The 53,155-nt window shown below is 67.2% G+C and carries 62 protein-coding genes and 1 tRNA gene (2 of these 63 only partly in view); 44 read left to right on the top strand and 19 right to left on the bottom strand.

The window, feature by feature from the left end; translation table 11 throughout:
- From G5B31_RS06070 to G5B31_RS06060, 3 genes are all read right to left on the bottom strand, one after another.
- A protein-coding gene (locus G5B31_RS06070) for a type II toxin-antitoxin system RelE/ParE family toxin (RefSeq protein ID WP_165014574.1) crosses the window boundary here: on the bottom strand, positions 1–109 show its beginning. 209 nt of this gene lie to the left of the window's left edge; 109 of the gene's 318 nt are visible here — the first part of the coding sequence; its start codon is at positions 107–109; its stop codon lies off the left edge, out of view.
- Complete coding sequence (locus G5B31_RS06065; RefSeq protein ID WP_165014571.1) at positions 109–348, bottom strand: type II toxin-antitoxin system ParD family antitoxin; 240 nt, start codon at positions 346–348, stop codon at positions 109–111. Before G5B31_RS06065 ends, G5B31_RS06070 begins: the two co-directional genes overlap by 1 nt.
- A gap of 98 nt (positions 349–446) precedes the next feature.
- Positions 447–1,148 carry a peptidoglycan-binding protein gene (locus tag G5B31_RS06060; RefSeq protein ID WP_165014568.1) on the bottom strand — a complete coding sequence of 234 codons (702 nt, stop codon included), beginning with the start codon at positions 1,146–1,148 and terminating at the stop codon, positions 447–449.
- 297 nt (positions 1,149–1,445) lie between these two features.
- On the opposite strand from G5B31_RS06060, the gene rpmC reads away from it, so the two are divergent.
- From rpmC to G5B31_RS05915, 29 genes are all read left to right on the top strand, one after another.
- A complete protein-coding gene (gene rpmC, locus G5B31_RS06055) occupies positions 1,446–1,646 on the top strand; it encodes a 50S ribosomal protein L29 (RefSeq protein ID WP_165014565.1) in 201 nt (66 codons plus the stop codon).
- A gap of 12 nt (positions 1,647–1,658) precedes the next feature.
- Positions 1,659–1,892 (top strand): 30S ribosomal protein S17, encoded by a 234-nt coding sequence (gene rpsQ / locus G5B31_RS06050; RefSeq protein ID WP_165014562.1) that lies wholly within the window; start codon positions 1,659–1,661, stop codon positions 1,890–1,892.
- 75 nt (positions 1,893–1,967) lie between these two features.
- Positions 1,968–2,336: a 50S ribosomal protein L14 gene (rplN, locus tag G5B31_RS06045; RefSeq protein WP_013066055.1), complete on the top strand. Its 369-nt coding sequence runs from the start codon at positions 1,968–1,970 to the stop codon at positions 2,334–2,336.
- Position 2,337: 1 nt separating this feature from the next.
- The gene (gene rplX / locus G5B31_RS06040; RefSeq protein ID WP_165014559.1) at positions 2,338–2,643 is read left to right on the top strand and encodes a 50S ribosomal protein L24; all 306 of its coding nucleotides are present in this window, start codon (positions 2,338–2,340) and stop codon (positions 2,641–2,643) included.
- On the top strand, positions 2,643–3,200 hold the full coding sequence (rplE, locus tag G5B31_RS06035) for a 50S ribosomal protein L5 (protein ID WP_165014557.1): 558 nt from the start codon (positions 2,643–2,645) through the stop codon (positions 3,198–3,200). The genes rplX and rplE overlap by 1 nt, the downstream gene beginning before the upstream one ends.
- An 18-nt stretch (positions 3,201–3,218) precedes the next feature.
- Positions 3,219–3,524, top strand: coding sequence for a 30S ribosomal protein S14 (gene rpsN / locus G5B31_RS06030; protein WP_165014554.1), 306 nt, complete (start codon positions 3,219–3,221; stop codon positions 3,522–3,524).
- A gap of 13 nt (positions 3,525–3,537) precedes the next feature.
- Positions 3,538–3,936: a 30S ribosomal protein S8 gene (gene rpsH / locus G5B31_RS06025; RefSeq protein ID WP_205911808.1), complete on the top strand. Its 399-nt coding sequence runs from the start codon at positions 3,538–3,540 to the stop codon at positions 3,934–3,936.
- A 10-nt stretch (positions 3,937–3,946) separates the two neighbouring features.
- Entirely contained in the window at positions 3,947–4,480 is a 534-nt protein-coding gene (rplF, locus tag G5B31_RS06020) for a 50S ribosomal protein L6 (protein ID WP_165014551.1), read from the top strand.
- Positions 4,481–4,494: 14 nt separating this feature from the next.
- The gene (rplR, locus tag G5B31_RS06015) at positions 4,495–4,854 is read left to right on the top strand and encodes a 50S ribosomal protein L18 (RefSeq protein ID WP_165014548.1); all 360 of its coding nucleotides are present in this window, start codon (positions 4,495–4,497) and stop codon (positions 4,852–4,854) included.
- Positions 4,855–4,967: 113 nt separating this feature from the next.
- A complete protein-coding gene (gene rpsE / locus G5B31_RS06010) occupies positions 4,968–5,540 on the top strand; it encodes a 30S ribosomal protein S5 (RefSeq protein WP_165014545.1) in 573 nt (190 codons plus the stop codon).
- A gap of 2 nt (positions 5,541–5,542) precedes the next feature.
- Positions 5,543–5,767, top strand: a complete 225-nt coding sequence (gene rpmD, locus G5B31_RS06005) for a 50S ribosomal protein L30 (protein ID WP_165014541.1) — start codon at positions 5,543–5,545, stop codon at positions 5,765–5,767.
- Between the two features lie 137 nt (positions 5,768–5,904).
- Entirely contained in the window at positions 5,905–6,345 is a 441-nt protein-coding gene (locus G5B31_RS06000; protein WP_165014538.1) for a GFA family protein, read from the top strand.
- A 106-nt stretch (positions 6,346–6,451) separates the two neighbouring features.
- A complete protein-coding gene (locus G5B31_RS05995) occupies positions 6,452–7,111 on the top strand; it encodes a hypothetical protein (RefSeq protein ID WP_165014535.1) in 660 nt (219 codons plus the stop codon).
- A gap of 130 nt (positions 7,112–7,241) precedes the next feature.
- Positions 7,242–7,721 (top strand): 50S ribosomal protein L15, encoded by a 480-nt coding sequence (gene rplO / locus G5B31_RS05990; protein WP_165014532.1) that lies wholly within the window; start codon positions 7,242–7,244, stop codon positions 7,719–7,721.
- 104 nt (positions 7,722–7,825) lie between these two features.
- The gene (secY, locus tag G5B31_RS05985) at positions 7,826–9,199 is read left to right on the top strand and encodes a preprotein translocase subunit SecY (protein ID WP_165014529.1); all 1,374 of its coding nucleotides are present in this window, start codon (positions 7,826–7,828) and stop codon (positions 9,197–9,199) included.
- A gap of 3 nt (positions 9,200–9,202) precedes the next feature.
- The gene (locus G5B31_RS05980) at positions 9,203–9,871 is read left to right on the top strand and encodes an adenylate kinase (RefSeq protein ID WP_165014527.1); all 669 of its coding nucleotides are present in this window, start codon (positions 9,203–9,205) and stop codon (positions 9,869–9,871) included.
- Between the two features lie 185 nt (positions 9,872–10,056).
- On the top strand, positions 10,057–10,425 hold the full coding sequence (rpsM, locus tag G5B31_RS05975) for a 30S ribosomal protein S13 (protein ID WP_165014524.1): 369 nt from the start codon (positions 10,057–10,059) through the stop codon (positions 10,423–10,425).
- A gap of 15 nt (positions 10,426–10,440) precedes the next feature.
- On the top strand, positions 10,441–10,839 hold the full coding sequence (gene rpsK, locus G5B31_RS05970; protein WP_165014521.1) for a 30S ribosomal protein S11: 399 nt from the start codon (positions 10,441–10,443) through the stop codon (positions 10,837–10,839).
- 119 nt (positions 10,840–10,958) lie between these two features.
- Positions 10,959–11,975: a DNA-directed RNA polymerase subunit alpha gene (locus tag G5B31_RS05965; RefSeq protein ID WP_165014519.1), complete on the top strand. Its 1,017-nt coding sequence runs from the start codon at positions 10,959–10,961 to the stop codon at positions 11,973–11,975.
- A gap of 157 nt (positions 11,976–12,132) precedes the next feature.
- Positions 12,133–12,543 carry a 50S ribosomal protein L17 gene (gene rplQ / locus G5B31_RS05960; RefSeq protein WP_165014517.1) on the top strand — a complete coding sequence of 137 codons (411 nt, stop codon included), beginning with the start codon at positions 12,133–12,135 and terminating at the stop codon, positions 12,541–12,543.
- A 240-nt stretch (positions 12,544–12,783) separates the two neighbouring features.
- A complete protein-coding gene (locus G5B31_RS05955) occupies positions 12,784–13,371 on the top strand; it encodes an autoinducer binding domain-containing protein (RefSeq protein WP_346763884.1) in 588 nt (195 codons plus the stop codon).
- A 60-nt stretch (positions 13,372–13,431) separates the two neighbouring features.
- Positions 13,432–14,019, top strand: coding sequence for an acyl-homoserine-lactone synthase (locus tag G5B31_RS05950; protein ID WP_165014513.1), 588 nt, complete (start codon positions 13,432–13,434; stop codon positions 14,017–14,019).
- A 147-nt stretch (positions 14,020–14,166) separates the two neighbouring features.
- Positions 14,167–15,480, top strand: a complete 1,314-nt coding sequence (locus tag G5B31_RS05945; protein ID WP_165014511.1) for a replication-associated recombination protein A — start codon at positions 14,167–14,169, stop codon at positions 15,478–15,480.
- A gap of 84 nt (positions 15,481–15,564) precedes the next feature.
- Positions 15,565–16,437, top strand: coding sequence for a tRNA 2-thiocytidine(32) synthetase TtcA (gene ttcA / locus G5B31_RS05940; protein ID WP_165014508.1), 873 nt, complete (start codon positions 15,565–15,567; stop codon positions 16,435–16,437).
- Positions 16,438–16,514: 77 nt separating this feature from the next.
- Positions 16,515–18,038: a bifunctional diguanylate cyclase/phosphodiesterase gene (locus tag G5B31_RS05935; protein ID WP_165014506.1), complete on the top strand. Its 1,524-nt coding sequence runs from the start codon at positions 16,515–16,517 to the stop codon at positions 18,036–18,038.
- Between the two features lie 183 nt (positions 18,039–18,221).
- Complete coding sequence (yidC, locus tag G5B31_RS05930) at positions 18,222–20,120, top strand: membrane protein insertase YidC (RefSeq protein ID WP_165014504.1); 1,899 nt, start codon at positions 18,222–18,224, stop codon at positions 20,118–20,120.
- A complete protein-coding gene (locus G5B31_RS05925; protein WP_165014502.1) occupies positions 20,117–20,884 on the top strand; it encodes an MOSC domain-containing protein in 768 nt (255 codons plus the stop codon). The genes yidC and G5B31_RS05925 overlap by 4 nt, the downstream gene beginning before the upstream one ends.
- Complete coding sequence (gene yihA, locus G5B31_RS05920) at positions 20,881–21,531, top strand: ribosome biogenesis GTP-binding protein YihA/YsxC (RefSeq protein ID WP_165014500.1); 651 nt, start codon at positions 20,881–20,883, stop codon at positions 21,529–21,531. Before G5B31_RS05925 ends, yihA begins: the two co-directional genes overlap by 4 nt.
- Before the next feature lie 79 nt (positions 21,532–21,610).
- Positions 21,611–23,236, top strand: a complete 1,626-nt coding sequence (locus G5B31_RS05915) for an MFS transporter (protein WP_165014491.1) — start codon at positions 21,611–21,613, stop codon at positions 23,234–23,236.
- Between the two features lie 245 nt (positions 23,237–23,481).
- Here G5B31_RS05915 and G5B31_RS05910 read toward each other — a convergent pair whose 3' ends face one another.
- Positions 23,482–24,213, bottom strand: a complete 732-nt coding sequence (locus tag G5B31_RS05910) for an SDR family NAD(P)-dependent oxidoreductase (protein WP_165014489.1) — start codon at positions 24,211–24,213, stop codon at positions 23,482–23,484.
- A 123-nt stretch (positions 24,214–24,336) separates the two neighbouring features.
- Between G5B31_RS05910 and argB the strand changes: the two genes are divergently transcribed.
- The 3 genes from argB (at position 24,337) to G5B31_RS05895 (ending at position 26,444) form a co-directional block, all read left to right on the top strand.
- Positions 24,337–25,215, top strand: a complete 879-nt coding sequence (gene argB, locus G5B31_RS05905; RefSeq protein ID WP_394352118.1) for an acetylglutamate kinase — start codon at positions 24,337–24,339, stop codon at positions 25,213–25,215.
- A 75-nt stretch (positions 25,216–25,290) separates the two neighbouring features.
- Positions 25,291–25,944: a ferredoxin gene (locus G5B31_RS05900; protein ID WP_165014485.1), complete on the top strand. Its 654-nt coding sequence runs from the start codon at positions 25,291–25,293 to the stop codon at positions 25,942–25,944.
- On the top strand, positions 25,941–26,444 hold the full coding sequence (locus G5B31_RS05895) for a histidine phosphatase family protein (protein ID WP_165014484.1): 504 nt from the start codon (positions 25,941–25,943) through the stop codon (positions 26,442–26,444). Before G5B31_RS05900 ends, G5B31_RS05895 begins: the two co-directional genes overlap by 4 nt.
- 3 nt (positions 26,445–26,447) lie before the next feature.
- On the opposite strand, the gene G5B31_RS05890 is transcribed toward G5B31_RS05895, so the two are convergent.
- The 11 genes from G5B31_RS05890 to rpmH all read right to left on the bottom strand — a co-directional run bounded on the left by G5B31_RS05890 (position 26,448) and on the right by rpmH (position 35,275).
- Positions 26,448–26,783, bottom strand: coding sequence for a hypothetical protein (locus tag G5B31_RS05890; RefSeq protein ID WP_165014482.1), 336 nt, complete (start codon positions 26,781–26,783; stop codon positions 26,448–26,450).
- 93 nt (positions 26,784–26,876) lie between these two features.
- Positions 26,877–27,647 carry an amino acid ABC transporter ATP-binding protein gene (locus tag G5B31_RS05885; RefSeq protein ID WP_165014481.1) on the bottom strand — a complete coding sequence of 257 codons (771 nt, stop codon included), beginning with the start codon at positions 27,645–27,647 and terminating at the stop codon, positions 26,877–26,879.
- A gap of 11 nt (positions 27,648–27,658) precedes the next feature.
- On the bottom strand, positions 27,659–28,795 hold the full coding sequence (locus G5B31_RS21495; RefSeq protein ID WP_394352117.1) for an amino acid ABC transporter permease: 1,137 nt from the start codon (positions 28,793–28,795) through the stop codon (positions 27,659–27,661).
- 661 nt (positions 28,796–29,456) lie between these two features.
- Positions 29,457–30,794 (bottom strand): amino acid ABC transporter permease, encoded by a 1,338-nt coding sequence (locus G5B31_RS05875; protein WP_165014479.1) that lies wholly within the window; start codon positions 30,792–30,794, stop codon positions 29,457–29,459.
- A gap of 156 nt (positions 30,795–30,950) precedes the next feature.
- The gene (locus G5B31_RS05870; RefSeq protein WP_165014477.1) at positions 30,951–31,967 is read right to left on the bottom strand and encodes an amino acid ABC transporter substrate-binding protein; all 1,017 of its coding nucleotides are present in this window, start codon (positions 31,965–31,967) and stop codon (positions 30,951–30,953) included.
- Positions 31,968–32,199: 232 nt separating this feature from the next.
- Positions 32,200–32,907, bottom strand: coding sequence for an ATP12 family chaperone protein (locus G5B31_RS05865; protein WP_165014475.1), 708 nt, complete (start codon positions 32,905–32,907; stop codon positions 32,200–32,202).
- A gap of 7 nt (positions 32,908–32,914) precedes the next feature.
- The gene (locus tag G5B31_RS05860) at positions 32,915–33,961 is read right to left on the bottom strand and encodes an RluA family pseudouridine synthase (protein WP_165014473.1); all 1,047 of its coding nucleotides are present in this window, start codon (positions 33,959–33,961) and stop codon (positions 32,915–32,917) included.
- Positions 33,958–34,341, bottom strand: coding sequence for a fluoride efflux transporter CrcB (gene crcB, locus G5B31_RS05855; RefSeq protein ID WP_165014471.1), 384 nt, complete (start codon positions 34,339–34,341; stop codon positions 33,958–33,960). Before crcB ends, G5B31_RS05860 begins: the two co-directional genes overlap by 4 nt.
- An 88-nt stretch (positions 34,342–34,429) precedes the next feature.
- Positions 34,430–34,705 carry a membrane protein insertion efficiency factor YidD gene (gene yidD, locus G5B31_RS05850; protein WP_165014469.1) on the bottom strand — a complete coding sequence of 92 codons (276 nt, stop codon included), beginning with the start codon at positions 34,703–34,705 and terminating at the stop codon, positions 34,430–34,432.
- Positions 34,702–35,109 carry a ribonuclease P protein component gene (rnpA, locus tag G5B31_RS05845; protein WP_165014467.1) on the bottom strand — a complete coding sequence of 136 codons (408 nt, stop codon included), beginning with the start codon at positions 35,107–35,109 and terminating at the stop codon, positions 34,702–34,704. Before rnpA ends, yidD begins: the two co-directional genes overlap by 4 nt.
- A gap of 31 nt (positions 35,110–35,140) precedes the next feature.
- Positions 35,141–35,275: a 50S ribosomal protein L34 gene (gene rpmH, locus G5B31_RS05840; RefSeq protein WP_124086033.1), complete on the bottom strand. Its 135-nt coding sequence runs from the start codon at positions 35,273–35,275 to the stop codon at positions 35,141–35,143.
- A gap of 261 nt (positions 35,276–35,536) precedes the next feature.
- Here rpmH and G5B31_RS05835 point away from each other — a divergent pair, with 261 nt between their 5' ends.
- Complete coding sequence (locus G5B31_RS05835) at positions 35,537–36,988, top strand: HAMP domain-containing sensor histidine kinase (RefSeq protein WP_165014465.1); 1,452 nt, start codon at positions 35,537–35,539, stop codon at positions 36,986–36,988.
- 118 nt (positions 36,989–37,106) lie between these two features.
- Positions 37,107–37,183 (top strand) — tRNA-Arg (locus tag G5B31_RS05830).
- Positions 37,184–37,373: 190 nt separating this feature from the next.
- Here the strand turns inward: G5B31_RS05830 and G5B31_RS05825 are convergent.
- The 3 genes from G5B31_RS05825 to G5B31_RS05815 form a co-directional block, all read right to left on the bottom strand.
- A complete protein-coding gene (locus G5B31_RS05825; RefSeq protein ID WP_165014462.1) occupies positions 37,374–38,591 on the bottom strand; it encodes an ABC transporter substrate-binding protein in 1,218 nt (405 codons plus the stop codon).
- 69 nt (positions 38,592–38,660) lie between these two features.
- A complete protein-coding gene (locus G5B31_RS05820) occupies positions 38,661–40,181 on the bottom strand; it encodes a hybrid sensor histidine kinase/response regulator (RefSeq protein ID WP_165014460.1) in 1,521 nt (506 codons plus the stop codon).
- Complete coding sequence (locus G5B31_RS05815; RefSeq protein WP_240904300.1) at positions 40,178–40,885, bottom strand: response regulator transcription factor; 708 nt, start codon at positions 40,883–40,885, stop codon at positions 40,178–40,180. Before G5B31_RS05815 ends, G5B31_RS05820 begins: the two co-directional genes overlap by 4 nt.
- A 404-nt stretch (positions 40,886–41,289) precedes the next feature.
- On the opposite strand from G5B31_RS05815, the gene G5B31_RS05810 reads away from it, so the two are divergent.
- The 8 genes from G5B31_RS05810 to G5B31_RS05775 all read left to right on the top strand — a co-directional run bounded on the left by G5B31_RS05810 (position 41,290) and on the right by G5B31_RS05775 (position 50,402).
- Positions 41,290–42,612, top strand: coding sequence for an ABC transporter substrate-binding protein (locus G5B31_RS05810; RefSeq protein WP_240904298.1), 1,323 nt, complete (start codon positions 41,290–41,292; stop codon positions 42,610–42,612).
- A 15-nt stretch (positions 42,613–42,627) separates the two neighbouring features.
- Positions 42,628–43,356, top strand: coding sequence for an ABC transporter ATP-binding protein (locus G5B31_RS05805; protein ID WP_165014458.1), 729 nt, complete (start codon positions 42,628–42,630; stop codon positions 43,354–43,356).
- Between the two features lie 35 nt (positions 43,357–43,391).
- Positions 43,392–44,099 carry an ABC transporter ATP-binding protein gene (locus G5B31_RS05800; protein WP_165014456.1) on the top strand — a complete coding sequence of 236 codons (708 nt, stop codon included), beginning with the start codon at positions 43,392–43,394 and terminating at the stop codon, positions 44,097–44,099.
- A gap of 42 nt (positions 44,100–44,141) precedes the next feature.
- Positions 44,142–45,023, top strand: coding sequence for a branched-chain amino acid ABC transporter permease (locus G5B31_RS05795; protein WP_165014454.1), 882 nt, complete (start codon positions 44,142–44,144; stop codon positions 45,021–45,023).
- Positions 45,020–46,672, top strand: a complete 1,653-nt coding sequence (locus G5B31_RS05790) for a branched-chain amino acid ABC transporter permease (protein ID WP_165014452.1) — start codon at positions 45,020–45,022, stop codon at positions 46,670–46,672. The genes G5B31_RS05795 and G5B31_RS05790 overlap by 4 nt, the downstream gene beginning before the upstream one ends.
- A gap of 1 nt (position 46,673) precedes the next feature.
- A complete protein-coding gene (locus G5B31_RS05785; protein ID WP_165014450.1) occupies positions 46,674–47,036 on the top strand; it encodes a hypothetical protein in 363 nt (120 codons plus the stop codon).
- A gap of 1 nt (position 47,037) precedes the next feature.
- Positions 47,038–49,359: a LamG domain-containing protein gene (locus G5B31_RS05780; protein WP_165014448.1), complete on the top strand. Its 2,322-nt coding sequence runs from the start codon at positions 47,038–47,040 to the stop codon at positions 49,357–49,359.
- 413 nt (positions 49,360–49,772) lie between these two features.
- A complete protein-coding gene (locus G5B31_RS05775; protein WP_165014446.1) occupies positions 49,773–50,402 on the top strand; it encodes a 5'-methylthioadenosine/S-adenosylhomocysteine nucleosidase in 630 nt (209 codons plus the stop codon).
- 19 nt (positions 50,403–50,421) lie between these two features.
- Here the strand turns inward: G5B31_RS05775 and paaK are convergent, their stop codons facing one another.
- The gene (paaK, locus tag G5B31_RS05770) at positions 50,422–51,747 is read right to left on the bottom strand and encodes a phenylacetate--CoA ligase PaaK (RefSeq protein WP_165014444.1); all 1,326 of its coding nucleotides are present in this window, start codon (positions 51,745–51,747) and stop codon (positions 50,422–50,424) included.
- 213 nt (positions 51,748–51,960) lie between these two features.
- Here paaK and G5B31_RS05765 point away from each other — a divergent pair, with 213 nt between their 5' ends.
- Complete coding sequence (locus tag G5B31_RS05765; protein WP_165014873.1) at positions 51,961–52,947, top strand: efflux RND transporter periplasmic adaptor subunit; 987 nt, start codon at positions 51,961–51,963, stop codon at positions 52,945–52,947.
- Positions 52,940–53,155 carry the start of an efflux RND transporter permease subunit gene (locus G5B31_RS05760; protein ID WP_165014442.1) on the top strand. Its footprint extends 2,979 nt past the window's final position, so 216 of the gene's 3,195 nt are visible here — the first part of the coding sequence; it begins with the start codon at positions 52,940–52,942; its stop codon lies beyond the right edge, outside the window. Before G5B31_RS05765 ends, G5B31_RS05760 begins: the two co-directional genes overlap by 8 nt.

The raw sequence follows: 53,155 nt of genomic DNA, 5'->3' as shown, positions 1-53,155 counted from the left end.
ACAGGCCGGCGAAATAGCGCAGCCACTGATCCCGGCCCCAGGTTTCGACGGTGAACCTGCGAATGGCATCGAGGTCGCGCCGCGCCGCGCGGGTAAGCTTGGCGCGCATCAGCGAAAGGCGTCAGGCTCATAGGCGACTGGATCGAATTCTTCGTAGTCCCCTGCTTCGGCCTCGGCCAGAGCTTCCTCCAGCTCCGCCTTCAGCGCGAGGAAGGCGCGGGCGCGGTCCTTCTCCATCAGCTGGCGCATCCCGGCGCGCACCACTTCGGACAGGTTTGCATAGGCGCCGGATTCGATCTGGGCCTCGGCATATTCCTGCATCTGGCGGGTCAGGTGAACGTTCGGCATGGCGGCCCCATATGTCGGATCATGGCAGATACTGACATACCGGCGGGGAAAGGCAAAGCCGGAAAGCAGGCGGGGCGCGAAGCCCCGCCTTGGGCCGGTCAGAACCAGCCCTTGACCTTGCCCCAGACCGATTGCTTCGGCGCCGGAGCGGGCTTGGCCTTGGCCAGGGCCTCCACGGTCGCCTTCATCTCGGCCGCGACCTCTTCGGCCGACTTGGCCGCGGGCGCGGCGGCGGGTTTGCTGGCGGCGGCCAGCTTCTGCACCGTCTCCTTCATCTCGGCCGCGATCTGGTCGACCGACTTGCCCGCGGAAGAGGAAGATGCCGACACCACGGCATTGTCCTTCATCTCGGGCATGGCCTCGCTTTCGAAATGCTGCTCGTCGGCCTTCACGACGGCGGCCGCGACGGTGGCGGCGGTGAAGCCCGCGACGCCGGCCTTCGCCAGTGTCTCGGGTCCGGCGAGGCCGTCGACCTCGAGCCCGTTGCGGATCTGGAACTCGATCACCGCCTTCTCGGTCGCCGGGCCGAAGGCGCCGTCGGCTGCAATGCCGAGCGCTTCCTGCAGCTTTCTGACCTGCGCGCCCTTGAGGCCCCGGCGCAGCAGCACCAGCTCGGGCAGGCCGATGGCGGTGAAGGTGTCCGGCCCGGCGATGCCGTCCACGGCCAGGCCCTTGGACTTCTGGAACTCCTTCAGCGCCTTCTCGGTGCCGGGGCCGAAATCGCCGTCGGCGGCGACGCCCAGCTTCTCCTGCAGCCGCTTGACCGGCGCGCCCTTGAGGCCCTTCTTCAGAATGGACATGACATACTCCTTCCCATGATACAGGGGCCGGCGCTTGACGCGCCGGCCCGGCGATGCCAGAGCCTACAGGGCGGCCGAAATAATGCGCACGGGACAGATCGCCGGTCTTTCCCCCCTCGGCGGAAAGGCGCCGCCCCGGCCCCGGCGATTTCCCTTGCCCCCGCCCTGCTTCGCCTGTAGAGGGACGCATCCGCGATTCCGGGGCGACTCGGACTCGTCGGCTCGTCATTGATCCGCCAGGTCCTCGGTGACCCTGTTCCAGGGGCCGTCTGGCGATTGTGAAAGGAAGAAGGCGCAATGGACGCCAAGGAACTGAAGACCAAGACCCCCGACCAGCTGAAGGACAGCCTGGTCGCCCTGAAGAAGGAGGCGTTCAACCTGCGCTTCCAGAAGGCGACCAACCAGCTGGAGAACACCGCCCGGATGCGCGCCGTGCGCCGCGACGTGGCCCGCATCAAGACCGTGCTGGCCCAGAAGGCCGCCGAAGCGGCGAAGTAAGGGGACCCGACAATGCCGAAACGTATCCTGACGGGCACCGTCACCTCGGACAAGAACGAGCAGACGATCACCGTTCTCGTGGAACGCCGCTTCAAGCACCCGCTGCTGCAGAAGACCGTCCGCAAGTCGAAGAAATACCGCGCCCATGACGCGGAGAACAAGTTCAAGGTCGGCGATACCGTGCGTATCGAAGAATGCGCGCCGATCTCGAAAACCAAACGCTGGACGGTCGTGACCGAGGCGTAAGCCAAGGTCCGCCGTCTTCCGTCAATCGAAACCCTGGGGCCAGGAGAACGGTCCCCAAAGGTCGGGAGTAAACCAATGATCCAGATGCAGACGAATCTGGATGTAGCTGACAACTCCGGCGCACGCCGGGTGCAGTGCATCAAGGTTCTGGGCGGCTCGCACCGCCGCTATGCCTCGGTCGGCGACATCATCGTGGTGTCGGTGAAGGAGGCGATTCCGAAGGGCCGCGTGAAGAAGGGTGACGTCCGCAAGGCCGTCGTCGTGCGCACCGCCAAGGAAGTCCGCCGTGAAGACGGCACCGCCATCCGCTTCGACCGCAACGCCGCCGTCATCCTGAACAACCAGGGCGAGCCGGTGGGCACCCGTATCTTCGGGCCGGTCGTGCGCGAGCTGCGGGCGAAGAACTTCATGAAGATCATCTCGCTGGCGCCGGAGGTGCTGTGACATGGCTGCGAAGCTGAAGAAGGGCGACACCGTCGTCGTGCTGGCCGGCAAGGACAAGGGCAAGAAGGGTGAGATCACCCAGGTCATGCCCAAGGACAACAAGGCCGTCGTGGAAGGCGTGAACGTCGCCATCCGCCACACCAAGCAATCCGCCGCCTCGCAGGGCGGGCGCCTGGCCAAGGCCATGCCCATCGACCTGTCGAACCTGGCGCTGATGGACAAGGACGGCAAGGCCACCCGCGTCGGCTTCCGCATGGAAGGCGACAAGAAGGTGCGCTTCGCCAAGACCACCGGGGAGGTCCTCTGATGCTGGATCAAGCCACTTACACCCCGCGCCTGAAAGCCGCCTACCAGTCCAAGCTGCGCGCGGCGATGAAGGAAGAGTTCGGCTACAAGAACGACATGCAGATCCCGCGTCTGGACAAGATCGTCCTGAACATGGGCGTCGGCGAGGCGGTCAAGGACACCAAGAAGGTCAAGCAGGCCTCCGAGGAACTGGGCCAGATTGCCGGCCAGAAGGCCGTCATCACCAAGGCCAAGAAGTCGATCGCCGGCTTCCGGGTCCGGGAAGAGATGCCGCTCGGCTGCAAGGTCACGCTGCGCGGCGACCGGATGTATGAATTCCTCGACCGTCTGATCAACGTGGCGCTGCCGCGCGTCCGCGACTTCCGCGGCGTGAAGCCCTCGTTCGACGGCCGTGGCAACTTCGCCATGGGCCTCAAGGAACATATCGTCTTCACCGAGATCGACTTCGACAAGGTGGACGAGATCCTTGGCATGGACATCATCATCTGCACCACCGCGAAGACCGACGCGGAAGGCAAGGCGCTGTTGAAGCTGTTCAACATGCCCTTCAACGCCTGATCCCGAGGAACCTGACAAATGGCAAAGAAATCCATGGTGAACCGCGAGGTCAAGCGCGCCAAGCTGGTGAAGCAGCACGCCGCCAAGCGGGCCGCCCTCAAGGCGGTTGTCTACGACCAGTCGAAGCCGATCGAAGAGCGCTTCGCCGCGACTCTGAAACTGGCCGAGATGCCCCGCAACTCGTCGGCCGTGCGCGTGCACAACCGCTGCCAGCTGACGGGCCGTCCCCACGCTTACTACCGTAAGCTGAAACTGTCGCGGATCATGCTGCGCGAACTGGCCTCCTTCGGCCAGATCCCCGGCATGGTGAAGTCGAGCTGGTAAGGAGGACCGGAATATGTCTGTGAACGATCCTCTCGGCGATATGCTGACCCGCATCCGCAACGCGCAGATGCGCGGCAAGTCGGTGGTGGCCTCGCCCGCCTCGGCGCTGCGCGCCCGCGTTCTGGAAGTGCTGCTGTCGGAAGGCTACATCCGCGGCTACGAGAAGAAGCCCACGGCCAACGGCCAGGGCGAATTCGAGATCAGCCTGAAATACTACGAAGGCGAGCCGGTGATCCGCGAAGTCAAGCGCGTGTCGAAGCCGGGCCGCCGGGTGTATATGGGCGTCAAGGATATTCCCTCGGTCCGCAACGGCCTGGGTGTGTCCATCATCTCCACGCCGAAGGGCGTGATGTCGGATGCGAATGCACGCGCTGCCAATGTCGGCGGCGAAGTGCTTTGCACCGTGTTCTGAGGAGGGTTCCATGTCCCGTATCGGCAAGAAACCCGTGACCCTGGTGAAAGGCTCTTCCGCCTCGATCTCGGGCCAGACCATCGAGGTGAAGGGTCCGAAAGGCACCCGTTCCTTCACCGCTGGCGACGACGTGACCGTGACCATCGAGGGCGATGCCGTGAAGGTCGCCCCGCGTGGCCTGTCCAAGCGCGCCCGCGCCCAGTGGGGGATGACCCGCTCGATGATCCAGAACCTTGTGACCGGCGTCACCACCGGCTTCAAGAAAGAGATGGAAATCCAGGGCGTCGGCTACCGCGCGGCCATGCAGGGCAATGTCCTGAAGCTGTCGGTCGGCTATTCCCACGAAGTGAACTTCGAGGTTCCGAAGGGCGTGACCGTCGCGACCCCGAAGCCGACCGAGATCGTGGTGGAAGGCATCGACCAGCAGCTGGTCGGCCAGGTCGCCGCGAACATCCGCGAGTGGAAGCAGCCGGAGCCCTACAAGGGCAAGGGCATCCGCTACAAGGATGAGTATATCTTCCGCAAGGAAGGCAAGAAGAAGTAAGGGGCGCGAAAGAAATGGCGAACACCAAAAGAGAGCTGTTCCTCAAGCGCCGCCTGCGCGTGCGGAACAAGATCAAGGCCACGGCCCATGGCCGTCTGCGCCTGTCGGTCCACCGCTCGTCCAAGAACATCTCGGTCCAGCTGATCGACGATGTGAAGGGCGTGACCGTTGCCGCTGCCTCGTCGCTGGAGAAGGATCTCGGCGTCGTCGGCAAGAACAACGTCGAAGCGGCGGCCAAGATCGGCGCGGCGATTGCCGAGCGGGCGAAGAAGGCCGGGGTCGAGGAGTGCTACTTCGACCGCGGCGGCTTCCTCTTCCACGGCAAGATCAAGGCCCTGGCCGATGCGGCCCGCGAAGGCGGGCTGAAGTTCTGATCCTGCGGGCGGCGTCAGCGCCGCCCCGATGATCCGGGCCCCCGACCCGATCGGGGGCACCAGGATCGGCCCCAACGGCGCCAAGGCGGCGCCACCATGTGAAGGATTGCCTCATGGCAGAACGTGACAACCGCGGGGGGCGTCGTGACGACCGTCGCGACAACCGCCAGGAAGAGACCCCGGAATTCGCCGACCGCCTGGTGGCGATCAACCGCGTCTCGAAGACCGTGAAGGGTGGCAAGCGCTTCGGCTTCGCCGCGCTCGTGGTGGTCGGCGACCAGCGCGGTCGCGTCGGCTTCGGCAAGGGCAAGGCCAAGGAAGTGCCGGAGGCGATCCGCAAGGCCACCGAGCAGGCCAAGCGGCAGATGATCCGCGTGGCGCTGAAGGATGCCCGCACCCTGCACCACGACATCGAGGGCCGTCACGGCGCCGGTAAAGTGGTGATGCGGACCGCGGTGGCCGGCACCGGCATCATCGCCGGCGGCCCGATGCGCGCCGTGTTCGAGATGCTGGGCGTTCAGGACGTTGTGGCCAAGTCCATCGGCACCCAGAACCCCTACAACATGATCCGCGCCACCATCGACGGCCTGAAGAAGGAAACCTCGCCCCGTCAGGTTGCGGCCCGCCGCACCAAGAAGGTGGCCGAGATCCTGAAGAAGCCCGAAGCTGAAACGGTGGAGGCCTGATCATGGCGGCGACCAAGAAGACCCCCGCCGCGGATGCGGCAAAGAAGACCATCGTGGTGAAGCAGATCCGGTCGGCCGCGCGCCGTCCGGCGGTGCAGACCGCCACGCTGAAGGGCCTCGGCCTGAACAAGATGAACCGCACCCGCGAGCTGGAGGATACCCCTTCCGTCCGCGGCATGGTGAATTCGATCAGCCACCTGGTCGAGATCATCGAAGAGCGCGGGTGAATACAGGCGGGGTGAACCCCGCCCTACAGGCGCCCCTGCGGAGACGCGGGGGCGTTTTGCGTTTGGGGGCGCCGGTGCTAGGCTCCGCTTGCGACTCATTGGCCCGGGAGGGGCCGGGGCGACGGAGGAGGAAAACCATGGCCGCGAAGTATCAAGGCGGCTGCCAGCACGTCCATGTGACGGCGGCGGCGGAGCCGATCGACAACCACGAATGCCACTGCAACGTCTGCAAGTCGGTGACCGGGCAGCACACCACCCACGTGGCCTTCTTCAACCACGGCGACCTGCAGGCCGACCACCCCGAGAAGATGAAGCGGGTGCCGTTCAACGCCCAGAACCCCGACGGGCCGCTGGAAATCTGCCTCTGCACCGATTGCGGCGCGGTGCTGATGCTGGATGACAAGCAGAAGCGCATCCGCGTCGCGGTGCCGAACGTCATGGGCTACGACGACGCGGCCTTCCCCAAGGCGACCTACCACGCCTTCTGGGATGAATCGAAGGGCTACCCGGCGCCGCAGGACGGCCGCCCGGTCTATTCCGGTCTCCGCCCGGAGTTCACCTGGCCGCAGGGGGCCTGAGACCCGGTCCGCTGGCCGGATCGTGAACGGAAGGGCAGGGCCGCGGTTTTGCCTTTCCGGCGCATTTGCGCTATTCAGGGGCCAGAGCAGCCCCGAGAGACAGCAAATGTCCCGATCCCTTTCCGCAGCCGCGCTTTGCATGGCGCTTGGCACCGGCGCCGCGCAGGCCGATGTCTGCGACTACCGCCTTTCCGAGATGATCGCCGCCCGCGCGCCGCTGCTGGCGGCGGCCGCCGCCGATGCGGCGGTGATGGGCCGGTTCGACCCGACGGCCCCGGACTTCCTGACGCTGGTCGACAGCCGCACCGGCTTCACCGCCGTCGGCGCGGTGGTGGCCGGGGCGCGGGCGGCACGAGCGCTCGGCGGGGCGGAGGCGGCGCTCGGCGCCGGCAGCACGGTGCTGACCAGCCCGGCCATCGGCATGGCGGCCGGGGCTGCCGCGCTCGGCTTCGCCGGGGTCGAGGGCGTCTGCCGCTTCAAGGCCGAGCGGATCACCGATTATTACGAGGTGCTGGCGGTGCTGGCCACCGTGGCCGAAACCGCCGACCGCGACTTCTTCCAGCTCCAGCTCGGCCCGCCGCGCAAGAAGGCCGCGGTGGTCGAGATCTGGGACGCCAAGGCCGGCGTGCGCAAGCAATACCGGGTGGCGGACCTCTACCTGGCGAAGGGAGAGCTGCGGCTGACCCGCTGGGGGCCGAACAAGAACCTCGGGATGCTGATGCAGTTCGAGGGCGGCGTGCCTCAGGTCCGTGCAGCGGCGCCCTGATCGCTTGATCTTCGCGGGCCCAGCGTGTAGAGGCCCCCGGTGGCCCTTCCGGGGCCGCGACTCATCAACCAAGAAATGCCGTGTGCCCCCATCCGTCGCTGGCGGGGGTTTTCCGGCCAAGGAGAGCGACATGAAACTTCACGAACTGCGCGACAACGACGGCGCCGCCAAGAAGCAGAAGCGCGTGGCGCGCGGCCCGGGTTCGGGCAAGGGCAAGACCGCCGGCCGCGGCATCAAGGGCCAGAAGTCCCGCTCGGGCGTGGCCATCGGCGGCTACGAGGGCGGCCAGATGCCGCTCTACCGCCGCCTGCCGAAGCGCGGCTTCTCGAAGCCGAACCGTCTGGAATTCGCGGTGGTCAACCTGGGCCTGATCGAGAAATTCATCGCGGCCGGCAAGCTGGACGCAGCAACCGAGATCACCGAGGACGCGCTGGTCGCGGCCGGCGTGACCTCGAACAAGCGCGACGGCATCCGCGTCCTCGCCAAGGGCGAGATCAAGTCGAAGGTGAACCTGGTGGTCACCGGCGCCTCTGCCTCGGCGATCGAGGCGGTGAAGAAGGCGGGCGGCCAGATCACGGTTTCGGGCTCGGCTGCGGCCGCCGCGGAATAAGCGGTTGTGAGCGGCCGGAAGACCGCTTACATCAGCAACGGGTTTTCCAGCGCCGCCGGACCGGAAGACGGTTCCGGCGGCGTTGTCCATGAAAAGGGCAGAACATGGCATCCGCCGCAGAACAGATGGCCGCGAACCTTTCCTGGGGCGCGCTCGGCAAGGCGACCGATCTTCGCCAACGCATCTTCTTCACCATCGGCCTTCTGATCGTCTACCGGCTGGGCACCTATATTCCGGTCCCCGGCATCGACGGCGAGGCGCTGCGCAACTTCATGCAGCAGGCGGGGCAGGGGCTCGGTGGCATGTTGAACATGTTCACCGGCGGCGCGATCAGCCGGATGGGCATCTTCGCCCTGGGGATCATGCCCTATATCAGCGCCTCGATCATCGTGCAGCTGGTCGCCACCATGTATGGCCCCTGGCAGGGCCTGCGCAAAGAGGGCGAGCAGGGCCGCAAGAAACTGAACCAGTATACCCGCTACGGCACCGTGGCGCTGGCGATCTTCCAGGCCTACGGCATCGCCATGTCGATCCAGGCCGGCGACCTGGCGCATGAGCCGGGGTTCTTCTTCATCGCCTCCTGCGTGATCACCCTGGTCGGCGGCACCATGTTCCTGATGTGGCTGGGCGAGCAGATCACCAGCCGCGGCATCGGCAACGGCATCTCGCTGATCATCTTCGTCGGCATCGTGGCCGAAATCCCGGCCGCGCTGGCGCAGTTCTTCGCGCAGGGCCGGTCGGGCGCGCTGAGCACCCCGCTGATCCTTGGCATCCTGCTGATGGTGGTCGCGGTGATCACCTTCGTGGTGTTCATGGAACGCGCGCTGCGCAAGATCCACATCCAGTATCCCCGCCGCCAGGTCGGCATGAAGGTTTATGACGGCGGGTCGAGCCATCTGCCGATCAAGGTCAACCCCTCGGGCGTGATCCCGGCGATCTTCGCCTCGTCGATCCTGCTGCTGCCGACCACCATCGGCACCTTCTCGGGCGGGGCCACCAATCCGGTGCTGTCCTGGATCACCGCCTACCTGGGCTACGGCCAGCCGCTGCACCTGCTGGCGCTGGCGGCGATGATCGTGTTCTTCAGCTATTTCTACACCGCCAACGTGGCCTTCAAGGTCGACGACGTGGCCGAGAACCTGAAGAACCAGAACGGCTTCATCCCCGGCATCCGCCCCGGCAAGAAGACCGAGGATTACCTGGCCTATGTGGTGGACCGCATCCTCGTCCTCGGCTCGGCCTATCTGGCGGCGGTCTGCCTGCTGCCCGAAATCCTGATCTCGAAGGTCGGCGTGCCGTTCTACTTCGGCGGCACCTCGGTGCTGATCGTGGTGTCGGTGACCATGGACACCATCAGCCAGGTGCAGTCGCACATGCTGGCCCACCAATACGAGGCGCTGATCGAGAAGAGCCAGCTGCGCGGCGGCAAGCGGCGCAGCGGCGCCAAGACCCCCGCCAAGGCCCCGGCGAGACGCTGAGGCATGGCGGTCAGGCATATCATCCTGCTGGGCCCTCCCGGCGCGGGCAAGGGCACCCAGGCCAAGCGGCTGGAAGAGGCGCGCGGCATGGTGCAGCTGTCCACCGGCGACATGCTGCGCGATGCGAAAAGCTCGGGCACCGAGATGGGCCGCCGCGTGGCCGAGATCATGGACAAGGGCCAGCTGGTGACGGACGAGATCGTCATCGGCCTGATCGAGGAAAAGCTGAACGGCGGCGGCCAGGGCAACGGCTTCGGCGGCTTCATCTTCGACGGCTTCCCGCGGACGCTGCCGCAGGCCGATGCGCTTGGCGCACTGATGGAGCGCAAGGGCCAGAAGCTGCATTCGGTGATCGAGATGCAGGTGGACGACGCGGCACTGGTGGCGCGGATCACCGGCCGCTACACCTGCGGCAATTGCGGCGCGGTCTACCATGACGTGACCAGGCCCACCAAGGTGCCCGGCACCTGCGATGTCTGCGGATCGACCGACATGCGGCGGCGGGCCGACGATACCGAAGAGGCGCTGAAGACGCGGCTGATGGAATATTACAAGAAGACCTCGCCGCTGATCGGCTACTACTGGGCCAAGGGCAAGCTGGCCTCGGTGGACGGGCTGGCGGAAATGGACGCCGTTGCAGGCGCCATTGCGAAAGTTCTTGACAAGGACTGAAACCTTTGCCGTTGCCCTTGACGGGCGGCGGAAATCCCCCTATGGCACGGCGTCCCGGCATGGAATCGCCCGTGTCCGTGGTTTCCCGTGCATCTGGGAAGATCGTCGTCCGCGGCCTTCGCGCCGTGGGCAGTTGTGAAAAAAGGCTCTGGCGCTACGGAGCCGCAACCGGAAGGAAGGCACGCATGGCACGTATTGCTGGCGTCAACATCCCGACCCAGAAACGGGTTCCCATCTCGCTGCAGTATATCCACGGCATCGGCCCGCAGGCCGCCGGCCAGATCTGCGAGGCGCTGAAGATCGACACCGCCCGTCGCGTCAACCAGCTGACCGACGCCGAAGTGCTGGCGATCCGCGAATACATCGACGCCAACTTCACCGTCGAGGGCGACCTGCGCCGTGAAGTCTCGATGAACATCAAGCGGCTGATGGACCTGGGCTGCTACCGCGGCCTGCGCCACCGCAAGGGCCTGCCGGTCCGCGGCCAGCGCACCCACACGAACGCCCGCACCCGCAAGGGCCCGGCGAAGCCGATCGCCGGCAAGAAGAAGTAAGGGGAGACACGGGATATGGCACGCGATCCGAAAGCCGCTCGTGGCGGCAAGCGCAAGGAACGCAAGAACATCGCCGCCGGCGTTGCTCATGTGAACTCTTCCTTCAACAACACCAAGATCCTGATCTCGGACGTTCAGGGCAACGCCATCTCCTGGTCGTCGGCCGGGACCATGGGCTTCAAGGGCTCGCGCAAGTCGACGCCCTATGCCGCCCAGATGGCTGCCGAGGATGCCGGCCGCAAGGCGCAGGAACATGGCGTGAAGACGCTGGAAGTCGAAGTCCAGGGCCCGGGTTCGGGCCGCGAATCGGCGCTGCGCGCGTTGGCCGCGGTGGGCTTCAACATCACCTCGATCCGCGACGTGACGCCGCTGGCCCACAACGGCTGCCGTCCGCCGAAGCGCCGCCGCGTCTGAGGCTGCGGAACTATCGCCGGGCTGCGCCTTTCGCGCGGCCCGGATTTTGCGTTTGAAAGACCCTCGGGCGCCCCCGTCCTTCGGACCATGGGACTGGCGGCAAGAATGGAGGCGACAGCATGATCCACAAGAACTGGCAGGAATTGATCAAGCCCGCGAGCCTGGTCGTGAAGCCCGGCGCGGACGCCGCGCGCGTGGCGACCGTGATCGCCGAACCGCTGGAGCGCGGCTTCGGCCTGACGCTGGGCAATGCGCTGCGCCGGGTGCTGATGTCCTCGCTGCAGGGCGCGGCCATCACCTCGATCCAGATCGACAACGTGCTGCACGAGTTCTCTTCGGTGGCGGGCGTCCGCGAGGACGTGACCGACATCGTGCTGAACCTGAAGGGCGTCTCCCTGAAGATGGAGGTCGAGGGGCCGAAGCGGCTGTCGATCTCGGCCAAGGGGCCGGGCGTGGTGACCGCGGGCGACATCTCGGAAACCAACGGCATCGAGGTCCTGAACAAGGACCACGTCATCTGCCACCTGGACGACGGCGCCGACGTGTTCATGGAACTGACGGTCTCGACCGGCAAGGGCTATGTCTCGGCCGACAAGAACCGGCCGGAGGATGCGCCGATCGGCCTGATCCCGATCGACGCGATCTATTCGCCGGTCAAGAAGGTCAGCTACGAGGTGCAGCCCACCCGCGAGGGCCAGGTGCTGGACTACGACAAGCTGACCATGAAGATCGAGACCGACGGCTCGCTGACCCCCGATGATGCCGTGGCCTATGCCGCGCGCATCCTGCAGGACCAGCTGGCGATCTTCGTCAACTTCGAGGAACCCGAGCAGGCCGGCAAGCAGGAGCTGGACGCCGGGCTGGAGTTCAACCCGCTGCTGCTGAAGAAGGTGGACGAGCTGGAGCTTTCGGTCCGGTCGGCCAACTGCCTGAAGAACGACAACATCGTCTACATCGGCGACCTGATCCAGAAGACCGAGGCCGAGATGCTGCGGACCCCGAACTTCGGCCGCAAGTCCTTGAACGAGATCAAGGAAGTGCTGTCGGGCATGGGCCTGCACCTCGGCATGGATGTCGAGGACTGGCCGCCGGAGAACATCGAGGACCTGGCGAAACGGTTCGAGGACCAGTTCTGAGGGTCCGGCGTCAGCCGTATCCGAAACCCCGGGCTTGACCCGGGGCCCTGACAAATGCCCGCGCAGGCGGGGAACATCCCGGGCACGACGCCCCAACGACGCGGCCCGCAACGCACGGGCCGCAACACAAAGCAAAACGAGACCATAGGAGACCATCATGCGTCACGCGTCCGGCTACCGCCGCCTGAACCGCACCCACGAACACCGCAAGGCCCTCTGGGCCAACATGGCCGGCTCGCTGATCGAGCACGAGCAGATCAAGACCACCCTGCCCAAGGCCAAGGAACTGCGCCCGATCGTCGAGAAACTGATCACGCTGGCAAAGCGCGGCGACCTGCACGCCCGCCGCCAGGCGGCCGCGCAGCTGAAGCAGGACAAGCATGTCGAGCGCCTGTTCGCCATCCTCGGCCCCCGCTACAAGGAACGTCAGGGCGGCTATGTCCGTGTCCTGAAAGCCGGTTTCCGCTATGGCGACATGGCCCCGATGGCGATCATCGAGTTCGTGGACCGCGATCCTTCGGCCAAGGGCGCCGCCGATCTGGCCCGTCTGGAAGCCGCCGAGGATTGAGCCTTCGGGCCGTCCTTCCCGCGCCGATTGCAAGGCCCGCCCGTCGGCGGGCCTTCGCCTTTCCGGCCCCATAAGCGTCTTCGTGCGGTCAAGCATTTGCCTGTATTGCGGTTTTTCCTTGCAGATGGTGGTATGAACCCCAAGATCAATCTCAAGTAGAATCGGACCCGCCCGATCCGAGGTTGCCCGATCCGAGGTTGCCCGATCCGAGGTTACATGTCTGAACGGAAGGTTTTATCAGTGTTGCTGGATCAACTGGATAGCCTGGCCCCCATGGGTTACAACGTCGGGCTTCACATCCGGTTTGCGACCCCGCTTGTCTACAAGAGTTCGTATCCCGAGCCATGGGTGGAATACTACAACTCGCATTCCTATTATCTTCGTGACCCCCTGGTGTTCTGGGGTGTCGGCGTCGAGGGGACGACCCGGTGGAGTTCCATTCCGCTGCCGGACCCGTTCGGCGTGATGAAGAAGGCCGCCGCGCATGGCCTGAACTACGGGGCGGTTTCGTCCTACGGCCCGATCACCTCGCGGTCGATCGTGGGTATCTCGCGCTCCGACAGGGAGTTCAGCGACGACGAGCTGAGCACCCTTCGGGAATTGACGATCAGGTTGCATATCGAGGCGAAACCGCCCTCGGATCTGACCAAGGCGCAGATCGAAGCTTTGCAATGTGTCGCTAATGGGGATCGGCACTCGGCAGCAGCGGAAAGACTGGGCATCACGGAAAGCGCCTTCAAGGCGCGGCTGACATCGGCGCGTGTTCGGCTAGAGGCACGCACGACGTCGGAAGCGGTCCGAAAGGCGCGTGAATACCGGTTGCTGTGACCTGATCTGTGCCATTCCCCTTCAAAGGTTCTGCCAGAGGCCCAAGAAGGAGAAAGGGAAATGGAAGTAACTACGCTCTCGTTCGACAACCTGCACCATCATGGGCAGTTGTTCGCCAACATGTTCCGGGCCCGGCACCGGACCTTCATCCAGAACGCCAAGTGGGACCTGCCTCAGGCCAACGGGATGGAGTTCGACCAATACGACACCCCGGCCAGCCGCTGGGTGGCCGTCCACAAGCATGGCGAGGTGCTGGCCGGCGTGCGGCTGACGCCGACCACGCACAAATGCGGCATCTACAGCTACATGATCCGCGACGCCCAGCTTGGCCTTCTGGACACCATCCCGATGAACCTGCTGAACTTCCAGGCGCCGGTCGATCCCTATGTCTGGGAATCCAGCCGGGTCTTCGTCTCGGATGCGGTGCCGGCGGCGGAACGGCTGCGGGTGCAGATGCAGCTGATCCACGAGATGGTGGTCTCGGCCCGCACGCTGGGGGCGACCATGCTCCTGGGCATCATCCCCGAGCACAGCCCCCGGCTGGCGCGGCGGGTGGGGCTGGATTGCGTGCCGGTGGGCCCGGTGATGGACACCGGGGGGATGCGGTCGGTTTGCGTCTCGATCTCGATGGCGACCAAGTTGCACTAGGGGTGGTGCAGGTGGGGTTCATCACAGGGGGTCTTCCGATCACGGAGGACCCCACCTCTGCCCCGTCCGGGGCCAAGGGCGGGCGCCAGCCGTCGCCAGCCGCCAAGCCCGCTTTCCCATTCCGCGCCGCCGCCATAGACTGGCGGCATGGCCGACCTGTTCGATACCGTCCCGCGCGACCCTGCCGGTGCAGCCGCCCCGCGGCCGCTGGCCGACCGTCTGCGCCCGCGCAGCCTGTCCGAGGTGATCGGGCAGGAGCAGGTGCTGTCGCCCGAGGGCCCGCTCGGGGCGATGCTGGCCGCGCATTCGCTGTCCTCGCTGATTCTCTGGGGTCCGCCCGGCGTGGGCAAGACCACCATCGCGCGGCTGCTGGCGGCTGAGACCGACCTCGCCTTCGTTCAGATCTCCGCGATCTTCACCGGCGTGCCCGACCTGAAGAAGGTGTTCGAGGCCGCGCGGATCCGCCGCCAGAACGGCCAGGGAACCCTGCTCTTCGTCGACGAGATCCACCGCTTCAACAAGGCCCAGCAGGACGGCTTCCTGCCGCATATGGAGGATGGCACCATCCTGCTGGTCGGGGCCACCACCGAGAACCCTTCGTTCGAGCTGAACGCCGCGCTGCTGTCGCGGGCGCAGGTGATCATCCTGGACCGGCTGAGCCTCGCCGATCTGGAGCGGCTGGCGCAGCGGGCCGAGAAGGAACTCGGCCGCGCCCTGCCGCTGAAGGGCGAGGCGCGCGAGGCGATGCTGGAGATGGCCGACGGCGACGGCCGGGCGCTCTTGAACCTGATCGAGCAGGTCTCGGCCTGGAAGGTCGACCATGCGCTGGACCGCGACGAACTGGCCAAGCGGCTGATGCGGCGTGCAGCCCGCTACGACAAGTCGGGCGACGAGCATTACAACCTGATCTCCGCCCTGCACAAATCGGTGCGCGGCAGCGACCCCGACGCCGCGCTCTACTGGTTCGCCCGGATGCTGGAGGGCGGCGAGGACCCGCGCTTCCTGGCCCGCCGGCTGACCCGCATGGCGGTGGAGGACATCGGCCTGGCCGACCCGCAGGCGCAGGACGTGTGCCTGGCCGGCTGGCAGACCTACGAACGCCTCGGCAGCCCCGAGGGCGAGCTGGCGCTGGCCGAGGCGGTGGTCTATCTGGCGCTGGCGCCGAAGTCGAACGCGGTCTATGTCGCCTACAAGGCCGCCCGTGCCGCGGCCAAGGAGACCGGCAGCCTGATGCCGCCCAAGCACATCCTGAACGCGCCCACCCGGCTGATGAAGGACGTGGGCTACGGCGCCGGCTATGCCTATGACCACGACGCCGAAGACGGCTTCTCCGGCCAGGACTATTTCCCCGAGGGGATGCGCCGCCCGGTCTGGTATGCGCCGCCCGAACGCGGCTTCGAGCGCGAGCTGAAGAAGCGGGTGGACTACTTCGCCAAGCTGCGGGTGAAGCGGCAGGGCTGAGCCGGGACACGATTTTTCGGCGAAAAATCGGATTCCTTGACCCCTGCCGCGCTTCGTGGCATCGCCGCCCGGCAAGGAGGCCCCATGCTGGACGATCCCGACGACATCCACCCGCTGTTCCACGGCGCGCCGTCCTCGACCGAGTTCAGGAAGCTGCGCAAGCGGCTGGTGCAGAACGTCCGCGAGGCGATCGAGACCTACGGCATGGTCCGCCCCGGCGACCGCTGGCTGGTCTGCCTGTCCGGCGGCAAGGACAGCTATACCCTGCTGGCGGTGCTGACCGAGCTGAAATGGCGCGGCCTGCTGCCGGTGGACCTGCTGGCCTGCAACCTCGACCAAGGCCAGCCCGGCTTTCCCGCCACCGTGTTGCCCGAGTTCCTGACCCGGATGGGGGTGCCGCACCGGATCGAATACCAGGACACCTATTCGGTGGTGACCTCGAAGATCGCGCCGGGCGGGACGATGTGTTCGCTCTGTTCACGCCTGCGCCGCGGCAACCTCTACCGCATCGCCCGGGAAGAAGGCTGCTCTACCGTCGTCCTCGGCCATCACCGCGACGACATCCTGGAAACCTTCTTCATGAACCTGTTCCATGGCGGGCGGCTGGCGACCATGCCGCCGAAGCTGGTGAACGAGGAGGGCGACCTCTTCCTCTGCCGCCCGCTGGCCTTGGTGGCCGAGCAGGACTGCGCCCGCTTCGCCCGGGCGATGAACTACCCGATCATCCCCTGCGATCTTTGCGGCAGCCAGGAGGGGTTGCAGCGGGCGCAGGTCAAGAAGCTGCTGGACGAATGGGAGACGCGCAGCCCCGGCCGCCGGCAGGTGATGTTCCGGGCGCTGATGAACGTGCGGCCCTCGCATCTGGCCGACCCCGGCCTGTTCGACTTCGCCGGGCTGATGCTGGGCCGCCCCGGCGAAATTGAAGAAAACTCTAGGCAACTTCGCCTGCCGGATTAACGAAGCGATCAGCCCTTTCCGCCTTTACTCGGCCCCGAGCGCAGGCCCCGCCTGCGGCAGCGGAAAGGATTGCGCCCATGTCCCGGTCTCCCTCTGCGGTCCAGCGCCTGATGCGCCTTCTGGCCTGGGTCCGGCGGCCGGAGTTCCTGGTCTTCCTGCCGGCGATCACGCTGGCCGGGTTCTGGATGGGCGGCGAACGGGTGCTGCTGCTGCTGGCGGTCGGCCTGCCGCTGCTGTTCTCCCTCTCCGGCCCCTCGCTGCCGGCTACGGCAGAGGGCAGGGAGGGGCCGGTCCTCGCCCGGGTGATCGGCACCCTGGATGCGATCCTGCCCGGGCTGGCCGCCTCCGGCCGCGCGACCGCCTGCCTGGTGATCCGCTTCGACGATCCGGGCGACCTGCTGGACCGCCACGGCCGCGCCGCGCAGGCCGAGGTGCTGGCGCGGTGCGAGGATCGCATCCGCGGCGCGCTGCGGATGGGCGATCTGGTGGCGCCGATGCAGGACGGCAGCTTCACGGTGGTGCTGGCGCCGGTGCGGCGGCTGGATCTGGAGACGCTGGTGCAGATGTGCGCCCGGCTGCAGGAGGCGATCACCGCCCCGGTCTCGCTGGGGGCGGCGCAGGTCTATGTCACCGCCTCCCTCGGCTTCTGCATCGCCGGCCGCCCGGCCGAGCCGACCGGGGCCGCGCTGCTGGACGCGGCGCAGGTGGCGGCGGACGAGGCGGCGCGGCACGGCCCCGGCGCCATCCGCGCCTGGTCGGCCGAGATGTCGCGCAAGCAGGCCGCGCGCGACGCCATCCGCGACCAGATCGAGGCGGCGCTGGAGGACGGCCAGATCCGCGCGCATTTCCAGCCGCAGATCTCCACCGACACCGGCGAGATTTCGGGGATGGAGGCTCTGGCCCGCTGGCACCATCCCGACCGCGGCTGCCTCGCCCCGTCCGAGTTCCTGCCGGCGGTCGAGGGCAGCGACCTGACCGAGCGGCTGGGCGAGGTGATGCTGTTCCACGCCCTCACCGCGCTGGCCGACTGGGACCGCAAGGGGCTGCGGGTGCCCACCGTCTCGGTCAATTTCGCGGCATCCGAACTGCGCAACCCCCGCCTGCCCGACCGGCTGAAATGGGAGCTGGACCGTTTCGACCTGACGCCCGACCGGCTGACGGTGGAGATTCTGGAAACCGTGATCGCCAGTTCCGGCAACGACATGGTGGTGTCGAACATCGCGGCGCTGGCGGCGATGGGCTGCGGCATCGACCTGGACGATTTCGGCACCGGCCATGCCTCGATCACCACCATCCGGCGCTTCGCGGTGCGGCGGCTGAAGATCGACCGCAGCTTCGTCACCCGGGTGGACCAGGACCGCGAGCAGCAGAAGATGGTCTCGGCCATCGTCTCCCTGGCCGAGAGGCTGGGGCTGGAGACGCTGGCCGAAGGGGTGGAGACCCCGGCGGAACATGCGATGCTGTCGCAACTCGGCTGCGGCCATGTCCAGGGCTACGGCCTGGCCCGCCCGATGCCGCTGGAGGAGGCGACGGACTGGATCGCCCGCCACCGGGCGAGGCGGGACCGCATCCCCAGCATCGGCGCGCGGACGACGCGGTAGGGGCGCAGGCGGTCCGGCGTCGGGAGGGGCGGGCGCAGCATCGGCCGCGGCGGGGTCGGCCCGGCCGTGCGGCAGCCCCGGCAGGCCAGGCGACCGGCCCCATTCCGGGCGAAAGCGCTTGACCTTTCCCGCCCCCTTCTGTTCAAGCACCGCTGATCCCTTTCACGAACGGCGGTGGTCCTGATGGACGGTCAGAACAACAAGAACCTCATTCTCGCCATGGTGCTCAGCATGCTGGTCATCACGGTCTGGATGTTCCTGTTCCCGCCGCCCGAACCCGCGCAGGACCCCAACGCCCCGACCACGGCCGAAGGCCAGGCCGCGCTGCCGCCCGCCGTGCCCTCGGAAGGCACCACCGCCCCCGACCCGACCGCGGCCGAGGCGCTGCCCGAGGCCGAGCGGCTGGCGATCGACACGCCGGCGCTGGCGGGTTCGATCAACATGCGCGGCGGCCGCTTCGACGACCTGCGGCTGAAGCGCTACCGCGAGACGCTGGACCCGGCCTCGCCCGAGGTCACGCTGCTGTCCGCCGTCGGCAGCGAGGATGCCTTCTATGCCCTCTACGGCTGGGCGCCCGGCCCCGGGCTGACCTATGACGATGTGCCGGGGCCCAACAGCGAGTGGAAGATCGCCGCCGGTGCCACCCTGCGCCCTGGCGAGCCCGTCACCCTGCGCTGGGAGAACGGCAAGGGCCTGGTCTTCACCCGCGAGGTGGCGGTGGACGACAAGTTCATGTTCACCATCACCGACTCGGTGCAGAACGGTAGCGGCGCGCCGGTCAGCCTGCAGCCCTACGGGCTGATCCGCCGCCACGGCATCCCCAAGGACCTGCAGAAGATCTTCGTCGTCCACGAAGGCGTGATCGGCCGCGCCGACGGCCAGCTGACCGAGGTGGACTACACCGACGTGAACGAACTGCCGGTGATCGAGCGCGAACAGGCCGCCGCCGAGGTGACCGAGGCGGCGCAGGACGGCTGGCTGGGCTTCACCGACCACTACTGGATGGCGGTGCAGGTGCCCGAACAGGGCAAGCCGCACACCCAGGTGGTGAAACATGCCGCCGCGCAGGACATCTATCAGACCGAGATCCGCCAGCCGGTGATGACCGTCGCCGCGGGCGAGACCGGCGCCAGCACCTCGCGCTTCTTCGCCGGGGCCAAGGAATGGGCCACCATCCGCGCCTACGAGAACGACCCCGGCGCGCTGGACCGGCTGTTCGGCGCCGAGAAGACCGAGGCCGCGCCGATCCCCGGCTTCATCGATTCGATCGACTGGGGCTGGTTCTACTTCCTGACCAAGCCGATCTTCGCGGTGCTGCACTGGCTGCACGGCCTGATCGGCAACATGGGCTGGGCGATCATCGCGCTGACCTTCGTGCTGAAGCTCATCGTGCTGCCGCTGGCCTACAAGTCCTATGTCTCGATGGCGCGGATGAAGGAACTGCAGCCCGAGATGGAGGCGCTGAAGGAACGCGCGGGCGACGACCGCCAGAAGCTGCAGAAGGAGATGATGCAGCTCTACAAGGAGAAGAAGGTCAATCCGGCGGCGGGCTGCCTGCCGATCCTGATCCAGATCCCGATCTTCTTCAGCCTCTACAAGGTGATCTTCGTCACGCTGGAGCTGCGCCACGCGCCGTTCTTCGGCTGGCTGAAGGACCTGTCGGCGCCCGATCCCTCGTCGATCTACAACCTCTTCGGCCTGCTCCCTTGGGATGCACCCGCCGCCGGCACGCTGACCCACCTGATCTTCATCGGCGTGCTGCCGATCCTGCTGGGCATCACCATGTGGCTGCAGCAGAAGCTGAACCCGGCGCCCGCCGATCCGGTGCAGCAGCAGGTCTTCGCCTGGATGCCCTGGGTGTTCATGTTCATGCTGGGCGGCTTCGCCTCCGGCCTGGTGGTCTACTGGATCACCAACAACATCATCACCTTCAGCCAGCAATACCTGATCATGTGGAGCCACGGGAAACGCCCCGACATCTTCGGCAACATCCGCGCCGCGCGGGTGGCCAAGGCCGAGGCGAAGGTCGCCGCCAATTCCCCGTCCAAGCCCACGGCACCGGCGAAGAAGGGCAAGAAATGACGGCCCCCCCAGCCCCCTCGCTGGCCCATATCTTCCGCCACCCGATCAAGGCCCACGGACGCGAGCCCCTCGCGTCCGTTGTGCTTTCGGCGGGGCAGGGGCTGCCCTGGGACCGGCACTGGGCGGTGATGCACGACAGGTCGAAGTTCGATCCCGCCGCGCCGGCCTGGGCGCCTTGCGTCAATTTCCAGCGCGGGGCGCGCACCGCATCGGTGATGGCCATCACCGCGCGTTTCGACGAGACGACGGGCGAGATGGAGTTGGCCCATCCCGACCTGCCGGTGTTGCGCTTCTTCCCCGAGACGGAAGGCCCCCGGCTGATCGACTGGCTGGCCCCGATCAGCCCGCAGGAATGGTTCCGGCCGGTCGCCCTGGTGCGCGCGCCGGGGCGGGGGATGACGGACACGCCCTATCCCTCGGTCTCGATCAAGAACCTCGCCTCGAATGCGGCGCTCGGCCGGCACATGGGGATGGACCTGTCGATCCACCGCTGGCGCGGCAACCTCTGGCTGGACGGGGTGGAACCCTGGGCCGAGTTCGACTGGATCGGCAAGCGGCTGCGGATCGGCGGCGCGGTGCTGGAGGTGCGCGAGAAGGTCGGGCGCTGCAAGGCGACCATGGCCGACCCCGAGACCGGCGTTGTCGATGCCGACACCCTGCGCGCCCTGCGCGAGGTGGTCGAGGAGCAGGACTTCGGCGTCTTCGCCGTGGTGCTGGAAGGCGGGCCGGTCGCCTGCGGCGACAGGGTGGAGGTGCTGCAATGAGCATGGCGTTCACGCTGGCGCCGGAGCCGGAGGAAGAGGCGCGCGAGGCCGGGCGGCTCTTGTTCGCCGGGCCGGTGGATTTCGTCAAGGGCGTCACCGCGATGTCCGCCCTGCCGCCGGCCGACCGGGTGGAAATCTGCTTCGCTGGCCGCTCCAACGTCGGCAAGTCCAGCCTGATCAACGCGCTGACCGGGCGGAAGAACCTCGCCCGGGCCTCGAACACGCCGGGGCGGACGCAGGAGATCAACTATTTCGCCCTCGGCGACAGCCGCTACATGGTCGACCTGCCCGGCTACGGCTTCGCCGAGGCGCCGGTGGCGGTGGTGCGGCAATGGCAGGCGCTGCTGAAGCAATACCTGCAGGGCCGCGTCACCCTGCGCCGGGCCTTCGTGCTGATCGACACGCGCCATGGGGTGAAGGCGGTGGACGAGGAGATCCTGACCCTGCTGGACAAGTCCGCCGTCACCTTCCAGGTGGTGATGACCAAGGCCGACAAGGTGAACCGCGCCACCCGCGAGGCCAATGTCGAACAGGTGATGCAGGCGCTGCAGAAGCACCCCGCCGCATACCCTCAGATCGTCGTCACCAGCTCGGAAAAGGGCGAGGGGGTGGAGACCCTGCGGGCAATCATCGCCACCTTGCAATAGGGCGGATTCCCGCGGCGGATGCCGTCCGGGGCTGGCGGCTTTGCGCGGCTTCGGCCAATACTGCGGGCAAGGAGGAGCCATGCCCGCCGACAGCCAGTCCCCGCTTTCCCCGCTGCGCCATCCCAGCTTCCGGCTGATCTGGACCGCCACGCTGGCCTCGAACCTCGGGTCGCTGGTGCAGGGGGTGGGGGCGGCCTGGAAGATGGCGGAACTGACGCCATCCGAGGGGATGGTGGCGCTGGTGCAGGCCTCCACCACCCTGCCGATCATGGTGCTGGCGGTGGCGGCGGGGGCCATCGCCGACAATTTCGACCGCCGCCGGGTGATGCTGGCCGCGCAATGCTTCATGTTCGCGGTCTCGGTGGCGCTGTCGCTTGCTGCCTGGTTCGACCTGCTGGGGCCATGGAGCCTCTTGGCCTTCACCTTCCTCCTCGGCCTCGGCTCGGCGCTGCACCTGCCCTCCTGGCAGGCGTCGATGCGCGATCTGGTGCCGCGCGAGGACCTTGCCGCCGCCGTCACCCTGAACTCGATGAGCTTCAACCTGATGCGCTCGGTCGGCCCGGCACTCGGTGGGGTGATCGTGGCCAGCCTCGGCGCGGCGGCGGCCTTCGGGCTGAACGCGGTCAGCTATCTGGTGGTGATCTATGCCCTCTTCCGCTGGCGCGCCCCGGTCGAGGACCGCAACCTGCCGGCCGAGAAACTGGGCAGCGCCATCCGCGCGGGGCTGCGCTATGTCAGCCTGTCGCCCAACCTGACCCGGGTGATGGGCCGCGCCTTCCTGTTCGGCCTGGCCGCGGTGGCGCTGATGGCGCTGCTGCCCCTGGTCACCCGCGACCGGCTGGGCGGCGGCGCCACCACCTTCGGGGTGATGCTGGGGGTCTTCGGCCTCGGCGCCATCGGCGGCGCCCTGTCCAGCCCGCTGATCCGCCGCACCGCCAGCATCGAGGCCATCGTGACCGGCGGCTTCCTCGGCTTCGCCGCCGGCACGGCGGTGGTGGCGATGGCCGAGACGCTGGCGGTGGCGGTGCCGGGGCTGATGCTGGCCGGGGCCTGCTGGGTGCTGGCGCTGTCGCATTTCAACGTGTCCACCCAACTGGCCACTCCCCGCTGGGTGGTGGGCCGGGCGCTGGCGATCTACCAGACCATGGCCTTCGGCGGCATGGCCATCGGCGCCTGGATCTGGGGTTGGGTGGCCGAGGAAATCTCGATCCCCGCGGCGCTTTACTCCGCCGCCGTGCTGCTGCTGGCCGGGGCGGCGCTCGGGCGGGTCTGGCCGATGCCGGACCTGAACGACGTGAACCTGGACCCGGCCAACCGCTTCAACGTCCCGGCGCTGCGGCTGGACCTGAAGGCGCGGTCGGGGCCGATCATGGTGATGATCGACTGGGACATCCCGCCGGAGAAGACCGGGGCCTTCCTGGCCCTGATGGCCGAGCGCCGCCGCTTCCGCCGCCGCGACGGGGCGCGGCAATGGGCGCTGCTGCGCGACCTGGAGAACCCCGACATCTGGGTCGAAAGCTACCACGCCGCGACCTGGGTCGATTATCTGCGCCACAACCACCGCCGCACCGCCAGCGACGCCGGCAACTGGGACCGGCTGCTGGAACTGCACCGCGGCCCCGGCAACCCCCGCGTCCACCGGATGATCGAACGCCAGACCGTGCCGCTGCAGGACGACCTGCCGCTGCTGGAGCCTGAGGCTTAGGCGCAATCACTGACGACGCGGGTCGGACCGGGCGGGGGCGAGGCACTGCCTCGCCCCCGCCCGTGCGCGGCGGTTGCCCCCGGAGACCTGTCAGCCCGAGACCCGGAGAGGCCAGCGCCCGCCGAGGGGCGGGCGGGCGCTGGCCGGGACTTGTGGTCCCGGCTGGACAAGGGGAAGCGTAATGCTGTGGCGAAGGCGATGGCCTTCGCCATGGAAACCGGGCAGGGTGCGAAGCCTCTTCGCCTTCAGACGTGCTGCGCGCCGTTCACCTCGATCTCGGCGCCGGAGATGTAGCTGGCCTGGTCCGAGCACAGGAACCAGATCACGTCGGCCACCTCCTTCGGCTGGCCGAGCCGCTGCATCGGCAGCTTCTCGACGATCTTCTCGGTGCCCGGCGACAGGATCGAGGTCTCCACCTCGCCCGGGGCGATGGCGTTCACCCGCACCCCCAGCGGCCCGAAGTCATGCGCCATCTCGCGCGTCAGCGCCGCCAGCGCCGCCTTGGAGGTCGAATAGGCCGCCCCGGCGAAGGGATGCACCCGCGAGCCGGCGATGGAGGTGACGTTGACGATGCTGCCTTTGGTGGCGGCTAGTTCGTCCTTCAGCCCGCGGGCCAGGATCACGCTGGCGAAGAAGTTGACGTGGAAGACATGGCCCCAAGTGCGCAGGTCGGTCTCCAGCGTGTTCAGCCGCGCCCCGCCCGGCCCCTTCGGGCTGATCCCGGCGTTGTTGACCAGCGCATGGACCCGGCCGCCGACCTTGGCCTTGATCGTCTCGATGGCGGCGATGGTCTTGTTCGGGTCGGCCAGGTCCAGCTGGATATGGTTCTCCTCGCCGCCCGGCCAGGGGCAGCGCGGGTCGAAGGGCTGGCGCGAGCAGGTCAGCACCCGCCACCCCTCGGCGCCGAAGCGCTTGACGGTGGCATGGCCGATCCCGCGCGAGGCGCCGGTCAGGACCAGGACTTTCTGTTCGGACATGGACGGGCTCCTTCGCGGCCAAGCTAATCCTCCCCGCAGGGAAGGCAAGGCTTGGCAGGGGGGCGCAAAAGTCCTATTCGGCGGGGAATGCCGGAGGGCCCCATGAAGCAGCAGAATCTGACCATGCAGGATGCACTGAACACCGCGAAGATGTTGTCCGAGGCCCTGCCGTATCTTCAACGGTTTACCGGCGCCGTGGTGGTGGTGAAGTTCGGCGGCAACGCCATGGGCGACGATGCGGCGATGGCGGAATTCGCCCGCGACATCGTGCTGATGAAACAGGTCGGCGTGCATCCGGTGGTGGTCCACGGCGGCGGGCCGATGATCAACGAGATGCTGTCGAAGCTGGGCATCAAGTCGGAGTTCGTCCGCGGCAAGAGGGTGACCGACAAGGCCACGGTGGAAGTGGTGGAGATGATCCTCTCGGGCCTGGTCAACAAGCGCATCGTGCAGGCGATCATGGATGCCGGCGGCCGGGCGGTGGGGATTTCCGGCAAGGACGACGACCTGATGGTCTGCGAGGCCGACGACCCGGAACTCGGCTATGTCGGCCGCCCGGTGGAGATGAACGTGCAGGTGCTGCGCGATCTCTACATGGCCGGGATCATCCCGGTGATCGCGCCGGTGGGCACGGGGATGCAGGACAACGAGACCTTCAACGTCAACGGCGATACCGCCGCCGGGGCGATTGCGGGGGCGCTGAAGGCCGACCGGCTGCTTCTCTTGACCGATGTGCCGGGGGTGAAGGATGCCGAGGGCCGGGTGATGACCCAGATCACGCCCGAGGAAATCCGCCGGATGACGGCCGAGGGCGTGATCTCGGGCGGGATGATCCCGAAGACCGAGACGGCGCTGATGGCCATCGAGCAGGGCACCCGGGCGGTGACCATCCTCGACGGCAAGGTGCCGAACGCCAGCCTGCTGGACCTGTTCACCGATCAGGGCATAGGGTCGCAGATCCGCTCGACCGTGCCGCGGGTGAAGCCGCGCGCGAAAGGCTGAAAAGGCGTCGTTTCCGGCCTGCGGCGCGGCCCTTGCCGAGGCTAGGGTCGGGGCGGCCCTGACGGTAGAAAAGCCATGGAGCTGACGCTTGCCCGGATCGACGCGCTGCTGGCGCCGCATTGCCTGGAGGTGATGGGCGGCTTCGCGGTGGAGGCGGCGGAAGAGACGTTGCCGCCGGGGACCCGGACGCTGGTCCTGCTCGGCCCGCGCCAGCCGGGGTTCTGGCCGCATCTGACCGCGCAGCCGGAATGGCAGGACGGCCAGCCGGACCCGGTGGACCGCTGGTCGCGGCGGGCGATCGGGCGGATCGCCTGCGATCTGCGGGGCAAGGCGCTGTTCCCCTTCGGCGGGCCCCCCTACAGCCCGTTCTTCCAATGGGCCCTGCGCAGCGGCCGCTGCTGGGAAAGCCCGGTGCGGCTTCTGGTGCACGACACCCAGGGGCTGTGGGTCAGCTTCCGCGGCGCGCTGGCGCTGAAACAGGCGCTGGACCTGGCCCCCGGGGTGAAGCCCTGCGACAGCTGCGCCGGGATGCCCTGCCTGACCGCCTGCCCGGCGGGGGCGCTCGGCGCCGGGGGCTACGATGTGCCGCGCTGCCACGACTGGCTGGACAGCGGGGGGCAGGACTGTCTTTCCGGCGGCTGCCTCGTCCGCCGCGCTTGCCCGGTTGCCCGCGGCCATGCAAGGATGCGGGAACAATCGGCCTATCACATGAGGCAGTTCCACCGATGAAGCGCCTGATCCTGACGCGCCACGCCAAGTCCAGCTGGGACGACCCCCTGACGCCGGATCACGACAGGGACCTGAACGAAAGGGGCAAGGCCGCCGCCGCCGATCTGGGGCAATGGCTGGCCAGCCGCGGCTATGTGCCGGACGAGGTGCTGTGCTCGGACGCGCTGCGGACGCGCAAGACCTTCTCCGGCATCGCGCCGGCGCTGCCCGGGACCCCGGTGCTGGAGCTGAAGCCCTCGCTCTACCATGCCGGGCCGGATGTGATGATGGCGGTGCTGAAGCACGGCAAGGGCGAGTGTGTGATGATGATCGGCCACAATCCGGGGATCGCGGAATTCGCCCACAGGCTGGTGTCGAAAACGCCGATCAGCCCGGAGTTCCGCAAGTATCCGACCGGCGCGACGCTGGTGCTGGACTTCGCCATCGACAGCTGGGCCGATGTCGGCTTCGGCCAAGGGGTGACGGTGGACTTCACCGTCCCGCGCGAGATCGCGGCCTGATCCCTACCAGGCGCAGACCGAGACGCGCTGGTTCACCCAGCAGGCATCGTCGCGGCGCAGCGCGCCGAGGGGGCTGTGGGCGTGGCCGGCGAAGGGCGTCTCGTTCCACCAGCCGGTGCCTTGGCCGGGGCGGTCCATCAGCACCTGGGCGAAGTAGCGGCCGTCCGGGCTGGCGATCTGGAACGATCCGTCCGCATCCAGCGGGGTGAAGGCACAGCGGCCGCCGATCAGCTTTTCATTGCCGACGACCAGCAGGCAATCCGCCGGGCGGGCCACCCCGATCTCGGCAAGGGCGGGAGGGGCGAGGAGAAGGCAGGTCAGGGCGGCAAGGGCTTTCATCGGGACCTCGGGGAAAAGGCGGCATGAAAAAAGGGGCGCAACCCGCGCCCCCTTTTGCTGCCACGGCCGGGGCCGCAGCACAATCTCCGGTTTTCAATGCCCGAGGATCTGCGACAGGAACAGCTTGGTCCGCTCGCTCTGCGGGTTGTTGAAGAATTCCTTCGGCTCGTTCTGTTCGACGATCTGGCCCTGGTCCATGAAGATCACCCGGTTCGCCACCGCCTGGGCGAAGCCCATTTCGTGGGTGACGCAGAGCATGGTCATACCCTCCTGAGCCAGCTCGATCATGGTGTCCAGCACCTCCTTGATCATCTCGGGGTCCAAGGCCGAGGTCGGCTCGTCGAACAGCATGATCCGCGGCTTCATGCACAGCGACCGGGCGATGGCCACCCGCTGCTGCTGGCCGCCGGACAGCTGGCCGGGGTATTTGTGCGCCTGCTCGGGAATCTTCACCTTGCGCAGGAAGTGCATCGCGGTCTCTTCCGCCTCGCGCTTGGGGATCTTGCGCACCCAGATCGGCGCCAGGGTGCAGTTCTCCAGGATGGTCAGGTGCGGGAAGAGGTTGAAGTGCTGGAACACCATCCCCACTTCGGACCGCACCTTGTCGATGTTCTTCAGGTCCGAGGTCAGCTCGGTGCCGTCGACGATGATCTGGCCGGACTGGTGCTCTTCCAGCCGGTTGATGCAGCGGATCAGGGTGGACTTGCCCGAGCCTGAGGGACCGCAGATCACGATCCGCTCGCCCCGGTTCACCACCATGTCGATGTCGCGCAGCACGTGGAAGGTGCCATACCACTTGTTCATGTTGCGGATTTCGATCGCAACCTCGTCGGACACCTGAAGTTTCGCTTTCGCTTCGGCCATGATGCGGCTCCTTAACGGTGGTCGGTCTTCAGCTTGCGTTCCAGATACATCGAGTATCGGGACATGCCGAAGCAGATGAGGAAGAAGATGACGCCGACGAAGATATAGGGCTCCCAGTAGATGCCCTTCCAGTTGATATCGGCGCGGACGATCTGCGTCACCCCGCGCAGCGGGTCGAGAAGGCCGACGAAGGAGACCAGGGTGGTATCCTTGAACAGGCCGATGAAGGTGCCGACGATGCCGGGGATCGAGATCTTCAGCGCCTGCGGCATGATGATCAGCCGCTGCGCCTGCCAGTAGTCGAGGCCGAGCGCATCGGCCGCCTCATACTGGCCGCGGGGCAGGGCGGCGAGGCCGCCGCGGATGACCTCGGCCAGATAGGCTGCCGAGAACAGCGAGGCCAGGATGATCACCCGCAGGATCAGGTCGAAGTTGGTGCCCGGCGGCAGGAAATAGGCCAGGAGCAGCGAGGCGGTGAACAGCAGCGTGATCAGCGGCACGCCGCGGATGAACTCGATGAAGCCGACCGAGAGCGTCTTCACCAGGAACATGTCCGACCGCCGGCCGAGCGCCAGGATGATGCCCAGGGGCAACGAGGCGGCGATGGCGGTGACGCCGATCACGATGGCCAGCACGAAGCCGCCGAACTGGTCGGAGTTGATCCGCGGCAGGCCCAGGGGCACGGCCGAGCCCAGATGGCCGGTCAGCCAGGGGTGGACGATCAGCGCATAGGCGCCGATCGCCAGCAGGCCGCCGAAGATGCCGATCCCGGCGGCGCGGCTGCGGGCGGCGCTGAAGGTGCCGAGGGCGGCGAGGACCGCGCCGAGGCCGAGGGTGGAGGCCAGCGGGAAATCCGCCAGCATCCCGAGGTTCAGGTTCAGCACTCCGCTGACGGCGCGCATGACGGCGACCATGGCCCAGACCGCGACCGAGATGGTCCAGATCACCGCCGAGACCACGGCCCCCAGCGTCTTGGCGACGATGCCGCCGCCCGAGCCGAGGCCGGGGTAGAAGCTGGAACTCGCGGAGAGCTTGGTCAGGAAGTCGGAACTGACCGCATCCAGGTAATGCACCAGCGCCGCGGCGACGAAGGCCGCGCCGATGGCGGCGACGATGGCATAGGCCAGGTTGCCGGCGCCGTCGCGCAGCCTGCCGTAGAGGAAGCCGAAGCCGACCCCCGCCGCCACGGCAAGGATGGCCGAGAGATAGGTCCAGACCTGACCGCCCCACAGCAGGAACAGCGCGGCGAAGGGATAGGCCAGCGTCACCCAGATCAGGTGCCTCGGCCGGGTCCGGGCCAGCAGGAACAGCCCGGCCATGATCGCCGCCGACACCGCCACCGCCAGGATCGGCGAGGACAGGAGCAGCATGGAGACCACCGCCAGCACCCCGGCAATGCCGGTCAGGATCGCGCCCTTGCGGTCGTTCCAGTAGAGGATCGGCGCCAGCGCCGCCAGCAGCAGCCCGGCGGTCAGCACCGGGCGCCAGTATTGATCCATCGGGTAGAAGCCGAAGATATACTGGTGCCAGCGCGCCTTGATCACCGCCCAGCAGGCGCCGCTCTCGGCCCCCATCTCGGCCACCTTCGCCCGGCATTCGGCCAGGCTGGAGGCGTTCCAGACGCTGTGCCACCACCAGGGGAAGGCCATCCAGACCAGCCAGACCACCACGATGGCGCCGAGGAAGGTCAGGATCGTGTTCAGCGGCCCCGAGAACAGGTTCTCGCGCAGCCATTTCACCGCCCCCATCTCCCGCAGCGGCGGGTCTTGCGGGGGCAGCATCTCGGACCGGACGAAGCTGTCGTGCATCTCAGCGCTCCTTCAGCTTCACGGCGTTGTTGTAGAGGTTCATCGCGCCCGAGATGATCAGGCTGATGATCAGGTAGGTCAGCATCATCAAGAGCATGCACTCCAGTTCGCGCCCGGTCTGGTTCAGGGTGATGCCCCCGAGCGTGCCGCGCAGGTCGAGGTAGGAAACCGCGATGCCCAGCGAGGTGTTCTTGGTCAGGTTCAGGTATTGGCTGATCAGCGGCGGGATGATCACCCGCAGCGCCTGCGGCAGGATGATCAGGCTCATGGTGCGGCCGGGGCGCAGGCCCAGGGCGAAGGCCGCCTCGGTCTGCCCGCGCGAGATGGCGAGGATGCCGGCGCGGACGATCTCGGCGATGAAGGCGCCGGTATAGAGCGACAGTGCGATCAGCAGCGCGGTGAAGCTGTGCTGCACCAGGATGCCGCCCTGGAAGTTGAAGCCCTTGGACACGCCGTTCTCGTCGGCGGCGAAGGCGGGCAGCTGCAGGTGGAAGCCCATGGCCAGCAGCAGAAGCACGATGGGGCCGAACAGGATCAGCAGCGATTTCCACCACGTCACCGGGCGGATGCCGGTCTCCTCCTGCACCGCCCTGGCGCGGCGCAGCAGCAGCTTGTTCGCCAGCACCGAGGCGACGATGACGGCGATGGTCGCCAGCACCGAGAAGTTGACCGGGACCGAGCCGATGGTGGTGCCGCCCAGCGGACGGTCCAGCACCGGGGTGGCGACATAGCTGCCGCGGTTGGTCACCGCGGCGGTGCCGAACAGAATCTTCGAGGCGGCGGGGTAGATGTCGTCGGAGGTGTCCTCCGTGGCCCAACTGTCCACCATCGCCTGCGTCACCTTGAACTCGTTCGGGGCGGGCTGGGTTTCCGAGGTCACCACGAAGACCAGGATGATCCACAGAAGCAGCGGCACGTTGCGGAAGGCCTCGACATAGATCGTCATCAGCCGGCTGACCAGCCAGTTGCGCGACAGCCGCAGCACGCCGGCAAGGACGCCGATGATGGTGGCCAGCACGCAGCCGAAGATGGCGATGACCAGGGTGTTCAGCAGGCCGACGATGACGGCGCGGCCGTGGGTGCTGTCGTTGGTGTAGGGGATCAGCTGCTGCTCGATGTCATAGCCGGCGCGGACCCAGAGGAAGCCGAAGTTGATGTCCTTGTCCTTGGCGGCGAGGTTCTGGATGGTGTTGTCCACCAGCCAGCCCACCAGCAGCAGGAACAGGATCAGCACCACCACCTGGATGGTGATCGCGCGGAAGCGCGTGTCGTAGACAAGCATGGAAAGGCGGAAGCCTTCCTTCGCCGCCCCCGAGGGCGTGCTCGTGGCCAAGGTCATGCGTTACCCCCTGTGTCCCGTCATGTGTCCGGCTTCCTTGCCGGTTATGCCGCGGGCATCCGCCGCGCGATGATCGGGTCTTGTTCACCGGAAAAGGCCTGCCGGGCAGGCCGGAAGCGAAGGGGCGCGGCCATGGCTGGCCGCGCCCCCGGTCGATCAGCGGAACGGCGCCGCGTATTGCAGGCCGCCCTGGGTCCAGAGCGCGTTCAGCCCGCGCGCCAGCCCGATCGGAGTGGAGGAGCCGATGTTGGCCTCGAAGATCTCGCCATAGTTGCCGCCGGCGGCGATGGCGCGCTTGAAGGCATCGGCGTCAAGCCCGGCCATCGGGCCCATGTCGCCTTCCAGGCCCATGAGGCGGCGGATCTCCGGGTCGGTGGTCGAGGAGGCGACCTCTTCGATATTGGCCTTGGTGATGCCCTTCTCCTCGGCGATCAAGAGCGCGTTGAAGGTCCAGCGGACGATGTCGCCCCACTGGTTGTCGCCATGGCGCACCGCCGGCCCGAGCGGTTCCTTCGAGATGATCTCGGGCAGGATGATGTGGTTCTCGCCATCCGCCATGGTGGCGCGGGCGGCGGCCAGGCCCGAGGCGTCGGTGGTGTAGGTGTCGCAGGCCCCGGCCAGATACTGGCGCTGGGCTTCCGAATCGTCCTGCACGGTAACGGGGGTGTAGCTGATGTTGTTGAACTTGAAGAAGTCCGCCAGGTTCAGCTCGGTCGTGGTGCCGGTCTGGATGCAGACGGTGGCGCCGTCCAGTTCCTTGGCCGAGGAGACGCCGAGGTCCTTCTTCACCAGGAAGCCCTGGCCGTCATAGTAGTTGATCGCCACGAAATCGAGCTTCAGGTCCACGTCGCGCGAATAGGTCATGGTCGAGTTGCGGATCAGCACGTCCACCTCGCCCGAGGCCAGCGCGGTGAAGCGGGTCTCGCCGGTGGTGGGAACGAACTTCACCTTCTGCGGATCGCCCACGACCGCCGCGGCGACGGCCCGGCACAGATCCACGTCGAAGCCCTTCCACTCGCCGCTCGCATCGGGCGCGCCGAAGCCGGTCAGGCCGACGTTGACGCCGCAGATCAGCTCGCCGCGGGCCTTCACATCGTCCAGCGTGGCGGCGAAGGCGGCGCCGGCCAGAACGGTCGATGCGGCCAGCGCGCCGAGAAATGCCGATTTCTTCATTGTTACCTCTTCCTGAGTTGCCGCCTTCGGGGCGGTGGTTCTTGGACCCGGCCCGAGGGCAGGGGCATGATGCTGTTGGAGGTGAGCCTCTCCCAGTGCCGCGCAGTTTCGGCGAAAGCGCTTTGGATGGTCAAGGGACTTCCGCGGCTTCGGGAAAATCTTCTGTTTCCGCAGGGTTGCTCGGCAAGGGATCACTTGTCCCGGCGCCGGGCGCGGGAAAAGCCGTGGAATGTTACCGACACAATCCGAAGAATCGGTCCGCCTGGAGAAAGGCATCGCGGCGGATCGCCTCGGCGGCGGCCTCCTCTTCGTCCTCGCCCCATTGCTCGGCCTGCCAGCGGCTGTCGACGCGCGAGGCGGCGAAGGCCTGTTCCGCGGTCAGCCGGCCTTCCGTTACGGCAAGCGCAAGGACCAGCGAGCCGGAGATGGCGACCAGGTCGTGCAGCCCGGCCAGGCCGAAGTCCGACAGGCCGGCGACATGGCCGGTCAGCCGGGCCAGGCTGGCCTCGGGCTGCGCCACCGGCATCACGCCATGGGTCAGCACCAGCGGTGCGTGCAGATGGGTGGCGGCCCAGTCGACCAGCGGGTCCCAGGCGGCGGCCTGCCGGTCGATCAGCGGCTGCGGTCCCTCGGCCCGGTAGCAGACCAGGTCGCTGCCGCCATAGCCCGCGAGTTCGGCGATCACCTCGGCCCTCAGCGGGGCCACCTTATCGATGGCGGAATTGGCGGCGCGGGTCAGCGGCATGGTGGCGGGCCGCACCGCGCCTTCCTGCGCGTTCCATTCGGCTGCCATGGCCTCGGCCAGCGCCCGCGTCGGCAGCAGCAGCGCCGCCTTGGCCGGGGTCTTCACCGGGCGCCCGTCCAGCCGGACGGTGAAGCCGCCCTCCACCGCCTCGGCCTTGGCCTCTTTCCAGAACCGCTTCGCCGTCCAGCCGCTCATCCGTTGCTCACTTGAACACCGTGAAGGGGTCGGCCGGCACGTCGTCTTCCTTCCAGTCCAGCGCCGCCCAGGTTCGCGCCATATGCTCGGGCAGGGGGGCGGTGAAGGTGACGACCTCCCTGGTGATCGGATGCTCGAAGCTGATCGAGCGGGCGTGCAGGTGCAGCTTCTTCGAGATGTCGCCGCCGACCGAGGCGCCCCAGCCGTCGCCCGGGTTGAAGGCGTCCGAGCCGCCGTATTTGCCGTCGCCGATGATCGGGTGGCCGATCTCGGCCATATGGGCGCGCAACTGGTGGGTGCGCCCCGTCACCGGCTCCAGCGCCATCCAGGACAGGCGGGAGCCGAGGAACCAGAGCGTGAAGAAATCGGTCTGCGCCCGCTTGGCCTCGGGGTGCTCCTTGGCCTTGGCGGGGTGGACGCAGAGCATCTTCTCGCCCTCGCCGCCCCGGCCGCGGCCGGGCGCCTTTTCCAGGTAGAACTTGATCGAGCCCTTCTTCGGGTTGGGCACGCCCGCCACCACCGCCCAGTAGATCTTGCGCGCCGCACGGTGGCGCAGCGTTTCCGACAGCGCCCGGGCGATGCGGTCGGTGCGGGCCAGCAGCAGGATGCCCGAAGTGTCCTTGTCCAGCCGGTGCACCAGCTTCGGCCGGTCCTTGTAGCCGAATTTCAGCGCCTCGGTCAGCCCGTCGACATGGCGGTCGCCCTGGCCCGAGCCGCCCTGCGAGGGCAGGCCGGCGGGCTTGTTCAGCACGATGATATGCTCGTCCTTCCACAGGACCGCATCCTGGATCATCTTCGCATCCGCGGCGCCGATCCCGTCGGGCTTCGGCCGGCTCGGCGCCTCGGTCTCCGGCAGCGGCGGCACGCGGATCACCATGCCGGGGGCGACCCGGTCCGAGGCCTTCACCCGGCCGCCGTCCACCCGCACTTGCCCGGTGCGGCACATCTTCTCCACGGCTCCTTGCGTCACCTGCGGGAAGCGGCGCTTCATCCAGCGGTCCAGCCGCTGTTCGCCCTCGTCCGCCGAGACGGTCAGCAGCTTCACCCCGCTCATGCGAAGGCCCCCCGGAAGATGTGCAGCGCCAGCGCGATGGCGGCCAGCGAAAGGACGACCGAAGCCGCGACATAGGCCAGGGCGAGGCCATGCGCCCCGCGGTCCCACAGCGTCATGCTGTCCAGCGAGAAGGCCGAGAAGGTGGTGAAGCCGCCGAGGATGCCGGTCATCAGGAAGGGGGCGAGCCGGGTGCCCCCCTTCTCGGCCAGCACCACGACCAGGAGGCCCATGACGAAGGAGCCGAGGACATTGACGATCAGCGTGGCCCAGGGAAAGCCGGTGCCGAAGGCCCGCCCGGCCGAGACGTTGACGCCATAGCGCAGCGCCGAGCCGATGGCGCCGCCGAGCGCGACCTGGAGCAGATGGGACAGGCTGAACATGGGCTGGCCTATGCGGCGGGGCGGGCGGAAAGTCAACGGTTGCGGGGCGACGGCTCCTCGTCGCATTCCATGCGCTCGTCGCTGGGGATCAGCGAGGAGGCGCCGAAGGCCCCGACGCGCGGCCGGCGTCATGCTCCGGGTCCGCCCCCGGCACCGGGTCGTAGCCGTGGCCGCCCCAGGGGTGGCAGCGGCAGATCCGATGCGCGGTCAGGTATCCGCCCTTCACCCCGCCATGCCGCTCCAGCGCCTCCAACGCATAGGCCGAGCAGGTGGGCTGAAAGCGGCAGCCATGGCCGACCCAAGGCGAAAGCAGCAGCCGGTAGGCCTGCACCGGCAGCGCCAGCAGATGGGCGAGCGGGGTCATCTGGGCGGCTCGTGCACGGCGCGCAGCGCGGCTTCCAGATCGCGCAGCATCTCGGCGAAGGGGCGGGCGACGGTGGCCCCGGGGCGGGCGACCAGCACATAATCCCAGCCCGGGCGGCCCTGCGGGCCGATCACCGCCCGCGCCGCTTCGCGCAGGCGGCGCTTGGCGCGGTTGCGGGTGACGGAATTGCCGGTCTTCTTCGAGGCGGTGAAGCCCACCTGCACCTTCGGGTCGCCGTCGCGGCGGTCGCGCGCCTGCAACAGGAAGGAGGCGGTGCCCTGGCGGCGGGCGGCGGCGGCCTTCAGGAACTCGGGCCGCGTCTTCATCACGCAAAACGAAACCGCCGGGGGCGCGGCGGGCGCTTCGGCATCCTGCCTTGCGTCCTGTGCCTCCGGCGGTGTCATGCTGTCTCCTTGCCCCCGAAGGGGATCGGGATCAGGCCGACAGGACCTTGCGGCCCTTGGCGCGGCGCGCGGCCAGCACCAGACGGCCGCCCTTGGTGGCCATGCGGGCGCGGAAGCCGTGACGGCGGCTGCGGACCAGCTTCGAGGGTTGGTAGGTGCGCTTCATCGCGGCTCTCCATCAGATCGGGTGCCCGAACCATGCAGATTCGAGGGCGGTAACTTGAAGCCCGCCTGATAGGGGCGTTTCGCGCCCAAGTCAACGCGGCTTGCGTGGGCCTTCTGCAACAGTCGCCCGGCTTTGCGCAAGGGCCGGGCGGCAAGGGGAACCCGCACCCCGCGGGGACGTCTTTAGTCCTTCTGCGGCGTGCAGGCATTTGATATTCCTGCGCGCAGCCGCGGCGCCCGGCAGGGGCAGGCCGGTTTCGGAATGGTGGGGCGGGTGACAGGGGAAGAACAGCACGCAGGAACGGAAGCCCGGCGCTGGCGCTTCTTCAGGACGCTCTCCGGGCGTTTCCTGCTGCTGACCGTCGCCTTCGTCATCCTGGCCGAGGTGCTGGTCTTCCTGCCCTCGATCGCCCGCTACCGCTACGACCTCTTGGCCGAGCGGCTGAAGATGGCGCAGATCGCCGCGCTGACCCAGCTGGCCGCCGACGACATGGTCAGCCCGGCGCTGGAGGCGGAACTGCTGGCCAATGCCGGGGTGTTCAACGTCGTCCTGCGCCGCGACGAGGTGCGGCAGCTGGTGCTGTCCTCGCCGGTCCCCGGCCCCATCGCCGGCAGCTACGACCTGCGCACCGCCACCAGCTGGGAGCTGATCCGCGATGCGCTGGCGGTGCTGGCCGACCGCGAGGTGCAGGTGATCCGCGTCATCGGCAACCCGGTGCAGGAGGGCGGCCAGCTGATCGAGATCACCATGGACACGCGGGTCCTGCGCGCGCAGCTGATGGACTACGGCCTGCGCATCCTCGCGCTCTCGGCGCTGTTCTCGGCGGTGACGGCGGTGCTGCTGTTCATCGCCGTGCAGCGGCTGCTGGTGCTGCCGATCCGCCGGGTGGTGCGACACATGCAGGTCTGGGCCGAGGCGCCCGAGGACGCCCGCCGGGTGATCGCCCCCTCCGCCGAGGTGATGGAACTGCGCGAGGCCGAGGAGGCGATGGCGCGGATGCAGACCCAGCTGACCGGCGCCTTGAAGCAGAAGGAACGGCTGGCCCAGCTGGGCGGCGCGGTGGCAAAGATCAGCCACGACCTGCGCAACATCCTGACCACCGCGCAGCTCTTCGCCGACCGGCTGGAGGGCAGCGCCGATCCGGCGGTGGCGCGTTCGGCGCCGAAGCTGATCGCCTCGATCAGCCGGGCGGTTTCCTTGTGCGAATCGACCCTGGCCTTCGGCAAGGCCGAGGAGGCGCCGCCCTCCTTGCGCCGTTTCGCGCTGGCCCCGCTGGTGGGCGAGGTGGCCGAGGGCGAGGGGCTGGCCGACGCCGGCCCCGTCACCTGCCTGATCGACGTGCCACCGGGCATGGTGCTGCGGGCGGACCCCGAGCAGCTGCACCGGGTGCTGTCCAACCTGATCCGCAACGCCCGCCAGGCCATCGAGGCCACCGGCCAGCCCGGCACCATCGAGGTCTCGGCCGGCGAGGACGAGGCCGACTGGTGGATCCGCGTCGGCGACACCGGCCCCGGCCTGCCGCCCAAGGCGCGCGAACACCTGTTCGCCGCCTTCCAGGGCGGGGCGCGCAAGGGCGGCACCGGCCTCGGCCTCGCCATCGCCGACGAGCTGGTCCGCGGCCACGGCGGCCGGCTGGAGCTGCTGCGCAGCGACGCCGAGGGCAGCGAGTTCCTGATCCGCCTGCCGAAGGCCGAAGGCCCGGGCGAGGGGTAAGGCCGTCCGTCGCCCGGCGGATTTTCCGGAAATTCCGCGGCGGAGCAGAAGGAAGCCCCGTCCTCGCGTTTTCTCCCTTGCCAAGCCGCCCGGGCAGGGCTACATGGCCCCCCACGACGGACCCGTAGCTCAGCTGGATAGAGCACCAGACTACGAATCTGGGGGTCGGGCGTTCGAATCGCTCCGGGTCCGCCAATCTTTTCAATATCTTGGCTGCTATCCCAAAGACTCGGTTAGACCGAGTTGGATCGGGGTTTGGGTCAAGGCTGTTTCTCCGAAACACGCTGACCCTGTGGCGCGGTGACGCTTCCAGACAAAAACGCGCCGCCTCTCCAGGACAAGTCCGGGAAGCTTCCGTTGGGGCCAGGCCCGGAAAGATTCCGTCTCAGGAGGACGTCGCCAGCCAGGGCGGCAGTTCGAAGGTGGAATCGGCGAAGGGCTCGGGCGCGATCAGCGCGGGGGCATCCTCAGGGTCGTGCAACTGATAGAACAAATGCGGCAGGCCCATCGAGGGGTCGCTGGTGGCATCGGGATAGGGGACGGCTGCCTGCCATTTCGGATGATAGCGGATCATCCCCGCCACGCTGCGATAAGGGAGCTGAAGCAGAGCTGCCGCGATCCGGCGGTTGGCCGCGAAATCGCCAGGATCGCCCACGCCTCCTGCCACCGCCGCGGCGATGGCGTAGTGATGCAGCGCGACATAGGGCTGGCAGCCGATCTCGGGGGTGGAATGCGGGCCGAACTGCGCCTTGTAGGCCTCGGTAAAGCGACGTCCGGGCTCGTCTCGCAACAGGCCGATCATCGTGCCTACGATGGTGCCGCGGCCCTGCGCGCCAACGATCTCGGAAAACGACTTATGCAGCGCACCGTATTGCAGGTAGAGCAGCACCGGCAGCGGCCGGCGCATGAATTCCAGATGGAATTTTGCCAGATCCCCGGCGTGGAAATGGGTGAAGGCCAGCACCGCCGGATCGTGGACACGCACTTCGTCGAGAAGTGCACACCAGTCAGTCTTGAGGCTGCGCATGATTCGTGGCGGAAAGGCCGGGGTCCAGCCGAACTGTTGCGCACAGGCGTCCATCGCATTGGCGATGACGATGCTGTAGGGTTTCGGTCCCGAGATCACCGCGATGCGGCGGTTCCTCGGCTTCCAGCGCCCGGTGTCGCGCAGCCAGGAAATGAATTTGATGAAGCCCTGACCATACCAGTATTCCGCCGGATCGCCCATGAAACAGCCGAAATAGCGCTCGGGGTCGCTGGCCACCGTGTCGTGATGCTGCAACAGCGTGTTGTGGTGGATGTAGATGATCCCGGCATCGGCGATCGGCTCGTATTCCGAATTCTGCGGCCCGATGTTGTAGCCGTTGATAATCGCGCTGACGCCATGGGTGGCGATCAGGCCGCGCGCTGCGCGCACCACCACTTCGGCGGTCTGGCTGCCGGTATCGACGAAGACCGGCTCGACCCGCCGGCCGATGATGCCGCCGCGGGCGTTGATCTCGTCCGCGGCCATGATCAGCCCGTTGCGGAATTCGCGGCCGTCGCTGGCCGAGGTTCCGGTCAGGGGAACCATGCTGCCTATGCGGATCGGATCAGTGCGCATCGTCTTGCCTCCCCGGCTTTTATGATTTTTGCGATGTGCGGCCGCCGGGTCGTTGCCCGGCGGCTTTGGTCAGTTCAGTTCGGGAACGGCCTCCGGCTCGAAGAGAAGGTTGTGCATCATCACCCGCAGCCCCGGCGGACCGACCGGCTTGATCAGCACCGGATAGCCCTGGGCGCGGATGCCGGCGATCAGCTCGGGCCCGGTGTCGGCAGTGATCACCAGTGCCGGACAGGGCTTTTCCAATAGGTCGTTGACCTCGTTCACCACCTCGGTGCCGAGATATTCACGGTTCAGCCGGTAGTCGGTGACGATGATGTCGGGCGCGCGTTCCAGCGCGGCGAGGCTGGCGGGAATGTCGCCGAGGTCGGCCAGGTTCAGCACCGCGATCCCCCAGCGTTCCAACAGCGCCGCCAGCGCTGCGCGGACATGAGGGTCGTCCTCCAGCAACAGGCAGGCGAGGCCGGAAAACTCGCCGCCGATCTGTTCGCTGATCTCGGGTTCGCCGATGGTGCTGTGCCAGATGTTGCCCACCGGCATCTCGATGGCGAAATCCGAGCCCCTGCCCGGATGGCTGCGCAAGAGGATACGATGTCCGAGAATCTCGGCCAGCCGGCGCGAGATGTTGAGCCCCAAGCCCAGGCTATGGCGGCGCTTGTCCTGGTGTTTCGAGATGCGGAAGAATTCCTCGAAGATTTCTTCGCGGAACTCGGGCGCGATGCCGGGGCCGGTGTCGATGACATGGACCTGCAGTTGCCCGCCAGCCTGCTTGCAGCCGATGACCACCCGGCCGACCTCGGTGTAGCGGATGGCATTGCTGACGAAATTGGAAAGGATGCGCTCCAGCAGCACCCGATCGCTGATCACCGCCGCGGTCGAGGGGATGATGCGCAGCTCCAGCCCCTTCTCGCGGGCCTGGTGATCGAACTGGATGCGCAGGCGTTCGAGGATGGCCGAGATCTGGAAGGTCTGGATCGAGGGGCGGATGCGGCCCGCATCGAGTTGCCCGATGTTCAGCAGCGCGCCGAGCAAATCCTCCATGATCGCAACCGAGACTTCCATCGCGTGCAGCGCCTGCTGGCGTTCGGTCTCGTCCTGGGCGCCGATGCAGCTGTAGATCAGGATCTTCAACGCCGCGAGCGGCTGGCGCAGGTCGTGGTTTGCCGCCCGCAGGAAGCGCGACTTGCTCTGGTCGGCGGCGGTGGCAGCATCGCGCGCCTTGCGCAGCGCCCGCTCGTTGCGCTGCGCAGTCGTTATGTCGAGACAGATTGCGGTCCAAGCGCCATCTGGCGCTTGCCAGCTTTCCAGCCGGTAGATGCTGCCGTCCGAGAAATAAAGCGTGGGCGCCCCCGCCGCTTCCTTCTCTCCATCGGATTGGGTTTCGATTTGCACCAGCAATCCGGCGCGTTCCACCGCGTCGATGAACTGGCCCCGGGTGATGCCGGAGGGAAGGCCGGCGGGAAAGCAGTTGAACCGTTCGGCGAAGGCGGGGTTCCAGGACAGAAGCCGCAGATCTGGCGACCAGTAGGAGACCGGAAGCCGAAGGTTTTCCAGCGCCGCGGCGGCATGGTGCGCGGACGCGGGGGCGCTCATGCCCGGTCGCGCATCTGGGCAAGCGCCTCGCCGTTCTCGACGGCATAGCGGATCGCAGCCTCGCGGGTGCGCAGGTCCAGCTTCCGCATCGCGTTGCCAAGATGGACCCGCACCGTCTGGCGGCTGATGTCGAGCCGTTCGGCGGTGTCCTGGATCGAACATCCCCGGCCCAGGAGGACGAGGATCTCGCTCTCGCGGCGACTGAGGCCCGCGCGGGCGACGTCGGTGGCGGACGGTGCCGCGGGAGCGGGCTGCTGTTCGCTCCAGCTGCGGGCGATCAGGTCGCGGGGGAAGGCGACCTCGCCTGCCAGCACCCTTTGCAGGGCGTGCTGGATCTCCTCGGGCCCCGAGGACTTCGGAATATAGCCGATCACCCCGTGCTGGATCGCGCGCAGGACATAGTTCGGATCCTCATGCACCGAGACGATGACGATCGGGATCGAGGGGTAGTTGCTGCGGATCAGCCGCAGCCCTTCCATCTCGGTGAAGCCCGGCATCACCAGATCGATCAGCAGAAGCCCCACGTCCGGGTTATCCTGCAGGACCGCCAGCGCCTCGTTGAAGCCGCCCGCCTCTTCGATCCGCAGATTGCTGTCCAGCCCCTGCGCCACCTGCTTGAGCGATTCCCGCACCACCCAGTGGTCGTCGGCGATCAGAATCGTCAGCGGCGAGCGGAGGTCAGGAGCGCGATCCATCATGCTCATCTTGCAGGACATCCTTCATCTGCCCGGCACCTCCGTCCGGGCGCCATCCTGAGGGCTATCTAGTTGTCTCTGGCAGGATTTGCAACGCTGGCAACCAGATGAAGGGATAGAGCATTCCCTGATCAGTGCGCCGGTCGCGCAAGAGGATTTTGCATAGATTATGTCTAGACGCTTTCGGGAAAGGAATGCCCGCCAAGCATAGCTTTCGCCCGTATTCTCGCGCAGTTCGGTCATATCCGGCCTCCCCATTGTGCCTGTATCGCCGTTCTTGCCGGCGCACATGCTGAAATTTTCCGTTGACATAGGTTGCATCCTAATCATACGTCTAGATGAAATGATAATTATTGATGTGTAAAGCATCAAATCGAAGGGTCTAGTGCCCGACCAGCAAGGAGAGGTGAAAGATGAAGACGCCCCTGTTCCGCACCGCCCCCGGCGGGCTGCGGATGACCCGCCGCACCGCCGTGAAACTCTCGCTGGGCGCTGCGGCCTCCGGTCTCGCCACCCCGGCCCTGTCGCAGGGCACCAGCGACAAGATCCTGATCGGGGTTCCGGCCTCGCTCTCCACCCCCTACGGCGTGGCGGACGACACCGACCATATCAACGGCACCATGCTGGCGGTCGAGGAGATCAACGCCGCGGGCGGCGTGCTCGGTCGCGAGATCGAGATCTTCGTCGCCGACGTGGACAAGCTGTCGCCGGAAAGCGCGCGCCAGTCGATCGCGGCCTGTATCGACCGCAAGGTCCATGCGATCTCGAACTCGTTCATCTTCGCGCCGATCCCGGCGATGGACGAATCCGCGAAATACAAATGCCCCTATGTCCAGGGCAACACGCAGCGCGCCGCCACCGACGCCTATCGCGAGAACCCCGAGAAATATTCCCACGTCTTCCAGACCGACCCGTCCGAGGTGAACTACGGCTGGACCTATCCGCTGTGGCTGAAGAAGATGGAGGAAACCGGGGTCTGGAAGCCGAAGAACCGCAAGATCCATATAGTGGCCGAGCAGGTCGCCTATTGCCAGACCATCCTCAAGGCCGCGCGTGAGGCGATCCCGAACTACGATTTCGAGCTGGCCGAAGTGACCGACATCCAGTTCCCGGTCAACGACTGGAGCCCGGTGATCCGCCGCCTGAAAGAGGTGGATGCCGCGGCGATCATGATCGACCACTGGGTCGCGGCGGAATATGCCGCCTTCTGCAAGCAGTTCGCCGCCGATCCGGTGCCGGATTCCCTGGTCTATCTGCAATACGGTCCGTCGCAGCCCGAGTTCCTGGAGTTGGGCGGCCGCGCGACCGAGGGCTTCTGCTGGAGCACCGTCCTCGGCGTCTACGGCGACGAGACCGGGCAGGCCTTCCGGCACAAATACCTGGAACGCTACCCGGAATACGTGGGCAACATGGGCCTCGTCTACACCGGCAACGGCTATGACATCGTGCAGTATCTGCGCCTCGTCTGGGAGGCAACCGGCAATCCCGAGGATTTCGCCGCCAACTGCGCCTGGATCCGCGCCAATCCCTACCGCGGCGTCTGCGGCATGATGAACATGAACAACGAACGCCAGGAAGGGCTGCACTACCCCGACAACGGTTTCGACAACCAGGCGGCAAAGCTGGAAGAGGGCATGGCGCAGCTTTTCGTCCAGGTGCAGGACGGCGAACACAAGATCGTCTGGCCGAACGAGATCGCGGAATCCACGCTGCGGCCCGCGCCGTGGTGGAGCTGAGGGGCGTCCGGTCAGATGACAGCATGGGATGAACAGATCCTGTTCTCCTGCAGGAACCTCTCGCTTGATCTGGGCGGGCGGGAGGTCCTGTCGGACATCAGCTTCGACCTGCGCCCCGGCGAGGTTCTGGGCATCATCGGCCCGAACGGCGCCGGCAAGACCAGCCTGCTGGAGATGCTCTCGGGCCGCTACATGCCCAAGACCGGCTCGATCCGCTATCAGGGGAAGGATGTCACCCGTCTTCCGCTGTTCGAGCGGGCGCGGCTGGGGATCGGGCGGACCTATCAGACGCCGCTGGTGCCCGAGCAACTGACGGTGGGCGAGAGCTTCAAGGCGGCGCGGCAGGCCTATCGTCCCTATCTGACGCGGTTCGATGCCGAATACGGCGCGCAACTGGTGAATTTCACCACGCCGCACAGCACGCCGACCGCGCTGCTGAAGACCTTCGAGCGGCGCAAGCTGCTGCTCTCGTGTCTCTTGATGCGCGAGCCGAAGGTGCTGCTGATGGACGAGCCGGCGGCGGGGCTGATCAATGCCGAGATCGACGAGATCGACCAGATCCTGCGGATGCTCTCGAAAGAGATGAACGTGGCGGTGCTGATCGTCGAGCATCGGATCGAGCTGCTGGAATCCATCGCCGACCGGGTGATCGTGATGGATGCGGGCGTGGTGATCGCGCAGGGCGAGCTGGCCGAGATCATCGACAGCCCTGCCGTGCGCGAAGCCTATTTCGAAAACCACTGACCGGCCGCCTTCGCGCAGCCATTCCAGGGGAAACCATGTCAGAGATACTGAAAGTAGAGGGCCTTTCGGCCGGCTACGGGCCTTTGCGTGTCCTTCACGACCTCGATCTGGTGATCAATGCCGGGGAAAGGGTGGGGATCGTCGGGCTGAACGGGCACGGCAAGACCACGCTCTTCTATGCCATCGCCGGGCTGACCGGCTGGCAGCGTGGGTCCATCGAACTGGCGGGAAAGCAGATCGGCCGCACCCGCAGCCAGGGACCGGGCCGTTACACCCATCAGATCGTGCGCCAAGGGCTGGCGATCATGCCGCAGGGCGACGAGATCTTCAACGGCCTGACGGTCGAGGAGCATCTCGACAGCGGCGCCTTCACCCCCGAGGCCTGGCGGACCCGCAAGGAACGCAAGGAACGCGTTCTCGACATCTTCCAGCCGCTCAGGAAGCTGATGAAGACCCCGGTCGGGCGCCTGTCCGGCGGCGAGCGGCGGATGGTCTCGATCGGGCGCGGGCTGATGACCGACGCGCGGCTCTACCTCGCCGACGAGCCTTCCCTGGGCCTTGCGCCCAAGATCGGCAGCGCGGTGATGGATGCGCTTTTGCAGATCGACCTCAAGGGCAGCGCCATGTTCATCGCCGAGCAGAACGTGGCCCTGCTGGAGGGGCGCGTCGACCGCATCATCGGGATGCATGCGGGCAAGCTGAAGGGCGAAGCTTCGGCGGCCTCGCGCCTTGGAGAGCGCTGACATGGCGCCGTTTCACGTCAACACAGAAGGGAGGGATCCGCGGTGGATATCTTTTTCGTCCTGACCAATGCGATCACCGTGGCCTGCATCTACGGGCTCATCGCCATCGCGGTCTCGATCACCTGGTCCAGCCTCGGGCTCATCAACCTGGCCTATGGCTTCGTCTTCACCTTCGCGGGCTACGGCGCCTGGCTGGTGGCGCAGCACATCAACGACCATCCCGCGCTGATCGCTGCTGCGGGGATAGCCATGGGGGCGGCGGCTGGGGTTCTGGTCTGCCTCGTGGTGTTCATCCCCTTGCATGACAAGCCGAACTTCACCACCCGCGGCATGATCGCCACGCTGGCGATCAGCCTGATCGGCAGCCAGTCGTTCCTGATGTTCTTCGGCCCGCGGCCGAAGTCGCTGCCGGAACTCTTCGGTTTCTGGACGCTGGACCTGTTCGGCGTGCGGCTCACCTCGGACAAGATCGGCATCGTGGTCTGTTCGGCCCTGATGCTGTTTCTGGTGGTGCGCTGGATGCGCGGCAGCCGCCGGGGACTGGAGATCCGGGCGATGATGATGAACCCGCACGCGGCATCTATCGTCGGCATCGGCATCCGCAGCACCGGGATCTACGTCATGGCGGTGACGGGGGCCATGGGCGGCCTCGCCTCGGTGCTTCTGTCGCAGACCTATTACATCGCGCCGTTCAACGGGCTGACGCCCTTGATCAAGGGCGTCTCCATCGCGCTTTGCGGCGGGCTGGGGTCGGTCCAGGGCGCGGTGATCGCCGCGATCCTGCTGGGTCTGGTCGAGGCGCTGACCAACGAATTCCTCGGCGGGCAATACGTGCTGATGACGCAGTTCCTTTTCATCATCGCCGTGCTGGTCGTCCGGCCGCGCGGGATCTCGGGGCTTCTCGACAAGGCGCGCGAACAATGACCACGCAGAAATCCGACTACACCTGGATCAACCCGCTGGCCGCCTGGGGCACCGCGACCGGCAACCAGAGCGCGCCTTCGGTCGAGGTTCCCGACATCCGCGAGAACTGGGACAAGGCCACCGGCTACAAGGTGCCGACCTACAAGGTCGGCCGGCTGAAGCACTATATCATCTGGCCCAACCACGGCGAAAAGCTGTGGACCCGCTGGCGCTGGTGGCCCACCCGGCGCAACATGCTGCACGTCACCGGGATCTACAACCGCAAGACCGCCATCGCCGAGAAGAAGATCCTCGACCGCCGGCCGGTCTACTGGCTGCTCTGCATGGCCTTCCTCGCCATCGCGCCGCTGCTGTTCCCGTCGAACATGCAGAACACGCTGCTGACCGCGGGCACGATCTTCGGCATCTTCGCCGCGATCAACGTCTGCTGGACGCTGATCATCGGCACCGCCAGCATCTTCTCGCTGGCGAGTTACGCGGTGGTGGGGACGGCCGGTTTCCTGACCTCGTGGCTGTCGATCACTTACGGCGTGCCCTGGTATGTGCTGCCGGTGATCGGATCGGTTGTCGGGCTGGTATTCGGCCTTGCCATCGCGCTTCCGGCGCTGCGGCTGGACGGCTTCTATTATGCGCTGCTGACGCTCGGGCTGAACGAGCTGTGCCGGGTGTTCTTCACTACCTCGCGCGAGTTCGGCTCGGCCTCGGGCGGACTTTACGGCGCCGACAGTTTCATCAGCGAAGCCTGGGATCCGATGGTGCAATCGCATGTCGGCTATTACACCTCGCTTCTCTTGCTGCTGGCCGCGCTGTCCCTGTTCCGGCTGATCAACGGCAAGAGGCTGGGCCGCATCTTGCGCATGGCCCCGGAAAAGCGCGAGGCCTTCGCCGCCGCCTGCGGGGTGGACTACAAACGCGCGCGGATCGTGATCTTCCTGATCACCTCGGTCGCGCTCGGCTTCATCGGCGGCTTCTATGCCGCGCAATACCGCGGCGTGGCCTTCTCGATCTTCAGCTTCGACACGGTGCTTCTGGGCCTCGCCATGCTGGCCATCGGCGGCATCGGCAAGGCCGAGGGCGCGGTGTTGGGCACACTGGTGGTGGTGTTCCTCGACAAGGTGCTGCTCGACTGGGGGCCGATGCGGCACTTCATGATCGGCGCGCTGATGCTGGCCGCCGTCCTGTTCCTCAACAACGGCTATTTCGGGATCAAACGCCAGTTCAACGCCTGGCGCGAGAAGAAGCGCGGCGAATGGCGCTCGGCCCGGACCGAGAAGGGCGGCGAAGCCCTGCCCGAGGAAGCGACCGAGATCGACGACAAGGATCAGCTCTACTTCCGCCGCTTCGACAAGATCCAGCGCGATTACCTCAAGACGCTGATCACCCCCGAGATCATCGAGGAACACCGTCGCCAGCCGCTCGGCCAGCACAGCGAGGCGCTGGAACGGGTGCTGCTCTACTTCCGCCGCACCAAGATGGAGGACAAATATGCGCTCCACCGCGCCGGACCCGAAGGCCCTTACAAGATTATCGCCTTTTCGGGACAGCGCGGCGTCTCGCCCCGCCTGGTGGATGACCGCGAATACGCAACGGTGGACGAGGGCTATCACGCCGTCTTCATGCGCCGCGTCCATGACCTGATGGAATCCTGAGATGAGCGAAGCAGACACCACCTCCGTCGCCGATGCCGACCTGCATGTGCGGGCGAATTTCGACAAGATCACCCGCAGCTACCTGCTGTCGGTGCTGAGCGACGCGCTGATCGAGGAACACCGCAGAAAGCCCGAGGGCCATCACAGCGAGCCGCTGACGCGCCTGTTGAACTGGTGCCAGACCCGCCCGCTGCACGAGCAGTATGCCGTGCTGCAAGAGGCGGGCGGGTGCTACCGCGTGGTGCGGCTGTCGGGCAAGCCGAGGGTGCCGCCCGCCCGGGTGGGCAGCGAAAGCTACGCCAGCCTGCGCGAGGCGCGCCATGCGGTGTTTCTGAACCACATCAAAGACTTGACAGGGAAGTAAGATGGCTCAGCAGAAAATCTTCGGTTACGCCAACCGGATTTCGGTGAAACAGGGCGAGGAGATCACCTTCCACGTCAACTGCGACGGCGCATCCGAGGCGCAGGCGCAGCTGGTCCGGCTGATCCATGGCGATGCGCATGAGGCCGGCCCCGGCTTTCAGGAGGAGGAGGTCGCCCATCCGTTGAACGGCGCCTGGCAGGTGAAGAAGCAGTTCACCCAGCTGGGCAGCTTCCTTCAGGTCGAGGATTCCGACAACCGGCTGGCGGTCGAGGGGCCGTTCACGCTGTTCTGCCACATCTGGCCCACCATCCCGAAGAAGGGCGCGCGCCAGACCCTGCTGGGGCGGTGGGACACCAGGAACAACACCGGCTTCGCTCTGGGGATCAATCCCGAGGGATATCTGGAATTCTGGGTCGGCGATGGCAAGGAGGTGGATTACGTCACCGCCGAGCTGCCGCTGGTGGCCCGGATGTGGTATTTCGTCGGCGCCTCCTTCGATCCGGCCACCGGAAAGGCGACGCTTTATCAGGAGGGGGTGGCGAACCGCTACAACTCGCTTCTGGGCAAGGTGGTGCCGCATGACTATGCCAGCCACGTCCGCCAGACCTTCCGCTTCCGCCACAAGAACGTGGCTTCGGTGCCGTTCCTGATCGCCGGCGCGCGCGATCACCATCTTCTGCGCGGAGATTTCGTCAACGACCTTTACGCCGGCAAGATCGACCGCCCGGCGATCTGCGACCGGGTGCTCGACCGCACCGAGCTCGACGCCTGCAAGACCGGGGCGAAGCCGAAGGCGGCGGCGATCCTGGCCTATTGGGACACGACTGCGGGCTACAGCGACCGCGGCGTTGGCCAGACCGTGTTCGACGCCGGGCCGCATGGGTTGCACGCCGAGGGGGTGAACCATCCGGTGCGCGCGATGACCGGCTTCAACTGGAACGGGCGCGATGATTGCTTCCGCCTTGCGCCCGACCAATACGGTGGCATCGAATTCCACCCCGATGCGGTGACCGACTGCCGCTGGGACGAGACTGCCCGCATCACCATCCCGTCCGACCTGCAAAGCGGCATCTACGCGATGCGGCTGCGCATCGGCCCGGGCACCGGCATCACCGAGGAATATATCGTCTTCATCGTGCGCCCGGCGAAGCCCTCGGCTAAGCTCTGCTATCTGATCCCCACCGCCAGTTACCTGGCCTATGGCAACGAGAGCCTCAGCTTCGACGCCCATATCATCCAGCCGATGACCGGCCAGCCGCCAGTGGTGACCGAGCTCGACATCGAGACCTACGAGCACCGCGAATACGGGCTGTCCACCTACGACCATTTCGAGGACGGCGCCGGGGTTTGCTTCAGCTCCTACCTGCGGCCGGTGATCAACATGCGGCCGAAATACCGGATGTCGAGCATGAACATCACCTGGCAGTTCCCGGCGGATCTGTCGATCTCGGCCTGGATCCGGCATCAGGGCTACGACTGCGATTTCATCACCGACGAGGATCTGGACCGCGAGGGGCTGGACGCGATCAGGCCCTACAACTGCGTGATCACCGGCACCCACCCGGAATATGTCTCGGAACGGATGCTGGACGCGCAGGAGGATTTCGTCGCCGGCGGCGGACGGCTGATCTACATGGGCGGCAACGGCTATTACTGGGTCGTCGGCTTCGCCCGCGACAACCCCGCCTGCATGGAGGTGCGGAAACTCGACTCGGGGATGCGGGCCTGGGCCGCGAAGCCGGGCGAGCATTACCTGCAAACCACCGGCGAGAAGAGCGGCCTCTGGCGCAACCGCGGCCGCGCGCCGCAGAAGCTGACCGGGGTGGGCTTCATCGGCGAAGGGTTCGAGACCGCCTCGCCCTATCGCAAGATGCCCGACGCCTGGCACCGCACCGCGTCCTGGATCACCGAAGGGATCGAGGGCGAGATCATCGGCGATCAGGGCCTCGCCTATGGCGCCGCCGGGGGGATCGAGCTGGACCGCTACGATCTGAGCCTCGGCACGCCGCCGCATACGAAGATCATCGCGGCGACCGGGGGCCATTCCGACAATTACGTTCTGGTGACCGAGGAATTGCTCTACGCCTATGCCGGGCTGGTCGGTTCGCTCGATTACCGGATCCGGGGCGACATGACCTATTTCACCGCGCCGAACGACGGGGCGGTGTTCTGCACCGGCTCCATCGGTTACGGCCAGGCGCTGCCCGCCAACGGCTTCGACAACAGCGCAGCGAAAGTGCTGGCCAATGTGGTCGAGGCCTTCGTCAAGGACGGCCCGCTGCCCGGCACCAGATGGACGCTGGAAGAGAAGCAGTGGCGCTGACGCCAGTTGTCCGATTCCGCTTCAGGAGAAGTCGGCGGTGGCCACAAACCGCCGCCGAGCAGTGTCAAGCGGAGCCGACGGAGCCTGACACCAAGGCTGCGGCCGGATGCCCCAGCATGACCGCGAGATGGACTGCCGCAACGATGTCTTCAGCCGGATCGACCCCGGACTACGCGCGAAGGGCATCGCGCCGGTTGCTGCGGGACGGCCCCTTTGGAAGAGTGGATAGCAGGCAGCTGGGTTTGACCCAGACTGGGAAACCGGGGGGCGCGTTCGGGTCCGCCATGGAATTCAGGGGTTGGCCAAAAGGCCAGCCCCTTCTTCCTTTCCGCCCGCCGGCATGTGAAAACGGAGCCGTTCGGCGCCCGGCCGGCCGACCGGCGCAGGGGCGCCCGCGGCAAGGATGAGGTCCCATGATCCCAACAGCAGACCTGATCGCCGGTATCCCGGTCCTCTTCGCGATGGCGGCCGAGGCGGAATACGGGCCCGCGCTGCGGGCGCGCATCGCGCCGCTGATGACCGGGGTCGGGCCGGTGGAGGGGGCGGTGACGCTGGCCGCGGCGCTGGCGGAGATGCCGCAGCGGCCGCGGCTGATCGTCTCGCTGGGGTCGGCGGGGTCGCGCCGGCTGGTGCAGGCGCAGGTCTATCAGGTCTCCGGCGTGGCCTATCGCGACATGGATGCCTCGGCCCTGGGGTTCCGGCCGGGGTGCACGCCCTTCTTGGACCTGCCGGCCCGGATCGACCTGCCGCATCGCATTCCCGGCCTGCCCGCCGCCAGCCTGTCCACCGGGGCGAACATCGTCAGCGGCCCGGCCTACGACCGGATCGCCGAGGAGATGGTGGATATGGAGACCTTCGCCCATCTGCGGGCGGCGCAGCGGTTCGGCATTCCGCTGATCGGCCTGCGCGGCATCTCGGACGGGGTCGAAGAGCTGCGGCAGCTGACCGACTGGACGCAATACCTGCATGTCATCGACGAGAGGCTCGCGGCGGCGGTCGATGCCCTGCGGAATGCGATCGGAGAGGGGACCTTGGCCCTTTGAGGCCGGTGCTGGCCCTTGGCTAGTCCTTCGGCCGCAGGTCCAGGATGCGCTTCGCCTTGCCCTCGGACCGCGGCACCGCGCCCGGCTCCAGCACCCGCACCTCGGCGGTCAGGCCGATCACGCTTTTCACCCGATGCGCCAGGTCGCGGGCCGAGGCTGCGCGGGCCTCCTCGGACGCGAAGGCGGGCTTGGCCTCGGCCAGAACGGCCATCCGGTCCATCCGGCCGGGGCGGGTCAGCTCGATCCGGAAATGCGGGGCGAGGCCGGGGCAGGACAGCAGCAGCTCCTCGATCTGGGTCGGGAAGACGTTCACCCCGCGCAGGATGATCATGTCGTCGGTGCGGCCGGTCACCCGCGCCATCCGCCGCATCGGCCGGCTGTCCCCGGGCAGCAGCCGGGTCAGGTCGCGGGTGCGGTAGCGCACCATCGGCAGGCCTTCCTTGGTCAGCGTGGTCAGCACCAGCTCTCCCCAGTCGCCATCGGGCAGCACGGCGCCGGTCTCCGGGTCGATGATCTCGGGGTAGAAATGGTCTTCCCAGATCGTCATGCCGCCGTCGCGCGGGTCGTCGGCGCATTCGACCGAGACGCCGGGGCCGATGATCTCGGACAAGCCGTAAAGGTCGTAGGCGCGGATGCCGAAGGCGCCCTCGATCTCGTCGCGCATCGAGGGGGTCCAGGGTTCCGCCCCGAACATGCCGATCTCCAGCGAGGATCGGGCCGGGTCCAGCCCCCGGCGGCGGAATTCGTCGATCACCGACAGCATGTAGCTGGGCGTGCCGAAGATCAGCCGCGGGCGGAAGTCGTCGATCAGGGTGACCTGCCGCTCGGTCATGCCGCCGGAGACCGGCACCACGGTGCAGCCCAGCTTCTCGGCGCCGGAATGATAGCCGAGGCCGCCGGTGAAAAGCCCGTAGCCGAAGGAATTGTGCACCATGTCGCCGGGCCGCCCGCCCGCGGCGCGGATCGAGCGGGCCATGACATCGGCCCAGATCTCCAGGTCGCGGGCGGTGTAGCCCACCACCGTCGGCCGGCCGGTGGTGCCCGAGGAGGCGTGCAGCCGCAGGATGCGCTCGCGCGGGACGGCGAAGAGGCCGAAGGGATAGCCCTCGCGCAGGTCCGCCTTGGTGGTGAAGGGGAAGCGCGCCAGGTCGGACAGGTCCTTCAGGTCGTCGGGATGCGCGCCCGCCGCCCTGAACCGCGCCTGCTGAATGGGGTTGTTGTCCCAGGCATGGCGCAGGCTGCGGCGCAGCCGGTCCAGTTGCAGGGCGCGCAGCGCGTCGAGCGAGGCGTTCTCCACCTCGTCCCGGTCGAGGGGGCGTTCGGGGGCGAGGGGCTGGTGGTGCATCGGGTCACTCATTGAACGTCTCGGGGGCGCTGCCCTTCGTGGGGATGCGGTCAGATTATGGCAAATTTTCGGTCCGAACCCGGGCGAAATTCGGGGCGCCCCTGCGGCATATGGCCGGGAAAGCGCCGATCCATCCTTTACAAATGCAATAATGTGAATATATGCAGGTGGACCAATGATCGCCGGGGGACAAGGGATATGGCGCGCGCGACGATGGGCCGGGTGATTCTGCTGGCGCTGGCGCTGGTGCTGGCTGCGCCGCACATGGCGCGGGCCGAGCTGCTGGAGGTCCGGCCGGTGCAGTTGACCGACTGGAAGGCGGTCTTCGGCCGGGTCGAGGCGCGCGACCGCCTGCCGGCGCGGGCGCGGCTGGGGGGCACCCTGACCGAACTGGCGGTGAAGGAGGGCGACCTGGTCGAGGCCGGCGCGGTGCTGGCCCGGATCACCGACCAGAAGCTGGAGTTCCAGCTGTCCGCCATCGACGCGCAGAAGGACTCGCTGGCCGCGCAACTGGCCAATGCCGAGGCCGAGCTGAAGCGGGGCGAGGACCTGCTGGCCCGCGGCGTCACCACCGTGCAGCGGATGGACGCGCTGCGGACGCAGGTCGATGTGATCAAGGGCCAGATCGCCGCGGTGGAGGCCGAGCGGCGGGTGGTGGAGCAGCAGGCGGCCGAAGGCGCGGTGCTGGCCCCGGCGGCGGGCCGGGTGCTGGAGGTGCCGGTGGCCGCGGGCGCGGTGGTGATGCCGGGCGAGGTGGTCGTCACCTTGGGCGGCGGCGGCATCTTCCTGCGCCTCGCGGTGCCCGAACGCCATGCCGCCACCCTGGCCGAGGGCGACGCCATCCGCATCGAAGGCCCCGCCGGCCCGCAGGAGGGGCGGCTGGAGCGCATCTATCCGATGATCGAGAACGGCCGCGTCGTCGCCGATGTCGCCGTCCCCGGCCTGCCCGAGGATTTCGTCGATGCCCGGGTGCTGGTCCGCCTTCCCATCGCCAGCCGCAGCGCGCTTGTGGTGCCGGAAACCGCGCTGATCCGCCGCTCGGGCCTCGATTTCGTTGCCGTGGCCGAGGGCGATGCCCTGACGCTGCGCGCCGTGGTGCCGGGCAGCCGCGAGGTGATCGACGGCGTGGCGGTGGTGGAAATCCTCTCCGGCCTGATCCCCGGCGACCGGGTGGAGACCGATGGGGCGGGGCATGACTGATTCTTCCCACCCCCTCGGCATCGCCGGCGGCCTGACCCGGGCCTTCATCGCCTCGGCGCTGACGCCGCTCTTCATCCTTGCCGCGCTGGCCGCCGGCCTCGTCTCGCTGGTCAGCCTGCCGCGCGAGGAGGAGCCGCAGATTTCCGTCCCGATGGTCGACATCCATGTGCAGGCGCAGGGCCTGCGGGCCGAGGATGCGGTCAAGCTG

Source organism: Rhodobacter sp. SGA-6-6 (genome assembly GCF_011043545.1).
Taxonomy (GTDB): Bacteria; Pseudomonadota; Alphaproteobacteria; order Rhodobacterales; family Rhodobacteraceae; genus Pseudogemmobacter.
Note: the sequence above shows the minus strand (reverse complement) of the source record. Positions and strands in the feature narration are given on the sequence as shown.

What these genes read in the sequence shown, in the direction of transcription:
- G5B31_RS05805 (WP_165014458.1), top strand. Translation starts at nt 42,628, where the DNA reads ATGACAGCATGGGATGAACAGATCCTGTTCTCCTGCAGGAACCTCTCG.
- G5B31_RS05885 (WP_165014481.1), bottom strand. Translation starts at nt 27,647, where the DNA reads ATGGCCGAAGCGAAAGCGAAACTTCAGGTGTCCGACGAGGTTGCGATC.
- G5B31_RS06065 (WP_165014571.1), bottom strand. Translation starts at nt 348, where the DNA reads ATGCCGAACGTTCACCTGACCCGCCAGATGCAGGAATATGCCGAGGCC.
- yidC (WP_165014504.1), top strand. Translation starts at nt 18,222, where the DNA reads ATGGACGGTCAGAACAACAAGAACCTCATTCTCGCCATGGTGCTCAGC.
- G5B31_RS05835 (WP_165014465.1), top strand. Translation starts at nt 35,537, where the DNA reads ATGGTGGGGCGGGTGACAGGGGAAGAACAGCACGCAGGAACGGAAGCC.
- rplX (WP_165014559.1), top strand. Translation starts at nt 2,338, where the DNA reads ATGGCTGCGAAGCTGAAGAAGGGCGACACCGTCGTCGTGCTGGCCGGC.
- rplE (WP_165014557.1), top strand. Translation starts at nt 2,643, where the DNA reads ATGCTGGATCAAGCCACTTACACCCCGCGCCTGAAAGCCGCCTACCAG.
- rpsK (WP_165014521.1), top strand. Translation starts at nt 10,441, where the DNA reads ATGGCACGCGATCCGAAAGCCGCTCGTGGCGGCAAGCGCAAGGAACGC.
- rpsQ (WP_165014562.1), top strand. Translation starts at nt 1,659, where the DNA reads ATGCCGAAACGTATCCTGACGGGCACCGTCACCTCGGACAAGAACGAG.
- rpmD (WP_165014541.1), top strand. Translation starts at nt 5,543, where the DNA reads ATGGCGGCGACCAAGAAGACCCCCGCCGCGGATGCGGCAAAGAAGACC.
- G5B31_RS05910 (WP_165014489.1), bottom strand. Translation starts at nt 24,213, where the DNA reads ATGTCCGAACAGAAAGTCCTGGTCCTGACCGGCGCCTCGCGCGGGATC.
- rplO (WP_165014532.1), top strand. Translation starts at nt 7,242, where the DNA reads ATGAAACTTCACGAACTGCGCGACAACGACGGCGCCGCCAAGAAGCAG.
- G5B31_RS05945 (WP_165014511.1), top strand. Translation starts at nt 14,167, where the DNA reads ATGGCCGACCTGTTCGATACCGTCCCGCGCGACCCTGCCGGTGCAGCC.
- G5B31_RS06000 (WP_165014538.1), top strand. Translation starts at nt 5,905, where the DNA reads ATGGCCGCGAAGTATCAAGGCGGCTGCCAGCACGTCCATGTGACGGCG.
- rpsH (WP_205911808.1), top strand. Translation starts at nt 3,538, where the DNA reads ATGTCTGTGAACGATCCTCTCGGCGATATGCTGACCCGCATCCGCAAC.
- rpmC (WP_165014565.1), top strand. Translation starts at nt 1,446, where the DNA reads ATGGACGCCAAGGAACTGAAGACCAAGACCCCCGACCAGCTGAAGGAC.
- G5B31_RS05980 (WP_165014527.1), top strand. Translation starts at nt 9,203, where the DNA reads ATGGCGGTCAGGCATATCATCCTGCTGGGCCCTCCCGGCGCGGGCAAG.
- rplN (WP_013066055.1), top strand. Translation starts at nt 1,968, where the DNA reads ATGATCCAGATGCAGACGAATCTGGATGTAGCTGACAACTCCGGCGCA.
- ttcA (WP_165014508.1), top strand. Translation starts at nt 15,565, where the DNA reads ATGCTGGACGATCCCGACGACATCCACCCGCTGTTCCACGGCGCGCCG.
- G5B31_RS05935 (WP_165014506.1), top strand. Translation starts at nt 16,515, where the DNA reads ATGTCCCGGTCTCCCTCTGCGGTCCAGCGCCTGATGCGCCTTCTGGCC.
- G5B31_RS05965 (WP_165014519.1), top strand. Translation starts at nt 10,959, where the DNA reads ATGATCCACAAGAACTGGCAGGAATTGATCAAGCCCGCGAGCCTGGTC.
- crcB (WP_165014471.1), bottom strand. Translation starts at nt 34,341, where the DNA reads ATGTTCAGCCTGTCCCATCTGCTCCAGGTCGCGCTCGGCGGCGCCATC.
- G5B31_RS05890 (WP_165014482.1), bottom strand. Translation starts at nt 26,783, where the DNA reads ATGAAAGCCCTTGCCGCCCTGACCTGCCTTCTCCTCGCCCCTCCCGCC.
- G5B31_RS05780 (WP_165014448.1), top strand. Translation starts at nt 47,038, where the DNA reads ATGGCTCAGCAGAAAATCTTCGGTTACGCCAACCGGATTTCGGTGAAA.
- G5B31_RS05765 (WP_165014873.1), top strand. Translation starts at nt 51,961, where the DNA reads ATGGGCCGGGTGATTCTGCTGGCGCTGGCGCTGGTGCTGGCTGCGCCG.
- G5B31_RS06060 (WP_165014568.1), bottom strand. Translation starts at nt 1,148, where the DNA reads ATGTCCATTCTGAAGAAGGGCCTCAAGGGCGCGCCGGTCAAGCGGCTG.
- rnpA (WP_165014467.1), bottom strand. Translation starts at nt 35,109, where the DNA reads ATGACACCGCCGGAGGCACAGGACGCAAGGCAGGATGCCGAAGCGCCC.
- G5B31_RS05925 (WP_165014502.1), top strand. Translation starts at nt 20,117, where the DNA reads ATGACGGCCCCCCCAGCCCCCTCGCTGGCCCATATCTTCCGCCACCCG.
- G5B31_RS05775 (WP_165014446.1), top strand. Translation starts at nt 49,773, where the DNA reads ATGATCCCAACAGCAGACCTGATCGCCGGTATCCCGGTCCTCTTCGCG.
- G5B31_RS05900 (WP_165014485.1), top strand. Translation starts at nt 25,291, where the DNA reads ATGGAGCTGACGCTTGCCCGGATCGACGCGCTGCTGGCGCCGCATTGC.
- rplF (WP_165014551.1), top strand. Translation starts at nt 3,947, where the DNA reads ATGTCCCGTATCGGCAAGAAACCCGTGACCCTGGTGAAAGGCTCTTCC.
- rpmH (WP_124086033.1), bottom strand. Translation starts at nt 35,275, where the DNA reads ATGAAGCGCACCTACCAACCCTCGAAGCTGGTCCGCAGCCGCCGTCAC.
- rpsN (WP_165014554.1), top strand. Translation starts at nt 3,219, where the DNA reads ATGGCAAAGAAATCCATGGTGAACCGCGAGGTCAAGCGCGCCAAGCTG.
- rplQ (WP_165014517.1), top strand. Translation starts at nt 12,133, where the DNA reads ATGCGTCACGCGTCCGGCTACCGCCGCCTGAACCGCACCCACGAACAC.
- G5B31_RS05865 (WP_165014475.1), bottom strand. Translation starts at nt 32,907, where the DNA reads ATGAGCGGCTGGACGGCGAAGCGGTTCTGGAAAGAGGCCAAGGCCGAG.
- G5B31_RS05820 (WP_165014460.1), bottom strand. Translation starts at nt 40,181, where the DNA reads ATGAGCGCCCCCGCGTCCGCGCACCATGCCGCCGCGGCGCTGGAAAAC.
- G5B31_RS05810 (WP_240904298.1), top strand. Translation starts at nt 41,290, where the DNA reads ATGAAGACGCCCCTGTTCCGCACCGCCCCCGGCGGGCTGCGGATGACC.
- rpsE (WP_165014545.1), top strand. Translation starts at nt 4,968, where the DNA reads ATGGCAGAACGTGACAACCGCGGGGGGCGTCGTGACGACCGTCGCGAC.
- G5B31_RS05870 (WP_165014477.1), bottom strand. Translation starts at nt 31,967, where the DNA reads ATGAAGAAATCGGCATTTCTCGGCGCGCTGGCCGCATCGACCGTTCTG.
- G5B31_RS05800 (WP_165014456.1), top strand. Translation starts at nt 43,392, where the DNA reads ATGTCAGAGATACTGAAAGTAGAGGGCCTTTCGGCCGGCTACGGGCCT.
- G5B31_RS05790 (WP_165014452.1), top strand. Translation starts at nt 45,020, where the DNA reads ATGACCACGCAGAAATCCGACTACACCTGGATCAACCCGCTGGCCGCC.
- rplR (WP_165014548.1), top strand. Translation starts at nt 4,495, where the DNA reads ATGGCGAACACCAAAAGAGAGCTGTTCCTCAAGCGCCGCCTGCGCGTG.
- G5B31_RS05785 (WP_165014450.1), top strand. Translation starts at nt 46,674, where the DNA reads ATGAGCGAAGCAGACACCACCTCCGTCGCCGATGCCGACCTGCATGTG.
- G5B31_RS05895 (WP_165014484.1), top strand. Translation starts at nt 25,941, where the DNA reads ATGAAGCGCCTGATCCTGACGCGCCACGCCAAGTCCAGCTGGGACGAC.
- G5B31_RS05815 (WP_240904300.1), bottom strand. Translation starts at nt 40,885, where the DNA reads ATGAGCATGATGGATCGCGCTCCTGACCTCCGCTCGCCGCTGACGATT.
- argB (WP_394352118.1), top strand. Translation starts at nt 24,337, where the DNA reads ATGCAGGATGCACTGAACACCGCGAAGATGTTGTCCGAGGCCCTGCCG.
- G5B31_RS05950 (WP_165014513.1), top strand. Translation starts at nt 13,432, where the DNA reads ATGGAAGTAACTACGCTCTCGTTCGACAACCTGCACCATCATGGGCAG.
- yidD (WP_165014469.1), bottom strand. Translation starts at nt 34,705, where the DNA reads ATGACCCCGCTCGCCCATCTGCTGGCGCTGCCGGTGCAGGCCTACCGG.
- paaK (WP_165014444.1), bottom strand. Translation starts at nt 51,747, where the DNA reads ATGCACCACCAGCCCCTCGCCCCCGAACGCCCCCTCGACCGGGACGAG.
- rpsM (WP_165014524.1), top strand. Translation starts at nt 10,057, where the DNA reads ATGGCACGTATTGCTGGCGTCAACATCCCGACCCAGAAACGGGTTCCC.
- G5B31_RS05995 (WP_165014535.1), top strand. Translation starts at nt 6,452, where the DNA reads ATGTCCCGATCCCTTTCCGCAGCCGCGCTTTGCATGGCGCTTGGCACC.
- G5B31_RS05915 (WP_165014491.1), top strand. Translation starts at nt 21,611, where the DNA reads ATGCCCGCCGACAGCCAGTCCCCGCTTTCCCCGCTGCGCCATCCCAGC.
- yihA (WP_165014500.1), top strand. Translation starts at nt 20,881, where the DNA reads ATGAGCATGGCGTTCACGCTGGCGCCGGAGCCGGAGGAAGAGGCGCGC.
- G5B31_RS05875 (WP_165014479.1), bottom strand. Translation starts at nt 30,794, where the DNA reads ATGACCTTGGCCACGAGCACGCCCTCGGGGGCGGCGAAGGAAGGCTTC.
- G5B31_RS05860 (WP_165014473.1), bottom strand. Translation starts at nt 33,961, where the DNA reads ATGAGCGGGGTGAAGCTGCTGACCGTCTCGGCGGACGAGGGCGAACAG.
- secY (WP_165014529.1), top strand. Translation starts at nt 7,826, where the DNA reads ATGGCATCCGCCGCAGAACAGATGGCCGCGAACCTTTCCTGGGGCGCG.
- G5B31_RS05825 (WP_165014462.1), bottom strand. Translation starts at nt 38,591, where the DNA reads ATGCGCACTGATCCGATCCGCATAGGCAGCATGGTTCCCCTGACCGGA.